Below are 57,671 nucleotides of genomic sequence, written 5' to 3'. Positions count from 1 at the left end.
TTGTTCTGCTGCCGTCCGGTGTGGGGATTGATGGATGCGAAAACCCGGCTGACATCGTGATAGTTGAGGGCCTCGTTCACAAACCGCTTCCCGTCACTGTTCACAGTGATGGACCCTGGGAGCGTCATCTCAACATTGCCCATCCGGCCCGAACGCTGCCGATCGTACTGGTGTGCCGCCGTCGAAATGACCGGCACGCCCCACACCGCAGACATGTCCTCCACAGCCGCCCCGGCCTTCAGCCCAAATTCCAGGCCGTCGCCCTCGTTGGACGGGGCGCTGATCGGCGTCACCGGGTAGGGCAGGAAAGCATTGCGGAGCCGCGGGTTCCATTCGAACCCGCCGGAGGCAAGCACGACGGCGATCGCGGCCACGCGCGCGCCGGCAACCCCACCGAGACCCACGTTCCACCCGGTGCTGGAGGGCGACAGTTCCTCCACAGGACTGGAGGCAACAATGTGAACGCCGCGGTCCAAAGCACTCGCAACGAGGCTGCCCACAAGTGCGCCGCCCATGGTCCGGATCCCGGCGGATGCCCGGCGCGCCAGGAGCGCAGAATCTGCGGCGCGGCCGTTGAGTTCGTCCCGCTCCGTCATGGTGAGCAACGGGAAATACGACGACGGCCGGATCAGCTCTGACAAGCCCGCGTAATCCCGGGGATCAAAGGCGCTGTTGTCCAAGCCGCGGCCACCGTTTGCGGACCCTTTCCACTCCATGTGGTAGTCCGGACGGGCGATCGGAACCATGGAAACCTTCGTGTTCCGGTTGAGGAACTCCACGGCCCGCGGCGCCGTGGCGACGTACCACTCAATCTCCTCGGCCGTCATCACGTGTCCGGCTGCCTCCGAAAGGTAAGCAACGCCGTCGGCATGGCTGTCCTGGTAGCCGGCAGCTTTGGCGAGGTGATTGTTCGCTACCCACATCACGCCGCCCCCTGCGGCTGTTGTCCCACCCAACAAGGCCGCCTTTTCCACAACCAGGACAGTCAAACCCGCATCCGCCGCGCGGACAGCGGCTACCAGCCCAGCCGCGCCGCTGCCCATCACCACGACGTCGTAGCTGGAGTTGAGCTCTTCCGGTGCTGTGAGGATTGACGTGCTCATGCGGAGTTTCCTGCCGGGAGTTGAATGAGGATCTTGCCGATCTTTTCCGTGCGGCCCTGCATGAGGCGGTAGGCCTGCTGGAGATCCGCAAACGCAAAGCGATGGGTCATCAGCGCCTGAGCCTGTTCCGGGTGACGGGCCAGCAATGCGAGGCCGTCGGGAAGGAGGTTCAGGCTCATCCTGCTGCCCATGATGTCCAGTTCCTTGTAGGGGATGTCCTTCATGGAGACGTTGGCCTGCCTCGGCGAGATTCCCACCTGAACGATCCTCCCGGCGCTGGCCACCAAGCGGATGGCGTTCTCAAGGGAGGACGGAACCCCCGTAGCTTCGATGACCAATTGGGGTCCGTAACCATTGGTGAGTGCCTCCACTCGGGGAGCTTGATGTGCATCCGGGAAATCGCTCCCGGGCGTCACCAGCAGGGTTTCCGTAGCGCCGAATTCGACGGCGAGATCCAGCCGGTGCTGCTCGGTGTCCGCGCAGAGAACATTGATCCCGAGCTCTGTCAGATACAGTGTGGCCAACAAACCGATGGGACCACTGCCCAGCACCAGCGCGGTTTCTCCCGACTCGGGCCGGCCGCGGTTGACTGCCTGCATGGCGATGGATGCCGGCTCGCCCATGGCTGCCATATCCAACGGAAGTCCGTCCGGCACCGGGCAGAGCTTGTCCACGGGGACACTGATGAGTTCAGTAAGGGCCCCGTCCGAGTAGCATCCCAGGCAGCCAACGTTTTGGCAGACGTTGTAACGCCCTGTGAGGCACGGACGGCACTCGCCGCAGTAAATGATGGGGTTGACGGCCACACGGTCGCCGATGCTGATGCCGTGGTTTTCACCCGGAGCGAGTTCCTCCACAATTCCAGAAAATTCGTGACCTTGGATAAGGGGCAACTCTGTGGGGTAGTCGTCTTCCCAGATGTGGAGATCGGTGCCGCAGAGGGTGACGTTGTGGACCCGGACCAGGGCGTGGCCGGGTTGAAGGGTGGGTTGGGGGGTTTCCCGGAATTCGATGGTCTCCTTCGAGACGGTGATCGCGGAAAGCACAGCAGGCCCTACTTCTGCGCGGGCTGGGCGGACGGAACGGCGGGCACCGCAGGGTCAGCACCGAAGAAGATGTTCCACTGGCGCACGGTCCGTTCCTGGATGAGCCCGGCCTGTCGGAAGGGATCCTGGTCCATGAGGGCTTCGACGTCGGCCTTGGAGTCGCCGGCGATGATCAGCAATGCGCCGGGAGTTTCCTCGGGACCGAAGGGTCCGCTCTTCAGGAGGCGGCCGCCGTCGAACTGGGCTTTGAGGAATTCAACGTGAGAGGGGCGGACCGTGTCCCGGCTGGCGGATGTAGTGGGGGAGTAGGCATAGGTGACAGCAAACGTGGCCATGAGGTTGTCCTCTTCATTGAGTGAGTGGTGGCTTTCCTCAATGGTGTGCAACCCATTAGGTGTTGTCCAATACTTAGTTGATCTCTAACTATGTTCAAAACACGCATAATGGCTAGTTGGCGGGGGTGGGAAGGACTTCCTCGGCCAACTTGAGCGCTGCGCGGACTGCCGGCGATGAGGCCTCCGGGTTCCAGGCGAGCCCCGAAAGCAGCAGGACGTCTTCACCTTCCAAGGCGAGGAAGGCGGTCCCGGCAGGCATGATTTCCTGGATGGATTCGGGCATCAGGCTGATGCCCACTCCGCCCGCCACCAGCGAAAGCGCCGTGTATGGATCGGCCACTTCCTGACTGATTCGTGGCCGGAACCCCGCGGCGGCGCAGGCGGCGAAAGTGACGTCCCGGAGAGTGGACCCTTGCGCCGCAGGCATGGTGATGAAAGGGTCCCCCGCGAGTTCGGCCATCTTCACCGAGGCCTGCCCGGCAAACGGATGGTCCGCAGGCACCGCAACCCCCAATCGCTCAGTGGCAATCCGGCGGGTGGCCAAAGACGGTGCATCGATGGGAAGGCCGATGAAAGCCAGATCCAAGGCGTTGTTGCTTAGCTGATGGAGCGCTTCCTGCGTCAGCAGCCCGCCCTGGAGTGTCACCTCCAGCTGCGGGAAATGCTGACGAAGGGCGCGTGTCAACGGCGGAAGCGTGGTGTGGTTCAACGCCCCGGAAAAGCCAATGGCGAGCTTGCCATAAACCGTCCCCTTGCCGGCGTTCACTGCCCGGCGGGCCAAGTCCACTTCTTCGAGGATTCTCCGGGCATGCGGCAGCAGCGAATGGCCCGCCGCCGTCAGCGTGACAGACCGGGTGTTGCGATCGAACAGCGCCGCCCCCAAGCCTTTTTCGAGCTTCATGATGGTCTGGCTCAGGGGTGACTGCGCCATCCGGAGTCGCTCCGCCGCACGGCCGAAGTGAAGTTCTTCGGCGACAGCCAGAAAGGCCTCAATTTGCCGCAGTTCCACGTTGCCTCCCGCATTTTCCACGTCAAGTGCAAGGCTATATTGGGTTTCAGGTCCGGGGTGGCCGGGTGGCACGGGAGGAAACAGGAGGCATCATGGCTAACTCAGCGTCGGGGGAGTCCGTCATTGAGCGCGTGGTCAAGATCATGGATGCCTTTTCCAAAGGCCAGCCATGGCTACCCCTGAAGGAAATGGTCCGGATTACCGGGATGTCCAGCAGTACCGTGCATCGTCTGGCCATGGACTTGGCCGCGAACGGACTTTTGGAGCGCAATGCTGCGGGGGAGTTCGGTGTTGGGATGAAAATGTGGGAGCTGGCATCGCGAAGCAATCCTCTGGAGGAGTTCCGCCGTCGAGGTTTGCCGTTTCTGGAAGGTGTTCATGCGGCCGTCCGGGAGCATGTGTCGTTGTCCATACCGGACGTCGAGAACAACAGCGTGCTGTACCTGGAGCGTCTGGACCGGCATGGAACGGTCATGAACCTGGCCGAGGTGGCGGGCCGCCTGGACATCCACACCACATCCTCCGGGATGGCCATGATGGCGCACATGCCGGGCTGGGTGCAGGACCGTTTCCTGGCCGGGAAGCTGGAAAAGACGACGCCGGCTACCGAAACAGATCCTGCAAGAGTCAGAGCCAACCTCGCGCTCATCCGGGAGCGTGGCTACGCCCGGTTGGTCGGCGTCCTCGTCTCGGAGAACACGGCCTATTCCGTGCCGGTGTTCGGCCAGGGCCAGGCGGTCATTGGTGCCATTTCCGTCGTCGTGCCTTCCGTGGATGAAGACGCCGGGTTGATCTTGCCCGTGCTGGTAGCGGCAGGGCGCGGCCTGTCCCGAACCATGGGTGCTGAGCGCCGGCCGTATGGGTCACGCCCGTGGCTGGCCCACGCAAGCACTGACTAAGCCTGGTCCGGTAGGCAGCGTCCGGTAGGCAGCTGTCCCGTTGAACGGGAAGTTTCCCCTCGGCATGTGACTTGGGTCCTACAGTCGATCTCAGAGGAACTATCGCCCGTGATCTGGAGCATACGTCCTGGATTCGTCACCAGCGGACACAGGATGGGCTGCCCAACAAAGCGGCAGCCGGCGATTCGTGACTCATCTAATTCTTTGCCGGGCTAGGCACCATGGCGGTGCCGCTTCCCGCGCACTCAATGAGGAGACAGTATGGGAAACGTGCAGCAGCACTCGCCCTCGGAAGTAAACCCGGCAGCGCCGGTTGAGCACGTCAAAATGCCCAAGAAGGCGGCCCTGGCCTCCTTCCTGGGATCCACTCTGGAGTACTACGACTTCTTCATCTACGGCACCGCAGCCGCCCTGATTTTCCCCAAGATCTTCTTCCCGGGCGGAGACCCGGTGGTGGCACTCCTTGGAGCGATGGCCACGTTCGGCGTCGGGTACCTGGCCAGGCCGTTGGGTGGCCTGGTGATGAGCCACTACGGGGACAAGATCGGCCGTAAGCAAGCGCTGATGATCACACTGGTAATCATGGGTGTAGCCTCGATCGGCATCGGATTCCTGCCGACTTACGGACAAATGGGTTACTGGGCAACAGCGTTGTTGCTGCTGGGCCGCTTGGCGCAGGGCTTCTCCGCCGGGGCCGAATCTGCCGGTGCCTCCACGCTCACCATGGAGCACTCACCGGAGGGCCGCCGCGCCTTCTTCACCAGCTTCGTCATGACTGGCTACGCCTCAGGAATGGTGTTGTCCACCATCGTCTTCATCCCACTGGCGGCGTTGCCGGAAGAGCAGCTCCTCAGCTGGGGTTGGCGAGTACCGTTCTGGCTCTCCGTAGTGGTCCTGGCAGTGGCCTACTGGATCCGGACGCGCCTGGATGAGCCGCCTGTCTTCGAAGAGATCGTGGAGCACAACAAGCCCAAGGCGATCCCCGCCGTCGCGGTTTTCAAGACGCAGTGGCGTGACGTCCTGCGCGTCGGCGTGGTGATGCTGTTCTCCGTTATGCAGACCACCTTCACCGTGTACGCCCTGGCCTACGCCACCGGACCGGCCGTGGGCATCGACCGCACGCTCATGCTCACCGTGAACGCCGTAACAATCGGCCTCTCCATGGTGACCATTCCCATCTCCGCCATGATCTCGGACCGCATTGGCCGCAAGAAGGTCCTTCTGGTGGGAGCCCTTGGCTGCGCGCTGACCACCATTGGCTACTTCTGGGCCATCAGCGAACAGAACATCCCCATGGTCTTCCTGTTCGGCTTCCTGAACATGACCGTCTTCTACTCCTGCTGGAACGGTGTGTGGACTGTCTTCTTCCCCGAGATGTTCCCGGCAGCTGTCCGCTACTCCGGCATGGCGATCGGCAGCCAGATCGGCCTCATCCTGGCCGGGTTTGCTCCCGCAATCGCGACGCTCCTTGCGCAGCCGGGCCCCAACGGTTGGTGGCCTGTAGCGGGCTTCACCATCCTCTGCCTGGTAGCTTCGGCCATCGCCATCATGACAGCGCGGGAAACCTACAACGTCCCGCTCGAGGACCTCGGTAAGCCCCGCACCGCCGCTAAGTAGACCGATATTGCACGACGCCGGGCGGTACCTTTTGTCCGCCCGGCACCGCGCTGACGCCCACTAACGCCGCGCTTCCCATGGTGCGCCGCGCCCCTGACACAGGCGCTCGCCATATCAGTAATCACCTCAACGACTCATGCCCTGAAAGTTGGATACCCATGACTTCGTCAGCAACCGCACCCCGAACCTTCCGCGTTGGAATCGCGGGTTGCGGGGCCATTTCCCGAAACCACCTGGAAGCGTTCCGTGCCTTGGACAACGTGCAGATCGTGGGCGTTTGCGATGTGGATGCGGACCGGGCAAGGGCAACAGCCGAAGCCTGGGGCATACCGAATGCGGCAACAAGCGTGGAGGAACTCCTCGCCTTGGGCCTGGACATCCTCTCCGTGTGCACGCCCCACCCCACCCACGAGGACGTGGTGCTGCAAGCCGCGGCTGCCGGGGTGAACGTCCTCTGCGAAAAGCCCATCGCCACCAAGCTGGAGTCTGCCGAACGCATGGTGGCAGCCTGCCATGAGTCCGGGGTCCAACTCGGGGTTCTTTTCCAGCGCCGCTTCTGGCCGGCGTCGCAGAGGATCCGCAGCGCAATCGACGACGGCACGCTGGGTCGCGCCATCATGGCCCAATGCTCCGTGATGCTGCACCGTGCCCCGGACTACTACAACCGGGACGCCTGGCGCGGCACCTGGGAGAGCGACGGCGGCGGGGTCCTGATGTCGCAGGCCGTCCACCAGATTGACCTTCTCCAGTGGTACTTGGGGGACGTTGCCGAGGTTTATGGCAAGGTCAATACCTACCGTCACGGCGACTATATAGAGGTTGAAGATTCCGCGACGGCGGTGATCACCTTCACCTCCGGCGCCATGGCAACACTGGAAGCCTCCACCGCGGTGTCGCCCAACCTCGGAATCCAGCTCCGCATCACCGGTGAAACAGGGGCTTCGGCTTCCCTGACAGAGTTCCCCGAAGGCAGCGACGGCAGACTGGACCTGTGGGCGGTGGGCGAGCGAATCGTCGTCGAGCCTGTCCACCCGGAAGGCATGGAGCCGAACGTCGATCTGTCCATCATCAACGGCCAGCTCATTCCGTTCCACAAACTGCAAGTCCAGGATTTTGTCCAGGCACTCGAAGACGGTACGGAACCGGCCATCACCGGCAAAGACGCACTGAAGTCCTTGCGGATCCTGCTGGCCATTTACGAATCCTCACGCACCGGCCAACCCGTCCGCTTCGCACCCGTACACCCCGCCCACGCAGCCATTCCCTCCGCCCGCCCAGCGACCAACCGGCTGCGAAGCGCCCAGAAGGTGGCGAGCTAAGCATGTCTTTTTCACCATCAGCAGCATCACCACTGACCCTGGGCCGCAACGGCCGCTCCCCCAAGACCCTTCGCAATCGCCTCGCCTCGGCCCCGATGGAACGCAACTACGGCACCACGGACGGCTTCATCACCGACCAATACATCGACTACCTCGTGACCCGCGCCAAGGCCGGCCTAGGTATGGTCACCACCGAAGCCACCTATGTCCGGGCGGACGGCAAAGGCCGCACCCACCAACTCGGCCTGCACACCGATGACATGATTCCCGGACTCCGCCGCCTCACCGATGCCCTGCACGCCGAAGGTGCGCTGGCCGCCGTCGAACTTAATCACGGCGGCCGCACCGCGCAATCGGCAGTTTCGGGCTTCAAGAACCTCGCGCCGTCACCGGTTCCATGCCCGACGGCGGGTGGTGAAGTTCCGCGGGAACTCACCGCCACTGAGTGCTACGAAATCGTGGAGGCCTATGGGGCTGCGGCCCGCCGCGCGGTTGCCGCCGGGTTCGACGTGATCAACTTGCACGGCGCCCACGGATACCTGATCCATCAGTTCATGTCGCCTATTTCGAACCACCGCACGGATGAGTTCGCGGCGCCGGAGTTCTTCATGAACCTGGTCATTGACACCGTGCGGCAGGCCGTTCCGGACACGATCGTGGGCATGCGTGTCTCGGTCGTTGAAGGTCCGGCCGACGGTATCAGCGCTGAGCAGCAAGTGGACATCATCGCCAAGGGCCATCTGGAGAAGTTGGACTTCCTGGACATTTCCGCGGGCAGCTACGACGCCGGTGAATGGATTGTGCAGTCAGGAGAATGGAAGCCCGGAATCCTGGCCGACTACGCCAAGGCCTACCGGAAGTTCGGAATCCCGCTGGGCATGGCCGGGCGGCTCAACAGCCCGGAGATCATCGAGGAAGTCCTGTCCCAAGGCACCTGCGACTTCGTCAGCCTGGCCCGCGCCATCCATGCCGATCCCGCCTTCATTGGCGGTGTGTTGCGTGGCGATCGCTACCGCCCCTGCATCGCCTGCAACGTGTGCATCGACAACCTTGGCCTGGGACAAGTCACCTGCACGGTCAACCCCGCCGTTGGGCGATCACGGGTCCCGGTTCCAACACCAGCCGTTCACCCCTCTTCCCGGGTGCTGGTGGTGGGTGCCGGACCTGCCGGCCTCACCGCTGCCCGCGAACTCGCCGAAGCCGGCGCCAGCGTGACGTTGATGGACGACGGCGTGCGGCCCGGCGGGCAATTCGCGCTCGCTGAGCGCATGAAGTCGACGCCGGACTTCCACCGCTTTGCAGACTGGTCCGGCGCGGAAAACGAGCGCCTGGGCGTTGAGGTCCGCTTGGGAGTCCACATGGACATGTCCGACGCCGGCACGCTGGCCCGCGATTTCGGCGCAGATGCAGTGGTGATCGCAACGGGCGGGGCGCGCCCTGCTCCCGAGTTCATAGGCGGCGACTCTCCACGGGTTTCCGACATCCGGGATTGGCTCACCGCGCACCCGGAGGTCCTTGACGGCAGAGCACCGGAGGCGGTGACGATTTGGGGCGCGGATTCTGTTGCCATGAGCGTGGCCGACACCCTTGCCGCACTCGGTACCGCCGTGCTGATCGTCGGGCCACAGGAAGCCCTGGCTCCGGAATCCGGGCGGCGGGCCAAGATCCTCGCAGTGCCCCGACTTGAAGCCAACCCGAAGGTACGGATCTTCCTCTCCAGCACCATAGAGGAGTTTGATGGCACCGGTGAGTTTGGCGGTAGCCGGGTACGGATCAGGCGCGCCGGTGTGGAGGACGAATGGATTGACGCGCCGGGGGAGCTCTTGGTCTCGCGTTCGGTGCTGCCGCTGGACGGGGCTTCGACACTGGAGCAACGGGAAGCCGGGCTCAGCTTTGCCGCGTCAGTCCCCGTCGCCGTCGCCGGGACGGTGGTCGACAGGACGCCGGCCATCGTGTCCAACGCGGTGAAGAGTGGCTACGACGCAGCCCAGCGTATTGCCGCCGCGCTGGCCCGCACCCCCTCCGCCGATGTCGCCCCCACCCCCTCCGCCGACGTCGCCCCCACTCCCTCCGCCGAGTTCGCGGGAACGGTGTCAGACCGCCGGAGAGTTCCGGCGAATTCGCAGCATTCCGACGACCTCACCAACACCCAGCATGACGTCACCCTGAACGGAGCCCGAAAGTGACCACACCAACGCGCCGGCTGGGGATTGCCCAGCTCTCCCTCGTCGGAACCGCACCGCCGGATTTGGTGAGCATCGCGGCACAGGCGGGCTTCGACTTCATCGGAGCACGCGTCCGTCCTGTCACCACCACAGAGCGGCCGTATGACCTCCAGTCGGGCTCTCCAATGCTCAAGGAGACGCTCGAAAGGATGGCGGATACAGGGACCACGGTTGAAGACATTGAGTTTCTCCTTTTGGACGGCACTGGCCAGCAAAACGGGCAGGATCAGCGCGAAGCATGGCTCCAGATGATGGAAGCCGGCCAGGCCTTGGGAGCATCAACCCTGACGGTGGCCTGCGCAGACCCGGATCTCGACCGTTTCGGTGACCACCTCGCGCAGATGACTCAGGACGGAAAGGGCTACGGCATCATGCCGACGTTGGAACCTATCGCCTACCAAACCGTTCGTTCCATCCCGCAGGCAGTCACCTTGGCTCAAAGGGCGGGCTGCAGGATTGTTGTGGACGCACTCCACCTCAACCGCTTTGGCGGGACTGCTGCTCAACTCGAAGCAGCTGCGGACCTGGTTCCCTTGATTCAACTCTGCGACGGTCCTGCTGCTCCGCCGGCAAGCAGGGACGCCTTGATTACGGAGTCACGGTCGGAACGGGGTGTCCCCGGGGTGGGTGAGTTTGACCTCCGAGCCATCCTTGCGGCCTTCCCGGCGGGAACTGCGGTCAGCATCGAAACGCCATCCGACAACAGCGTGGCCGCTCTGGGCGAACTGGCCTGGGCCAAACACCTCAAAGCGGCGGCAGATTCCGTCCTCAACACCGCAGCATCCAACGTCACAGCACTTAGCAAAACAGCACTCAGCAACACAGCACTTACAGGGAGCAGCAAATGAACGGCAACCCACTCCGCACCGTGGACTGCGACGTCCTAATTGTCGGCTCAGGCGCCGGTGGGATGTCCGCAGCTGTCACGGCTGCATTCCACGGGATGAAAGTCATTGTGGTGGAGAAGGCAGAGGTTTGCGGCGGCGCGACTTCCTGGTCCGGCGGCTGGGCGTGGGCACCCGGCAACCCGTTGGCGAAAGCTGAAGGAGTCTACGAGGACAAGGAGACCTTCCGAACGTACCTCCGAGAGGTTCTTGGTGATGACTATCAAGCCGACAAAGTGGACGCCTTCCTCGAAGCGGCGCCGCATATGGTGGGCTTCTTCCACCATAAGACCTCCCTCCAGTTCGTTCCCGGAAGCAAAATTAACGACATCTATGGCAAGCTCCCCGGAGCAGGCACAGGCAACCGTTCGGTCGGTCCCAAACCGCTGAACGCCCGCACCATCAAGCCCGGCCTCAGAGCCAAGATGCGCCATCAGCTCTACGAAACCTCGTTCCTGGGCATGGGAATCATGGCAGGTCCGGACCTCAGCAAGTTCCTGTCGGCACCCCAGGGCAACCCCAAGGGCTTGTTTCACGCGGGCTGGCGCTTCGGATTCCACCTCCTGGACCTGTTGACGCACCGCCGGAACATGCAACTGGTCAACGGCACGGCGCTGACCGGCAGACTCATGAAATCCGCTGACGATCTTGGTGTGGACATCCGGGTCTCTACGCCGGCCACAGCGCTGCTCAGCGATGAAAACGGCAAGGTGACCGGCGCCGTCGTGCGTTCTCCGGAAGGTGAGTTGCAGATTAACGCGAGCCGCGGCGTCGTGCTGGCATCCGGCGGCTTTCCCAACGATGTGCAGCGGCGCAAGGAGCTGTTCCCCAAGACGCCCACCGGCCGGGAGCACTGGACGCTGTCCCCGGGCGAAACCACCGGTGATGGCATCAACCTGGCGCAGGCCGTGGGTGCACGCTTCACCACCGCAGTGAAGTCACCGGCCGCGTGGTGCCCGGTGTCCTTGGTGCCGTACCGCAACGGCAGGACAGGGGTCTTTCCGCACATTATGGACCGCGCCAAGCCAGGCAGCATCGGCGTGCGCGCCGACGGGAAGCGGTTCGTGAATGAGGCCAACGGCTACTACGACTATGTGGAGGCGCTCCTCGCAGCCACCCCTGAGGGCGAAACCGTGGAATCGTGGCAAATCGCGGACAGCCGTTTCGTCCGCAAGTTCCCTTTGGGTATGGCCAAGCCATTGCCCGTGCCGCTCTTTCCTTACTTGCGCTCCGGGTACCTCATGAAGGGGCGAACGGTGGAGGAATTGGCGACGAAATGCGGGATCGACCCCGCGGAGTTGCGCCGGACCGTTACACGCTTCAACGCAAATGCGCGTTCCGGCGTTGACCCCGACTTCGACCGTGGCGAAACCGCGTTCAACCGCTACGGCGGAGACGCCACCCACGGGCCCAACCCATCCTTGGGGCCCATCGAGAAGGGACCGTTCTATGCCGTGCGAGTGGTTCCGGGAAGCTTCGGCACCTTCGCAGGGTTGGAAACCGACGGCCGAGGGCGGGCGCTCAACAACGACGGCGATCCTATAGACGGGCTCTATGTCGCCGGCAACGATCAAGCCAATGTCATGGGCGGGCACTACCCGGCCGGTGGCATCAACCTGGGACCAGCACTGACGTTCGGGTACATCGCTGGGCGGGACCTCGCCGGCGTCGCTACCTATGAGGACGACGGCACGCTTGCGGACGTGGAGCACGCACTCTAGGAGTTCGTTGCGGGGCCCGCTTTACGTTCCTCAAGCAGGGAATAGCACGCAGAGCGGGCCTCGCAACGCGGGCGTCATCGGCGCGTCGGCTGTGGTGTCGCCGGGGTGGGCGTTGGGGGAGGGGCCGGTGCTTGGAAAGGCCCGCTCGGGTACAGCGACGTGGCCGTCATCATGTAGTTGGCCCACTGCGGACCCGCGATCATGTAACCGTCCAGGGACTTGTAGAACTTGCCATTGATGGTGACATTTTGCCCGGCCCGCTGCTGACCCGCTGACGTGTCCCCGAAGAACGACGCCGTTGCAAGAGCCGGGGTGAATCCGGCCACCCAGGTGGCGCCATTGTTATTGGACGTGCCTGTCTTGGCCGCCACCGGAACCCGGCTCTGGACCTTTGGCTCGATGTAAACGCCGGAACCCATCTTGAGGACATCCTGCAGGACAGCGTTCACGCCCCGTGCCACGGCTGGTTTCACGGCGTCCCTGCACTCAGGTGTTTGGGCTTGGAACTGGCGTCCCTGTGCATCGCTGATCCCGGTAATGGCGATCGGCTTGCAGTAGGTGCCGTCGTTCGCGAAGGTGGCGTAGGCGCTCGCCAGGACCACAGGGGCCACACCGATGGAACCAAGGAGGTTGCCGATCTGGTGCATGTTCACCGGCGCGTTGTCCAGACCGCTGTGCAGGCCCACGGTGTCCACCATTTTCTGTATTCCGCAGAAGTCCAATTGGGCCGCGGTGGCAAAAGTGGCCGTGTTAATGGAGTTGTAAAGGCCGTAGTTAATAGGCATCGGACGGTAGTAGCCGTCGTCGTTGTTTTGGAGGTCATCATCGGCGCCCAGGTTTTGGGCCTTCTGGGCGGTGCTGTACCCGCCAAGGACCTTGCCGCAGCTCGAGCGCCACGGGAAACCCACGGGATAGACCCTGCGTGAAGCATCAACAACGGCGGTGGGATTCTTGCCTTCGTTGAGCCACTCCGCGTAGATAAATGGCTTCATGGTGGAACCAGGCTGGAAACCACCCGCACCGTTGAGGTCGTAGCCATTCTCGTCTTTGGCATCCACGTTGAAATTCAGCTGGGTATCGTACTTTCCGTCCTGGGGCACGAACACCGTATTTTGGGCCATTGCAAGGATCTTCCCGGTGCCGGGCTGAACGGTGGTCATCGCGGCACCCCATTTGTCCGGGTTGGGGCCGGCGGAGGCGTCAACCTGTTGCTGTGCGGCGTTTTGGAGCCGACTGTCCAAGGTGGTGGTGATGGTCAGACCGCCACGGTAGAGGAACCGTTCACGTTCCTCCACCGTGGCACCATAGGCCTCGTCGTTAAGGATGAGGTGGGAGACGTAGTCGCAGAAGTAGGTGGCAAACGAGGTACCCGCGCAGCCTTGCAGGGAGGGGGTGATGTTGAGCTCAATGGGAGCGGCTACTGCCACGCCGTGATCCACCGCCGTGATCTTGCCCTGTTCAAGCATCCGGTCCAACACCAGGTTGCGCCGCTTGAGCGCAGCATCAGGATCGACAACGGGATCGTAAATACTTGGTCCATTCACCAATCCAGCCAGGAGGGCTGCCTGGGGCAAGGTCAGGTCCATTGCGGAGGTGCTGAAGAAATAGCGGGATGCGGCCTCGATGCCGTAGGCGTTCCGATTGAAGAACACGATGTTCAGGTATCCCTCAAGAATCTGATCCTTGCTGAACCGCTTCTCCAGCTCCAAGGCAAGTTTGATTTCGCGCAGTTTGTCGCCCACGGTCTTCTGGCCGCTGAGGACCACGTCTTCCGGCCGCCCCTCGGACAGGCGGGACTCGTTGAGCACGTTGGTGACGTATTGCTGGGTCAGCGTGGAGGCGCCTTGCCGTGTGCCCTGGGTCAGGTTGGAAGTCAGCGCCCGCATAATGCCTTGGGCATCCACACCTGCGTGTTCGTAGAAGCGGTTGTCCTCGATCGCGATGATCGCCTCACGGATGAACGGGGACATCTCCTCCAGCGGGACCTTCACACGGTTCTCGGCATAGAAGGTGGCAATGAGTTGGCCGTCCGCAGACACTACGGTGCTTGAAAGGGAAGGGGAATCGACGTTGAGCTCGCTCGGCAGGCTCTGATAAAACCCCACGGAACCGCCCACGGTGGTGCTGGTGAAGGCAACAACGGGTGCCAGGAATCCAGTGATCAGCACCCCGCAGAGCGTGCTCACGAAGAAGAACCCGAAGATCCTCAAGAGGACCTTGCCCAGACCTATCTTTGGACCCTTGTTCCGCGCCATTTCGTGCCAATCCGTAGGGATAACCCGGCTGAAAAGTAGCTACAGAATACGTCCGGCAAAGCTGCGCGGCTACGGGTTAGGCGCCCAAAAATGGTCCCAAATAGGACTCAATCCAGCGGAAGCGTAACCCGCACACTGGTGCCCCGCCCAACTGCGGAGTCGATGGCTACTGTCCCGCCGGCGTCGTGGACTGCTATTGACATCAGCAGCAATCCGAAACCGTGGCGCCGGCCGCTGGGTGCGGCGTGGATTTCGAACCCGCTGCCGTCGTCCGTGACGGTGAGTTGGATGCCGTGGTAAACAGCGTTGAGACGGACGGTGAGTTCGCTGGCATTCGCGTAGTTGAGGGTGTTGCTGAAGGTCTCTTGCGCTACGTGATAGAGGAGGGCGGCGGCTGTGGAGGAGATCTCGATGCCGTGATGCGGAGTGTGCCAATGGACAATGACGCCCTCGCGCCGCAGCGGTGCGGCAAGCCGGTCGATGCATCCCGCGACACCCAGCGCGTAGAAATCTACGGGGTTCTGGTCCTGGATGATGCCTTTGACGGCCACCACCTCGGTTAGTGCTGATGCCTGTTGCATTGCTTCCCCCACATCGTCGTGTTTCATACTTGAAATTCGTTGCCGCAACCCCTATGTATGGGTGCTTCGTACTTCCAGCGTGGCGCTGCTATATCAAGGAAGCTTTTCGATTGGCTCAAGTTCGCATCAAGTTTGCGGGGGAGGCTTGCGGAGGGTGGATTACTCGTGTGGAAGCGCCCGACGACGGCAGGCGAGTGCCGTCGTCGGGCGCTGCAGTGTTGGCCTACCTCCTCTGGTACAGGGCGGTGAGCACCAGCTGGCACGCGCTCGGGATGGGTTGGATAATGGCGACGGCGGTCGTCTCGGCCAGTCGTCGCGCAGTAACGCTGAGCGGTCCGCCGGCAATGATGACGGCCTCGGCATGGTCAGTCGCCGTGGCTGTCCTGACCGCCTGCGCCAATTCCTGGAACTGCTGTTCAGGGTCTGCCGCTAAGGCCAGAGGCTCCGAAGCCGTGAGGCGCACGCCTGTGAAGTGCTCCTGGAACCCATGGTCCGCCACCAGCTTGGCAAGGGATTCGACCAGCAACGGCGTGCTTGTTGCCATACCGAAGCGGCGGAGTTGGCCGTCGGGGCTGTGTGCCGCGGCATGAACGGAGCCTTGTCCGATCCCGATCACGGGGATGTCCAGTTCGTGGTGCAACCGCGCCCTGCCCGGATCCCCTATTGCTGCAACAATCACCGCAACCACCGTTCCGCCGTCGGGCCCGGAAAGGTAACCCCGTACTGCATCACGGACGTGCGCCGCAGACTCAGTCAGGGAGGCGGGATCCACAATCATGGCCGGCCCCGCGGCTGCGGTAACTCCAACCACCTGAAGCCCTTGCGGTTCCAAGCGCTCCTTGGCCAGGTCCACCATCATGGCTGTGGTGTTGCCGTTGGTGTTGGGGTTGACCAGCAGAACTGTGCCAGGGGCAGGCCTTCCGGCAGTGCCAGGGACCCTAGTGTCCATAGATTGCTGCTTCCTCGTCGTCGCTCGGTTCAGTGTCTTCTTCCAGCGGCTTGTTGAACGTTTCCGGCGGGAACTGGACCACGATGGCCAGGATGATGAACAGCACCGCCAAGGTAGTGAACATGCCTGGCAGCCCGGCGGAATCGAACACGGCGCCCGAGATGAGCGGGAACAAACCGCCGGAAAGTGAGCCCGCGGCCAAGATGATCGATGTTCCGAATCCACGGGTGCGCGTTGGGTAGAGCTCCGGCGCGAACAGCCAAATGGTGGTGTTCAGGATGATGACTGAGAAGTTGAAGAGAACCCCGAAGATCACTACCAGCACAATGTCGGTGGCCAGGAAAGCCATGGACAGTCCGGATAGGCATCCCAGGATCGCAGCGGCAGTCAGGACCTTCTTGCGGGGCAACCGGCTGGCAAGATAGGCGGCGGTGCACGCACCCAGTAGGGAACCTGACTGCATGATCAGGGTGAACCAGAGGCTCGTGTTCACCGCGTAACCGCGGGAGACCAGGATGGTTGGCATCAGCGTCAGCATCGAAATCTGGGCGGCGTAGGACATGCAAACGGCAATGCACAGCAGGACCGTGCGCTTGAGGAGCTTGCCGCGGAGGGCATCTTTCCAGTGGCCTGAGGACGTGGCCACCACTGGGTCCGCTACTGCGGTGATGTAGGTTTCGGGATCGTGGATGGGGCCGGAGAGCTTGTTGCGCGCCAGCCGGGTAATGACCAGATTTGCCTCGTCGATCTTTCCTTGCGAGGCCAGGAAGCGCGGCGTTTCAGGAACGTAGCGCCGGAAGAACATGACCAGAAGGGCAGGGATGAACAGCAGGCCGAACACCCAGCGCCACTTGTCCGGGCCGTCGAAGAGCGTGAAGACGAGGATGCCGAAGGCCGGGGCCAGCATGTTGCCCAAACCTGCAGCGGTGACGTTGATGAGCCCTACTGCGGTGCCACGGTGTTTGGCGGCGAAGAACTCGGCCATCATGATCACGGCGACGGCGATTTCGCCTCCGAGTCCGAAGCCCACAATAAAGCGGCCTGCAGCGAGAATGGGGTAGTTGGGAGCTACGGCGCAGATCAGTGAGCCGCCTGCGAAGATGATGAGGTTGATGACCAGCATGTGCCGCCGGCCGTATTTGTCGACAATGAGGCCGGTCGCCAGCCGTCCAAATGCGGTTGCCGTAAACGTCATTGTGTTCAGCAAACCGATTTCGGTGGCACCCAATCCCCAGGACTGGCGGAGGATGGGGCCGGTGATACCGACGGCATTTTGTTCAAGGGCGTCGAAGAACACGCCCAGCAGGATCATGAAGACGATCTGGCGGTGAGCGCCAGTCACCCCAATCCGCTGATACGCGCCTTCGATTTGTTTAGCCAGGGATCCGGTCCGCGGTGTTGCAGCCTCCTGGGCAAGGTCTTTTTCCACAGTGCGCTCCTATCTGAGCTCTGAAGGTTCATTCAATGCCACCCGAATGTTCCGTCATGCGGAATGCGAATATCACATGAGGGAATGTGATGGAGATTACACTTTGGGATACCAAAAGGCCATGGTTGCCGTGTAAACAGAATGTGACCGGAGATCAAGGGGAGGCACTGGCCTGTGGCTTCGTGACCCCCAATGAAGGGTTGGGTGGGTAAATACACCCCAAATAGGTTGATTATGCCGTCCTGTGGCTCAAAAGAGGTCAGGAATCCACGCGGAGCTGACTATGAGGGCTCGCCAAGGTCACGGGGGCATCTGCCTTCAGATATCGCAACGTAGTATGCCATCGGCTCTAGCCGCCACTTGAAAACACGTCAGTGGGGGACTGGGCCGAAACCCGGTCCCCATTGTTCGGACTTACCAGCGGCCTCCGCCACCACCCGGGCCCTGGGCCTGGGTGTACTCGCCCGCCGTCACGGTTCCTTGCTCCTCGGCACCGGAGATGGACCCGGTTGTCACACCGGAATCAGCATCAGCGTTGCCCCCTGTGTACACCGTGTACGTCCCACCAGCGCTGATCGCGGAGGACGAGAACACCAGGGACGAAACGGCCTTGGTGGTCACGAACGTTGCAACCACCGCCCCGGAGGAGTCAACAATATGCACAGGCGTACCGGCAGAGACAGGCGAGTCAAACGTCAGCTGGACACCTGACTGCGTGGACGAGGTTACTGGCGTCACTGCCATTCCGGCACTGCCAGCCGCTGCCACGGTTCCGCCGGTGACTACCAACTCGCCGTTGACGTCCAAGGCACCGTTGCCGTCATTGGTAGGACCGTTTACCACCACGGTGCCGCCGGAGATGGTGGCGCTGCCGTTGGAGTCCAGGCCGTCGCCCTCGGAGTTGATGGTCAGGGTCCCGCCGGAAACGTCTACGGTGTAGTCGCCGGCTGCCATCTCACCACCGCCCATACCTCCGCCACCGGGGCCGCCACCGGCCGCGCCGGCGTCGGTGCTGGTGGTCGAGCCGCCCGAGGCGTTCACACCGTCGTCATTTGAGGTGACCGTGACATCACCGCCGGAGATGGCGATGTGTTGTGCCTCCAAGCCTTCCTCGGATTCGGCTACGGCGACGGTTCCGCCGGAAACAGTGAGGGCGTTGTAGGCTTTCACGCCGTCGTCGCCGGCGTTGACTGTCAATGAGCCGCCGCTGACCAGGAGCCAACCGCGCCCTTCGTCCGTGTCATTGTCAGCCTTCACTCCGTCTCCGCCCGCGGTCACCTGGTAGGCGCCGTCCAAGAGGACGGTGTAGTCCTTGCCCCGGATTCCGTCGTCCACCGCGTCCACAGTGACCTTGCCGGCGGCCATCACCAGGCCGTCCTTGGAAACGATGCCGTCGTTGGATTTCCCGTTGACAGTGAGGGAACCGGTTCCGGCGATGGTCAGGTCGGCCATGGAGTAGAGCGCCGCGTTGGGGGCGTCCTCGCTTTGGTCGGCGTAGGTGGTGGCGTCGGTTAGCGTGTTGGTGCTGCCGTCTTCCAAGTACACGATTGCCTCGTCCGCGCTCTGCACCACAAACGGCGAGCCGGAGGAGTTGCCCAGTTCCACGCCGTCCAGGATGATCCGCACGGTGTCTTGTTCTCCCGCGGCCACCACAATTCGGCCGTCGCTGAGCGAACCGCTGAGGTGATAGGTTCCAGCTGCACTGATGGTGACAGTGTTGCCGTCTACAGCCACGCCGGTGGAGGCCGACGACGTCACTTTGCTGCCGCCGTCGGCCAGGCTGATTGCCACTTCGGTTGCGGCGTCCCACGTGAGGTCATCGCTGTCGTAGTGGGTGTCTTCTTCTATGGTGCCGGCGGTGACTGCCTGTTGGTTTGTGGTGGTTGTCCCGGAGTCGCTGGAGGTCGAGCTGGTTGAAGTCGAGCTGGTGGTGGCGGTGGAGCAGCCGGCCAGGGAGATGGCCAGGGCGACGGCGGCAACGGAAAGGGAAGTGCGGAAAGGGCGCATGGGGGGTTCCTAAGTCTGTGGAAAGTCAGTGAAGGGGACGCAGGGGCATCCTGCGCCGGAGGGTTTGATTCCAGCGGTTGGCTGGAAGCTCGGGGTGGAGCGCGGCCATGCCGGTGGCGAACTTTGAGATGCGGCATGGCCGAACGCCGTGCGCCCAAAGGTGCCTGTCCAAAGGGCCGGGAGCGGAACCGGACTTCGTTTCCACCACCACGGCGTTGTCCAGGACCCATGGCTGGCCGTCGGGGCTCTGCCAGATGACGTCGGAGTCGATCGTCGCGCGGCTTCCGGATTCGGGGAGGAACAACGTGGTGCGGTGGTATCGGGTGGAAATTACAGGCTCAAGAGGGCCGAAGCGCACGTCCCCGATCACCGCGGCCAGCGTTTCGTTCACGTACGCCAGTCCTTCTTCGGTGAGCCGTTCCCGGTCGCATAGCTCGTACGGAATCCGTTCCTTGACGGTCGCTTCCCGGGCACCTTCGGTCTTCACTTCGAGGAAGCTCACTGCACTGTCCACATAGGTTCGGGTGCGGATCTTGAACCGACGGCGCCGGCCATGCGCGGCCAGCAAGTAACTGTCCAAACCGGGGGTGTCGAAGTACACGGAGTCGTAAGAGAACGTGCGCTTCCCGCCCATTTCCAGGACCCGGGCCTGTGAACTGAAGGTGGAGAGGATCTGCCGGGCCGTAGCCGACGGCACCAGATACTTGCGGTCCACCCGGGTCAGCAGGGCAGCTTCCGTGGTGAGTTCTTCCAGTCCGACGGCGGGTAGCCGGCTTAGCTGCGGAATGATCGGTTCGGCGTCGACGCGGTTCACGCTACACCCGCAGAGGTGGGCACGGACTGCTGGGTATGCGGCGCTGGCTGGACAGGCTCCGCGGGTAGTTCCTGCGGTGCCGGGGAGAGGGCCCCGGACGGCTGGTCGAAACCGAGCTGCGGGTGCCGGGGCTGTGCTGCCCGGACCGCATACCGAACGTCAACGATTGTTTTGTCGTTCACCAGATCCAGCTCCTGGATGGTGGCCGAGTGGACAGTGCCGTTGAGGACTCCCTCCAGCCGTGCGTAGAGTTCGGGTTCGCTGTTGATGGCCCGGTCCAGCACTACGGTCTGATGGCGGTAGGCCGGGAGGACTCGGGGGTTGTCTCCGACGAACATCACCAGCAGCACCAAGGCCATCAGGGAAAGCGTCAGCCAGAGCGGCTCGACGCCGATGCCAGCGATCAAGCCCAGCCCCAGCGCCGAGAAGTAGTAGGCCACTTCATGCTGGGCGAGCTCAGTGGACCGGAGCCGGATGATGGAGAGAACACCGAACAAACCCAGCCCCAGGCCAACCCCGGCTGCTGAACCGGACAAAGCCGTGGCAACCGCCAGCACACCCACGTTCATTCCCAGGTAGGAAACCACAAGGTCGCGGCGGCGGTGCCGGCGAAGGTAGAGGGCGAGCGTCAAAATGGTGATGGCGGCCAGGTCTGCCGCGATGAGGATGATGGTGTTCATCGGTTACTCCGGAATCTCTTAGGGGATTGATCTCCACTTTTCCCGGCCAGGCTGTGCTGAAACTGTGCCCTGACCAAGGCCGGGATATGTGTTCCCACGGTGGACTGTTGGCCAGGCGTGATTGGCTCGGTTGGAATGGCCCGTACCTTGCGGACAAACAGGAAGCGTTGCTGCACCGCGTAGCTGATACCCAGAAGGGTCATCTCCGTGACCACCTTGGCCAGGATGCCCGGGACGGCCAATGAGGTGAGGGACCACATCGCGGCGTAGTTGGCGGACAACAGGACAACCACCAGCCCCACATACCCCGTGGCTGCGGCTCTGAACGAGGTCTCCCTTCCGTGCTCAAAGACCAGCCGGCGGTTGACCATGAAGTTCACGGTGGCGCTCACCAGCCGGGCTCCCACCACCGCCAGCAGGAGTGAGTCCGTCAACGCGCTGAGGAGGAGGAACATCATCATGTCCACCCCGAAAGCGGACATGGACGAGCCCAGGAACTTCAGCAGAGGTGCATAGATCCGCAGGGAGTCAGCCACAGGACGGAAGTGCGAGCCCGAGTTGTGGTCCAGGTAGACGGTGGCTATTTCCACTGCGCCGATTTCGTAGCCGGCCTGTTTCGCCTCAAGGAGAAGGTTCAGTTCGTACTCGTAGCGTTCGCCGCGCACGGTCAGTAACCACGGGAGCATGTCAGCCCTGTAGCCGCGGAGACCGGTTTGCGTGTCCGTGATCCGTTGACCCGTCGCCAGCCTGAACAACCCCCGGGTCACTGTGTTGCCCAGCCTGCTCCGGGCCGGGACATCTCCCGTGAAACTCCGGCAACCCAGCACCATTGCACCGGTGACCCTCCGTACCCGGTCCGCCACGGCAAGAATGTCCACGACTGCGTGCTGCCCGTCGCTGTCGGCGCAGACCACATCGTGGCCAGGAAGCTCCGCTGCGATGAAAGCAAAACCACACTTGAGCGCGTGGCCTTTTCCGCCATTGACTGCGTAACTGAGCACATGGCACCCAAGCCGTGCGGCGTCGTCGAACGTGTCCTTGTAGTCAGGCCCGGAGCCGTCGTCCACCACCACGATCGTCAGCCACGGATCGATTTCCAGAAGATCGCGGACAAGGGTGGTGAGTTGATGGTCTGGCTCGTAGGCCGGTACCAGGATGATCATGACTGGGCGATGTAGAGGATGTCCGAGGTGCCGCGCTCTTTGTTCTCGCCGAGCGGGTTGTTCACCAAGGATCCGTTGAAGTACATGGTGGAGGAGCCTCCGCCGTCAATGTTGTAGGCGGTGGTGGCGCCCAGGTCCTTCATGATCTGGGCGAGACCCGTCATGGTGACGCCGGCGCTGTAGCCGGGACTGCGGCCGTCCACCACCACGAACACCAGGTGGTTCTCATCAATGACGCCGACGGCGGTGCGGGGCTGCTCGCCCTGGATGGAGTGGTTGCCGAAGTTTGTATCAACCTCAACGTCCTCAATGCTGGAAGCGATCTGGCCGTTGTCCAGCAGGGAAGGGCCGAAGGAGAGCGTGTTCCACGCGCCGTCCGCGATCAGTTGCTCAGCAGTGGTGGCGGTTTCGTCGTACACCTTGACGGTGCCGTCCTTGTAAAACACGAGTCCCTGCCGGGCGCCCTCATCCCGGTACACCACACCGTTCCGGATCACAATGCCCGTATCCCGGAAACCGTAGTAGTCGCCGTTGATGGCGAAAATGGCGTTGTGATCCTGGGCAATCGCGGACGTGGTCTCGGTGATGTTCTCGCCGTACGTGTCCTCGGCAAACGCCGACTTCAACGTCGTTGCTTCATCAAGCACGACGTCGGCAACGGAGTACGTCACGGTATCATCGCCGCTGCCGGTGGTCACCGTAGAGATAGTGACGCCGGTGCCCCCGGATGTGTACGAAGTATCGGTGACCACGGCGCTCGCCGTCGCTGCGGAGGCGGCGTCCGCCGTCGTGCTGTCTGTAGTTGTGGTGCCGGCTTGGCTTGCCTCGTACTCGGAGACGTTGGTGATCTCAGCATGCGGGACCACAAATCGGTCCAGTGCCCACGCAGCGGCACCCCCGGCAGAAAGAGTGACCGCCAGGACGGCGGAGATCACGGCGCGCCGTGTCCGGCCGCCCTTGCGCTGTTCAGTCTGTTGAGGAGTCATGCCTCATTTCTACGGAGCGAGGCTACGCCGGAGGTTTGCCCAACATATGCGGGGGCTGTGAAGGTTCAAGCGGTGCTTTTGCCTGCCTCCACTGCCGCCCTCTTAATGCCGGCACAGTATGCTGCCCATTCTTCCGCGGTCCGGCCCGGGATGTTGGGATCGCCCGGTCTTTGTCCCGCGGAGCCGTCGATGAGCTCCCGGATGATGTCTGCATGCCCTGCATGGCGGGCTGTCTCCACGCACATGTGAACCAGAATCTGGTGGAGCGTCACGTTCTTCTTCTCTTCAGACCACCACGGCACCACGCCCGGCGCATCCAAAGGGAGGGATTCGATGGTCTCCTCGCTGTGCTTGGCCGAGAAGTGGTGCAGCTCCAGGATTTCCTCCCGGCTCTCTGTGGCAGGGACCCACATATCAGAATCCGGTTGGGCGTCGTCCGCCAGCCAGGGCATGTCCCTGCCACTTGGCCGTCCGAAGGTCACCCCGAAATAGTCCAGTTCCACGCTGGCCACATGCTTGACCAAACCCAACAGATTGGTGCCGGTGGGTGTCATGGGCCTGCGGGCGTCATACTCACTCAGCCCGTCCAGCTTGCCGAGCAGGTCCGCCCTGCGGAGCCGCATATACGTGAGAAGCGTCGCTTTGTCATCCATGGGGAGCACTCTACCCAAGTGGGCCCGCTCCGAGTTCGCTCCGCCCCTCTGCGCCGAGTTCGCGGGAAACGTGCCAAACACGGGGAGAGTTGCAGGGGGTTTCGCAGGTTTCCGGCGAATTGGCCGGAGTGATCAGGTAGTGCTTTATTCCTCCCTTCCACGTCGCGTTGACTTCAACCCAAGCCAGTGGCGGACCCGGCGAAGGACGCCGGACCCTGTCCAGCCACGAGTGTTAGGAGCAACTCCTTGTCACTTCAATTCCCCCGCAGGACCCTGCTCCAGGGTGCCGGCGCACTATCCCTGGCGGCAGTTGTCAGTTCGATGTTCGCTCAGAACGCCTGGGCCGAAACCGAACCCGGCACCGCGGAGTTCGCAGCGTTGCGAAACCGTTGGGTTGACCAGATTACGGGCCGCAATGTCATCCAGGCGGGCGATCCGGACTTCGCCAAAGCCGTCACAGCCCTGAACAATAAAGCCGCTGACTCCCTGGCAAGAGTAAACCGGGCTTCAGGCCGAACGTCGGTGTTCACGGACTTGTCCTTCGCCAAGGACGCGGAAATGGTCACCACCTACACCCGCTTGTCTCAGCTGGCCACTGCATGGGCTACTCCCACCGCGGCGGTGTTCGGGGACGCCTCGGTGCTGGCCGTCATCAAGGCAGGCCTCGCCGATGCCAACACCCTTTGTTACAACGACAGGAAGGAAGAGGTAGGAAACTGGTGGTCCTGGGAGATCGGTGTACCCCGGGCACTCGCTGACGCCATGGTGGTTCTGCATGCGGAATTGTCCACCGAGGAGCGCAATGCCTACTGCGCGGCGATCGACCATTTTGTGCCCGACCCGTGGCTGCAGTTCCCACCCAAGCGCGGCAAGATCACCTCAGTGGGCGCCAACCGGGTGGACCTGTGCCAGGGAATCATCATCCGCTCCTTGGCCGGAGAAGATTCGGCCAAACTCAACCATGCAGTCGCCGGACTCAGCCAGGTGTGGCAGTACGTGACCAGCGGGGACGGCATATTCCGCGACGGGTCGTTCATCCAACACAGCACCACCCCGTACACGGGCTCCTACGGGGTAGTCCTGCTCACCGGACTGTCCAAGTTGTTTTCCCTGCTTGGGGGCACGGCGTTCGAGGTCACCGACCCATCGCGCAGCATCTTCTTCGACGCCGTGGAGGGTTCGTTTGCGCCCGTCATGATCAACGGGGCCATGGCTGATTCCGTTCGAGGCAGGAGCATCAGCCGCGAGGCCAACACAGGCTATGACCTCGGTGCGTCGGCTATCGAGGCCATCCTGCTCTTGGCTCGGGCAATGGATCCGGCTGTTGCCGCTCGATGGAGAGGTTTGTGCGCGGGTTGGATTGTGCGCAATACCTACAGCCCCATCCTCGCAGGAGCCAGCCTGCCCAAAACAGCACTGGTGAAGGAGCTCCAAGCCACTGGTATTGCCCCCGTGGCGGAACCGGCCGGCCACAGGCTCTTCCCTGCGATGGACCGCACCATGCACCGGGGACCCGGCTGGGCATTGTCGCTCTCCATGTCCAGCAACCGCATTGCCTGGTACGAGTGTGGTAACGGCGAGAATAACCGCGGCTATCACACCGGTTCCGGCATGACCTACTTCTACACGTCCGACCTCGGCCAGTTCGATGACGCTTTCTGGGCCACGGCCAACTACAACCGCCTCCCCGGCACCACGGTGGACACCACGCCCTTGCCGGACAAGGTGGAGGGTGAATGGGGTGCTGCTGTCCCAGCCAATGAATGGAGCGGTGCCACCGCGCTGGGCGAGGTTGCCGCCGTCGGACAGCATTTGGTGGGTCCCGGCCGAACTGGCCTTTCGGCCCGGAAGTCCTGGTTCGTCAGCGGGGACGTCACCGTCTGCCTCGGCGCCGACATCACCACTGGTTCCGGGGCCAGGGTGGAAACAATCGTTGACCACCGCAACCTCCACCAAAGCAACAACGCACTCACGACGGCGTCGGGCACCATCGCAGAAGCGGCCGGTAGCGCTGTTGTGCTGAGTAAGGATCGTTGGGTCCACCTGGAAGGTTTTGGAGGCTATGCCGTCCTTGATTCGTCCCCGCTGACTGTGCTCCGGGAGAGCCGTTCCGGAAGCTGGTCGGGAGTGAATATCAACGGGAGTACCACTGTGCAGCAGCGGAACTTCGCAACCATCTATGTTGATCACGGTGCGGATGCCGCACCTAAGAGTTATGCCTATGTGGTGGCGCCCGGCGCGTCGGCCAAGGAGTGCAGCAAGCTTGCGACGGGAAACAAGCACGTGGTGATCCGCAACGATGCCACGGCGCAATCTGTGGAGTTCACAGCAGAGAAAACCACGGCCGCAACGTTTTGGAAGCCCGGGATGGCGGGGGATCTTGGAGCCTCGGGACCCGCATGCGTGGTGTTTTCCAGGCACGGTAACGTCCTCAGCCTGGCTGTCAGTGAGCCGACTCAAAAGGCTGACAGTCTCACGCTGACCCTGCCTCAGGGCACCTGGTCCAGCGTGCTGGAAGGTGCGGGCACCCTGGGAACGGACTCAGCGGGCAAGACTACCCTGACGCTGGACACCGCCGGGCTCAGTGGTCAGGCCAGTGTGTTGAAGCTCCGCCGCTAGACCCCGGTTGTGGCCCGTTCTGCGCGCTATCCCTTCCAGGGCCCACGCCGCCCGGGTTCCCTGGCTGAGCTTGCGAAGTCAGGAAGGCGGTGGGGATGCAGAGCGGGCCTCACAACGCGCTAGATAGGGCCAACCAACTTCGCCCCGCAGGAATCACGAACCACGATCCGGGGCCGCAAACGGATCTGGTGCAACGGGCAAGCGTCGCCCTCAGTCAATCGGCGTAGCAGGACATCGGCCGCCATGACGCCCAGCCGATGCTTGGCAGGGGAGACCGCCGTCAGGGGAATCTGCGCGAGATCAGCCATTTCGTCGTCATAGGACACCAAGGCCAGATCTTCCGGCACGCCCATCCCACGGCGGGTTGCGGCCCCTTCCAACAGGGCCGCTTCCCGGTCGCCGAAAATCAAGGCCGCCGTTGCGCCACTGCCTGCCAGGAGGTGGAACATGTGCTCGGCCTGATCCGCTTCCCACTCAGGTTTGGTGGCGCTGAACGCCATATCGTGGTGCCCGTCGGGGTCCAGCCCTAAGGCCTCGACGGCGGCCGCATACCCGGCGATGACCGCAGCCTGGGTTGGGTTGCTGCTTCGGGCGGCCTCGTTGGCGCGCGTCAGCAGCCCGATCCTCCGGTGACCCAAGCGGTGAAGGTGCATCACGGCGTCGTACGCTCCACCCTGGTGATCCGAGCAGACGTGTTCTGTCCGGTCTCCCGGCCCCAGATCGTCCAGGCTCCGCTCAAGCAACACCACAGGAACCGGCAGAGCCATGAGCTCGGCAACGCGCTGTTGAGGGTTGTCCAATCCTGTCAGCGTCGGCACCAGAATGAGTCCATCCACGCCGGCATCCAGGAGGAAGTCGATGCCGGCATTCTCCCGGGTGAAGTCGTAATGGTAAGTGGAAAGCTGCAGGCTTGCGCCGCGGCCGGACAAGTGTTCCTCGATGCCCTGCAGTACCTGCGGGTAGTAAAGCTGGGTGTCCGGCAGCAGGACGCCGATCACGTACCGGGAGCGTTTTTGCGAGCGCTGCGGCGTTGCCACGAAACTCCCGGCGCCCTGCCGCCGGACCACGAGTCCTTTGTCCACCAGGTCCTCGAACGCCCGGCGCACCGTAGTCAGTGACAGCCCGGTTTCGAGGGACAGTTGCTGCTCGGTAGGCAACTTTGTCCCCACAGCCCACGTCCCTGCCAATATGCCCCGGCGCAGGTTGTCGCTGAGGTTCTGGAACTTCAGGTTTTGCTTGGCCGTGTCGCGGACGGTCGCGGAGGTGGGCTCAGTCTGGACGGGCTCGAGGTTCTTCCTTGGCATGATCAACTCCACTGCGTACGAATGATTACTCTTATCCTGCCCCACTGTTGAGAGTGTATTTAGATACTAATTTTCTCCATCTCGAAGGCATGTGGAAATGCTCATTGATTCCTCGCCTCGAGGCTGCGTAGCAATGAGGGGTGTCTACTGAAAAGCCGAACATCATCTTCATCCTCAGCGACGACCAGGGCGCCTGGGCGCTGGGATGCGCCGGAAACACCGAGATCCACACTCCCAACCTGGACGCCCTCGCGGCCCGCGGAGCGCGCTTGGAGAACTTCTTTTGCGTATCGCCCGTCTGCTCGCCGGCGCGTGCCAGCCTGATGACCGGGGACATCCCTTCGCGTCACGGCGTCCACGACTACTTGGCGGGCGTTGAAACAGGGCCGGGGGCCGTCGACTATCTGCAGGGGCAACGACTGTTCACGGATGACCTCGCCGAGGCCGGGTATCGCCTTGGCTTGTCCGGCAAATGGCACCTTGGTGCCAACGACGCTCCCCGGAAAGGTTTCAGCCACTGGTTTGCGCTGGAGGGTGGCGGCAGCCCTTATCACCGGTCCGTCATGTACAGCTTCGACGGCGATACCAGCCACCGGGAGCTTGTCATTGAATACTTGACCGACGCGATCACCGGCGACGCACTGGACTTCATCGATGAAGCTTCGAAAGAAGCCGAGCCCTTCTTCCTCGCCCTCAACTACACGGCACCCCACAAGCCGTGGAAGGGCCAGCACCCGCCCGAATTCGAGGAACTCTACCGCGACTGCCACTTCACCAGCTGTCCTCAGGAACCCCTCCACCCATGGACTCCCACCGTAGATGGTGTGCCGATCGGTGGCGAGGCGGACGCGCGGGGCGCGCTGGTGGGGTACTTCGCGGCGGTGAGCGCCATGGACGCCGGGGTTGGCGAGGTCCTGCGCCGACTGGAAGGACTGGGCATCCTCGACGATACGCTTGTCATCTTCAGCAGCGACAACGGCTTCAACTGCGGCCACCACGGCATCTGGGGCAAGGGCAACGGGACGTTCCCGCAGAACGTCTATGACTCCTCCGTCAAAGTCCCGGCGATCTTCACGTTCCCGGGAAGGATCCAGGAGGGTGTTGTTCTCCCTGAAGTGCTGTCCGCCTACGATGTAGCCGCCACCCTTCTGGAGCTCGCAGGACTGGACGCCCGGCCCTTCGAACGCGGTCCCGGACGGTCTTTCGCGGAACTGTTGCGTGCGCTGCCGGACGCTGCCGGGAACGTCGCCGGTGGGAACCGCGACGACGACGGCGGCGGGCCGCTCGCCGCTGCCCGCGAGCGCGCCGTCGTGGTCTTTGACGAATACGGCCCGGTCCGGATGATCCGCAGCTCGGAGTGGAAGTACGTGCACCGGTACCCTCATGGTCCCCACGAACTATTCCACCTTGCGGCTGACCCGGACGAACGGGTCAACCACGTGGACGAACCGGTACACGCCGGCCGTGTGGCTGGCATGAGGGCTCAATTGCAGGAGTGGTTCCAGCTTCATGCGGCCCCGGGGCTTGACGGCAGTTGGCTTCCGGTGGCGGGGGCAGGCCAGACTGCGCCCGTGTTGGACGATCCCTTGGGGGCCTTCACTCCACCCAACTGGGACGGCACGGTCGCAGCCGGCCTCACCTCCTAGGGAACTTCGCTTAGGACGCGTCCGGTGTTCGTGGCGTCACCGGACGGGCCAAGGACCAAGGGGCTACACGTCCCGGCTGCCTTGTAGGACGCCAACACCACCTCTACGATGTGGCGGGCGTGTTCCACGCTGACTTTCGGTGTTCCGCCGTCGAGCACCTTGATGAAGTCCACCAACTGCAGGAAGAAGCCCTCTTGGATATCCTCGGGCAGGGGCTCCCACACTGTCCGGGTGGTGCCGTTGCTGCGGACCAATGTTCCGCTGTGGGGGCTGCAGGAAATAGTGCCGTGCTCGCACACGATAAGGACCTCGTCCGTGCGTTGGGTGGCGTCGGATACCACCACGACGCTGACGTGGACGCCGTTGCGAAGCGTCAGAGAGATGGCACCGTCGGTTTCCACGGGAACACCGAATCGCTTGTGGGTAGAGGCATTGAGGGATTCAACGGGCGCGCCGCCGAACCAGATGGAACGGTCCAGGCAATGGCCACCGATGTTCATCAGCGCCCCGCCGCCGGCCATGGCTTCGCTGAAGAACCAAGCCGGACGGGTGCCGGGACGGTAATCGGTGGTCCTGTAGTCGCGGATCATCAAAACCCGGCCAAGTTCGCCGCCGGCCAGCACGTCCTGGGCGGCCAGCTTCTCCGGCAGGAAATGCTGGATCTGGCCGATCACCAAGGACACGCCGGCGTCGCGGCAGGCCTCGATCATGCGATCGCAGTCGGCCACGGTGGTGGCCATCGGCTTTTCCACCAGCACGTGTAATCCGTGCTCTGCTGCGGCCAATACCATCTCCAAATGCAGCGCGTGCGGAGTATTGACAATTACCGCATCCAGTCCGGCCTCACCGAACATGGCCAGATAGTCCGTATAGGTGGAAGCCCCCCATGGCGATGCGACGCTCGTTGCGGACTCGGGCCGTAGGTCACAGACGGCTGCCAACTCCACGTTGATGATCCGCGCGGCGGATGCTGCATGGAAGTGTGCCACGGCACCCGCGCCAATGATTCCAAGTCGTATCAATTTCCCTCTTTAGCTCGGAGCCGGAGCGCGGGCGTCATTTGATCGGAGCACCCGCGCAGGTCCTCTCGATTGTTGGGGAGGTGGAAAGGAGGAATAAATGCCTAATCGGAGTGAACCGCAGGCTCGGGTTTAATGCGTGCACCGAGGGATTGGGAACCGATGGCGACTCATTCAAAAGTACTCATTGAATCCTGCTTTCGGAGACTGTGAGAGTCAGTCTCACTGAACCGCATCCGGCCGGTTCCCCTCACTCGAAAGGTGATACCCATGGGCAAATCAGCCCGTCATCTTCGCCCGCTGGCCGCCCTGTTGGGTGCAGCATTTGCCCTGTCCACCACTGCTTGCGGTGGAGCCACGGATGCCTCCACCGCTGCTGAAGCGGTGGACATTTCCGGCTCCATTTCCGGCCAAACCATCAACTACTGGTCCATGTGGAAAGACGGGGAGCCTCAGCAGAAAGTCCTCGCCGCGGCCATCGTTGATTTCGAAAAGGAGACCGGAGCCACCGTCAGCGTTCAATGGCAGGGCCGCAGCAACACAGAGAAACTTGTTCCCGCGCTGAATACCAACAACGTCCCGGACCTCGTGGACGGTACCTTCGCAAAGCTTGCGCCTGTGATCGGAGAAACCGGACAGGCGAGCCCGCTCACATCCGTGTACTCCTACGAGGTGGACGGAAAAGCGGTGGGGTCACTCATCCCGGAGAAGTTCACCAGCAATGGCGTTTTCAAGGGAGAAGACGGACAGCCCTGGATGGTGCCGTACAGCATCAGCTCCGACGGCATCTGGTTCGATGCTGCGAAGCACCCTGAGCTCAAAGCCAAGCCGCCGGCCACGTGGGATGACTTCATCGAGGTCCTGGACAAGCTGAAAGCCGGTGGTGCGGCTCCGATCGCTGCGGACGGTGACATTGCCGGTTACAACTCCACGTGGTTTGTGACAGCGCTGCTGCGGCTCAAGGGTGCAGGCAGTTTCAAGGCACTTATTGAGGACAAGTCCGGCGAAGGATGGGATGACCCCGCGGTACTCGAAGCAGCCCGGAAGGTGGAAGCCCTCGTCAAGGGCGGATACCTCAACAGTGGCTACAACGCGAGCAAGTTCCCTTCGCAGCAGCAACTCTGGGCGAACGGCGACGCTTCCCTCATCCTCAACGGTTCCTGGACGCCTACCGAAACCGGTTCTTATGCCGCCCCGGGATTCGAGTACTCGTCCTTCCAATTCCCGGCGATGGGGGACAAACCGGCCAGCGCCCGTGTGGACTTCATCGGCTTTGCAGTACCGGCAAAGTCGAAGAACCAGGCCCCCGCACAGCGCCTCGCAGCTTTCATGCTGGCCTCCAAATACCAGAACGCTCTTGGAACAGAAGCCAAAGTGCTTCCGGTACGTCCGGACGCACCGGTGGATCCCGCCGTCGAGTCCGTCAAAGCGGCCATTGACGCGGCTCCGGCAACGCACCTGCAAAACGATGGAGTGACCTTCCCCGGCTTCATGGAGAAGGTCTTCTTCCCCAAGGATGACGAGTTGTTCCTCGGGAAGACCTCTGCCAACGAGTTCATCGGGAAGATGAAGACCGCCCAGATCCAGTACTGGAAGGACAACAGCTGATGACCCTCCACCTGACGGAGCCACGGACAGACGGTACGCCGGCCCAAAGTGCGGAGTCCCGGAAGCCGGTGCCCCGCACGTCGCGGCGCGGCAGCCGTCCCGGAGGGAGCTCCATCGATGTGCAGCGCAAGAAGCTGCTGATTCCGTTCGTGGGCCCGGCTTTCGTCCTGTACACGGTTCTCTTCATCGTGCCGGCACTGGGAGCCGTGTGGATCAGCCTGCACAAATGGGCGGGCTCGGGCCCCATGAAGTTCGTTGGTCTGGACAACTACGGGAGGATCTTCCGGGATCAGCTGTTCCTTTCCTCATTCGGCAACACCCTGCTTCTGCTCTTCGTGGTGGGGACCGCGATCTTCGTCCTGGCTTTCGCATTGACGCTGGTGCTTAGGGATATGGCCGGGAAGAAGATTGCCCGCAACGTCATCTTCTTCCCGCACCTCATCAATGCGCTGGTGTTCGGGGTCCTCGCGGGCTTCATCTTCAACCCCGGTGGAATGGTCAACAGCCTCCTGGCGCCCCTCGGAGTGACCGATCCGCCCAAGTGGCTGGCGCAGGACAACATCTTCCCGCTCATCATGGTCACCCTGGTCTGCACCACCACGGGTTACTTCACCACCATCCTGATGGCCGGCGTCGACCGTATTCCGCCCTACTACTACGAAGACTGCGCCTTGGCCGGCGCTTCTGCCTTCCAACGGTTGCGCTACGTCATCCTGCCGCTGACGTGGGATGTTTTCGGGACCTGTGCCGTGTTGTGGACCATTTCGTCGGTGAAGATCTTCGAGATCGTCTGGGTCTTCGGTGGCAGTTCAGGGGCCGGCGTGCCGCCAACGCAGAGCTGGACGGCGGCCGTATACACCTACGTCAATGCCTTCTCCGGACAATCAACGCCGGCCTACGGAGCCGCGACGGCCTCTGCCGTGTTGTCCCTGGCGCTGATCTCCGTCCTGGTTGTCCTGCTGCGCCGCGCCATGCGTCGTGACGCCGTCGAGTTCTAAAGGAAAAGTCATGAGACAAGACAAATTGCTTGCACCTTTGACCCCTGTCCGCCGCCGTCCAGGACGCGGTGTCAGCCCTGCGCTGCGCGGAGAGCGCAGCATTCTCCGGGGGATTGGGGTGACGCTGCTGTGGATGGTGGTGGCGATCAGCATCGCAGCCCTGGTGTGGATGGTGGCCCAGGCTTTCAGGGATACCCGGGCAATTCTCGATGACCCTTGGGGCGTCCCGACGTCCCTGGACTTTGGGAACTTTGTCCGTGCCTGGACTGTTGGAGATTTCGCCGTCGCAACGTGGAACAGCCTGTTGACCACGGTGGTTTCCTCGGTCCTGACGGTAGCCATCGCGGCTCCGTGCTCGTACTACCTGAGCCGCGTGGACAACAAGCTGACCCAAGGGCTGAGCCTGTACTTCATCCTGGGCCTTGGTATTCCCGCGCAGGTCATTCTCATCCCGCTGTTCGTGATGCTGAACAAGGTGTACCTGACGGACAGCATCATGGGTTTGAACTTGGTGTACATCGGCGTCTCCATGCCCTTCACGGTCTTCCTGCTGACTGCGTTCTTCCGTTCCCTTCCCTTGGAAATGGAAGAGGCCGCGGCCTTGGATGGAACCACAGCGTTTGGGACGTTCTGGCGCATTACCTTGCCGTTGGCGAAGGGTGGCATCCTGACCGCGTTCATCCTCCAGGTAATCTCGCACTGGAACGAGACACTCCTGGCCCTGACGCTCCTTCAGTCCACCGAGAAGTACACACTTCCAGTAGCCCTGATTTCGTTCGTGCAGCAGCAGACATACTCGGGAGCCGACTGGGGCGGGCTCTTCGCCGGGCTCGTGATCGTGGTCCTGCCGATGCTCATCATCTATGTATGGCTGGGCCGACGGCTGACGGAGGGGCTGACACTGGGGATGGGCAAATAGCCCCCGACGACGGCGCTACCGCGGGCTTTTGTCGATCACGCACAAGCGATTGCCGTCAGGGTCTGCGAGGACCACGAAATCCGGATCCTCGGGGTACAGGTCCCAGTCCACTCGTTGGGCGCCGAGCCGGATGAGTCGCTCCACTTCGGCGGCTTGGTTATCAGCGTAGAGATCCAGGTGGGTGCGGGGATGTTCCTGGACAGGTGTTTCACTAAGCATCAGGGCGAGTTGGGGCCCTGGTCCTGGCGCTGGTACCAGGATCACCCACGTGTCATCGCCCGGTTCGCGCGGGACATAACCGAGCGCCCCATGCCAGAAATCAGTGGCGCGGGCCATGTCATTGACGCCCAGAACAGTGCTGCCGATGCTCAACATCCGCCCAGCCTAATCGGGATAGGGTCTCTTGTGGCGGGACCAGAGCGAATGCGACAGTGAACCATGGCCACAGAAGACGACGTCCGCCACATCTGCCTCGGCATGGCAGGAGTGACTGAACGCCCCAGCTGGGGACAGCCCGCGTGGTTCGCCAAGACCCTCATGGCACGCATCTGGGAAGAGGGCGTTGGCACAGTAAAAACGGACGAACGCGAAGCGCTCGCAGCCATGAATCCCGATATCTTCTTTTGGACCCCGCATCATGACCAGTACCCGCAGCTGATGCTGATCCAGCTCGAGAGAATCGACGTGGACGAGCTCGACGAACTGCTGCAGGAGTCGTACAGAATCGCCGGCGGCCCGGGCAAAGCGAAACCCAACTAGGTCGCAGCAGAGCGCGTTTAGAGAGCTCAAAACGCGCTTAACTGCGACTCAGTTGGGTGCATGCGCTCCGCTAGACTCGGCCGCATGGGGGAAAACAACATACTTGGGGAACACGACACACCGCAGCCTTCGCGCAAGGTCTCTTCCGTCGTCGTACCTTTGCTTGGGCTGATCGCGGTGATCGTGGGGGTGATCGTGGCGTGGACCAACCAAAGTACGGACTTCGGGTGGTTTGCCTATGCGCCGTTGAGTGACACGGTCTTCGTCGGGAACGGTGGGGCCATGGTCAGCCAGGGCACGCAGATCGGCCTGACCGTGACGGTCCTTGGTCTGCTGGTCCTCGCGTTCTGGGCCGGGCTCGCGATCGGCCGCCGCCGCTGAGTTCGCCTCAGAAACGCGAAATCGCCGGAAACTTCCAGTGAACTGGCAGCTTTCCGGCGATCTCGGCGTTGCAGCAAAGACTAGGTGAGTTTCACCTGGCGGTTCATGTCCTTGTACAGCAGGTAACGGAACTCGCCCGGACCACCCGCGTAGCAAGCCTGCGGGCAGAACGCGCGGAGCCACATGAAGTCGCCAGCTTCCACCTCAACCCAGTCGTTGTTGAGCAAGTACATGGCCTTGCCCTCCAGCACGTACAGGCCGTGCTCCATGACGTGGGTCTCCGGGAAGGGGATCACACCGCCGGGCTGGAAGGTGACGATGTTGACCTGCATATCGTGGGCGAGGTCGCTGGAGTCCGTGAAGCGCGTGGTTTTCCAGACGTCGTCGGTGTCCGGCATGGAGGTGGGCTCCACGTCCTTCTCGTTGGTGACGAAGGACTTGGCCTCGAAGCCCTCAAGCCGCTCGTAGGCCTTGCGGATCCAGTGGAAGGAAACGATGTCGTCGGACACGTTCTCCAGGCCCCAGTCGGACCCGGCGGCAAGGTAGGCGTAGCCGCCCTCCTCGAGGTGGTGCAGTTCGCCGTCGAGCGTCAGGTTCACCTGGCCCTTGGTCACGAAAATGACGCCTTCGACGCCGGACTCGAACTCAGCCTTCGGCGCGCCCCCACCCGGTGCGATCTCAACAATCAACTGCGAGAACGTGGTGGCGAAGCCGGAGATCGGCCGTGCGATGATCCAGGAACGCGTGTTGGAGAATCCCGGCAGGTTGCTGGTGACGATGTCCGTCATGACGCCCTTGGGAATCACCGTGTAGGCCTCGGTGACGATGGCCCGCTCGGTGGTCAGTTGGGTCTGCGGCGGCAGGCCGCCCTGCGGGTAGTAGTACTTGCCCATGCGAAATGCTCCTATCAGTGGGAAGTCGGTTGCGCGAGCCGCGGGTGCGCCAGTGCGGTCAGCTGTGAAAGTTCGACGCCGGCAAGCGCCTTGACCTCGTCGGTGGCCACTGCGCCGCACTGGACGCCGCGGAGGACGAAGCCGGCAAGGGCGCGAGCCGTGGCGGGCTCATCCATGACGCCGCCTTCGGTGCGTTCCACATAGTTACGGAGGCGCAGGGCAGCGGCGGGCAGGCCTTCGCGGTAGAACGCGTACGACGCCGAGAAGCGGCTGGGCAGTTGGGCTGCGTGCAGATCCCAACCCTGGTAGTAGCCGTTCTCCAGGGAACGTCGTACCAAGCGGCCGTGCAGCTTCCAAGCATCTTCCACGCCATCGCCCACGGGGATGATGTTGGTGGAACCGTCGGAGAGACGGATGCCCGTTCCTGCGACGGCGAGCTGCATGACTTCCTTGGCGAAGTCGGCCACCGGGTGTTCCATGGACTGGTACTCGGCGGAGATTCCCAGCGAGGCACTGTAGTCGTACGTCCCGTAGTGCAGGGCGCTGATGCGGCCCGGAACTATGTGGGGGAGCTGGGCCACAGGCGAGGTTCCGTCAGCGCCTATGATGAGCTGGGGCGTTTCCACCTGCACCTCAAAGCGGAGCCGGCCGGCGGGAAGCCCGTGGACTTCCTCAAGGCGGGACACTGCGAAGTCCATTGCCTGCACCTGGGCCACCGTGGTGACCTTGGGCAGGGTAAGGATCAGTCCAGCGGGGAGCTCGCCGGCGTCAGCCAAGGTGGAGACGAACAGGTCCAGCGTCTTCAGGCCGCGGGCCCGGGTGGGGGCTTCGAAGCACTTGAAGCGGATGCCTATGAACGGCGGAGCTGTTCCGGCCGCAACTGCAGTGGCAACGGCCTTGGCGGCAGCAACGGCGTCGGCGTCTTCTGCCTCATCGCCGCGGTCGCCGTAGCCGTCTTCGAAGTCCAAACGCAGGTCCTCGATGGGTTCTGCGGAGAGCTTCGCAGCCACGCGCTCCGCAACAGCGGCAGCCAGGTGGGACTCCTGGCCCAGCAACTGACCCAACTTTTCCAAGCCACCGTGAGCTTCCGCCGTCGCCAGTGCCTGGGCGCCCCACTCTTCCGCGAGGGAAGGAGTGAAGCGGTCGGCCGGGATGTAAACGGTGTGGATGGGCTGGCGTGAGCCGTCGTCGCCGGGGTAGTTGCGGTCCAGCAACTGGTCCGTGGCCTCAAGCTGCGACTCGATGCGGGCCAGATCAGATGAAGAGAATGAGCCCATCTCAGCCCACCAACTCATACGCGGGAGTGGTCAGGAAGTCCGTGTAATCGTCGGACAAACAAATGTCCTCGATCAGCTTGGAGGCGGGCTCGTAGTACGCCTTGAAGTTCTCGTCGCCGAACTCGATGCGCAGGCGCTCGGTTTCTTCGCCCAGAATGCGGCTGACAAGTTCGCGGGTTACGGTGTTGCCGGTGTCCGCGAGGACGGACTTGTTGCGGATCTGCTGCCACACCTGCGAGCGGGAGATTTCAGCCGTCGCTGCGTCTTCCATGAGGTTGTGGATGGCAACGGCGCCGCTGCCGGAGATCCAGACGCCTGTGTAAGCGACGGCGACGTACAGGTTCAGCCGCAGGCCGGCTTCCGTTACGGTGCCGCCGGCGGAGGCGACGTCGATCAGTTGCTCGGCCGTGACGCTCACCTCGGGGCGCTGCTTGTCCAGCTGGTTGGGACGGTCGCCCAGCACGGAGTCGAAGACTTCGCGGCAGGTGGGAACCAGGTCCGGGTGGGCAACCCATGAGCCGTCGAAGCCATCGTTCGCTTCACGCGTTTTGTCGGCGCGGACCTTGTCGAAAGCTGCGGCGGTGACGTCCGGCTGCTTGCGGTTGGGGATGACGGCGGCCATGCCGCCCATGGCGAAGGCGCCGCGCTTGTGGCAGGTCTTGACCAGGAGCTCGGTGTAAGCGCGCATGAACGGAGCCGTCATGGCAACGGTGGCACGGTCCGGGAGCACGAACTCTTCGCCGGCATCACGGAAGTACTTGATGATGCTGAAGAGGTAATCCCAGCGGCCGGCGTTCAGGCCTGAGGCGTGATCGCGCAGTTCGTAAAGGATTTCGTCCATTTCGAAAGCGGCCGGAATCGTCTCGATGAGCACGGTGGCCCGGACGCTGCCCTGCGGGACGCCGAGGAAGTCTTGTGCGAACACAAAGACGTCGTTCCAGAGGCGTGCCTCCAGGTGGCTCTCCATCTTGGGCAGGTAGTAGTACGGGCCGTGGCCGTTGAGGAGCAGCTGCTTGGCGATGTGGAAGAAATGCAAACCGAAGTCCACCAGCGCGCCCACTGCGGGTGCGCCGTCGATCAGCAGGTGGTTCTCTTCCATGTGCCAGCCGCGGGGACGGGCCACTACAACAGCCAGGGGAGCGTCGGTGCGGAGACGGTATTCCTTGCCTTCGGGCGAGGTGTAGCTCAGGGTGCCCTGGGCGGCGTCGCGGAGGTTCAGGATGGCGTCGATGACGTTGGGCCACGTGGGAGTGCTGGCGTCTTCGAGGTCCGCGAGCCATACCTTGGCGCCGGAGTTGAGGGCGTTGATGGCCATCTTTGCCGGCGTTGCCGGACCGGTCATCTCAACGCGGCGGTCCTGCAAAGCTGCCGGTGCCTCAGCGACCTTCCAGTCGCCGTTGCGGATTTCCTGGGTCTCCGGGAGAAAGTCCAGGCGGCTGGTATCGGCAACCTTCTGGCGCTTGACGCCGCGCGCTTCCAGCAGCTCGTTGCGGGTGCCGGCGAAGCGCTTGTGCAGTTCCTCAATGAAGGCCAGCGCCTTGGGGGTGAGGATTTCCTCGGCGCGATCGATCGGCCGGGGATCAGTGACTGTGATAGCCATGTGGCGGTGTCCTTTTCTAGAGTGCGCTGGCGGCGTTGGCGTGCGCAGCATTGGCTACGGCGGTCGCTACGTCGGCGGCAACATGGGGATCGAAGACGCTGGGGATAATGTAACTCGCGTTGAGCTCATCGTCAGCCACCCGGTTGGCAATTGCCTCGGCGGCGGCCACCAGCATGTTCGGCGTGATGTCCGATGCCCCGGCGTCCAGCAGACCGCGGAAGAAGCCGGGGAAGGCCAGTACGTTGTTGATCTGGTTCGGGAAGTCGCTGCGACCGGTGGCAACCACGGTTGCGTGCTTGGACGCGACCACAGGGTCGATTTCCGGCGTCGGGTTGGCCATGGCGAACACGATCGCGTTCTCAGCCATGGAAGCAACCTGCTCTTCGCCGATCACGTGCGGGGCGGAGACGCCGATGAAGACGTCCGCTCCCCTAAGGGCGTCGTGCAGGGTGCCGGAGAAACCTTCTTCGTTGGTGTTGGCGGCGATCCAGCTGCGGTGCTCGTCGCCGTATTCTTCACCGGAGTGGATGGCGCCGGAGCGGCCGGCAGCGATGATGTGCTGCGCGCCCTGGGCCTTGAGGAGCTGGATGATGGCCGAGCCGGCAGCGCCGACGCCCGAAACCACGATCTTAACCTCGGAGAGCTTCTTGTCCACAACGCGGAGGGCGTTGACCAAGGCAGCGAGGGTGACAATGGCGGTGCCGTGCTGGTCATCGTGGAAGACCGGGATGTCCAGCTCTTCGCGGAGGCGGTTCTCGATTTCGAAGCAGCGCGGCGCGGCGATGTCTTCAAGGTTAATACCGCCGTAAACGGGGGCCATGGCCTTGGCGATCATGATGATTTCTTCGGTGTCCTGGGTGTCCAGGCAGACCGGCCAGGCGTCAACGTTGGCGAACTGCTTGAAGAGCGCGGCCTTGCCTTCCATCACGGGAAGGGCAGCGGCCGGGCCGATGTTGCCCAGGCCCAGAACGGCTGAGCCGTCGGTGAGGACGGCGATGGTGTTGCGCTTGACCGTCAGGTTGCGGGCTGCGGCCGGGTCTTCTGCAATGGCCATGCAAACGCGGGCGACGCCGGGAGTGTAGGCACGCGAGAGGTCGTCGCGGTTGCGCAAGGCTACCTTGGGGACCACTTCGAGCTTGCCGCCGAGGTGCATGAGGAAGGTGCGGTCCGAAACGTGCTGGACGGTGACGCCGTCGAGTGCGTTAAGGGCGTCCTTGACGCGGGCTGCGTGGTCGTCGTCGGTGGTGTTGCAGGTGACGTCAACAACAAGCGTCTCGTGGTGGGATTCCGTGACATCCAGCGCGGTGATTGCTGCACCGGCTGCGCCGACGGCTGCTGCCAGTTCGCTGGTAGCTGTGAAGCTCGACGGTGCGGCGACGCGCAGGGTGATCGAGTTTCCGGGGCTCGGATTCGCCATTGAAATTCCTCCTGTAAGGCCCGTTCCCGGGCCGCCGTTCCAAACTGAATGTTTTCGTATTATGGATATTATTATCTACAAAGTGGAAACACAACCCCTTGCTTGGTCATGTTCGGTGTCGTCGCGCAGGTGGGCGCTGTGCTGTATGTTGGGTGTTCTAAGCAATTCTTTTCACGATGCGGATAAGAGTTGTCGGAATCTGAGTCATTGGAGACAAGGGAATGGCTGAAAAAGCCTCCGGAGGCGTGCAGTCCGTTGAGCGCGTCTTTGAACTGCTGGAACTGATCACGGACGCAGGCGGCGACGTCACGCTGAGCGAACTTTCGTCGTCCACTGACCTCCCCCTGCCCACTATTCACCGCCTGCTCCGCACGCTGGTGTCCCTCGGCTACATCCGTCAGCTGCCCAACCGCCGCTACGCCCTGGGTCCGCGGCTCATCCGGCTCGGCGAAGGTGCCAGTAAGCAGCTCGGCGCTGTGGCCCGTCCGCAGCTGAAGACCCTGGTGGAACGCCTCGGCGAAACCTCCAACATGGCCGTCCTGGACTCGGACATGGTCATCTACGTTGCCCAGGTCCCCTCCATGCACTCCATGCGCATGTTCACCGAGGTTGGCCGCCGCGCCCACACGCACGATACCGGCGTGGGCAAAGCCATCCTCGCCCAGCTGGACGACGAAGTTGTCCGCGGAATCGTGGCACGCACCGGCATGCCTACTCCCACGGCCAAGAGCATCGGCGACATCGACTCGCTGCTCGCTGACCTCAAGCTCATCCGGGAACGCGGCTACTCCATTGACGAGGAAGAGCAGGAGCTGGGCGTCCGCTGCTTCGCCATGGCGGTGCCCAACGCGCCCACCCCCACCGCGATCTCCGTCTCCGGACCGATCACCCGCGTTGACCAGAGCTTCGCCGACCGCGCCGTGCCCATGCTGCGCGACGCTGCCATGGCGATCTCCGCGGAGCTCAACCAGAACTAGCTTCCCCACCCGCCGCCGCTCCCGCGCGCGAGGTGGCATTTGATGGCAATGTTTCCCAAGAACATTGCCATCTTTTGCTATCTGGGTGCGGGTTGTGAGCGGATGGCCTTCTTCAGCATCGCGTTCACCACGATCGGGTGCACCGGACGCACCACGCCGAAGTACAGCTTGCCTCGCCACCCTTTGAGCTCGACGGCGGTAGTCACCCGAATCAGTCGGCTCACCGGATCCACCCCGACGGCGGCTGCGAAGTTCAAGTGCTTGTCCTGGACGAAGATCAGGGCTTCTTCGCCCGCACGGTCCGTCACTGTGAACGTGTCCCGCGGGGCCTTGGGAACGCCGATCAAGGGAACCAGCGCCTGGCGCAAACCCATCGCGGCGGAAACCCACCGCGGCATGGACTTCAGGGAGAACAACCGTTCCGCCCACTCTTTCGGATCCGTGCCGGCGCCCTCCGGAAGGGTGGCCAGGCAAACGTCCGCGTAGTCCGGCTTCGGAATCTCGCGGAAGGCCAGTGAACGGAAGCACGGCATTTGGCTGGGCATCGGCTCTTCGGTCATGGCCTGATCCTACGGTGCGCTGTTTGCGAAGGTGAGACGCTGCAAAGGTGGGCTCCGCACCCTGGTGAGTGCCGGCGTCGTACATTCCCTCAACGGCGGCCGTTCGCTCGGAAACGACAAAGGCGGCAGTGTCCCCCAAGGAAACACTGCCGCCTGTTGTCATCTGCGCGTGTAGTGAGCTAGTGCTCTGAAGCGCTGGACGTTTTGAGCGGGACTTCCTTGCCGTCGGCGTCGATCAGCTTGCCGTTCTCAAACCGGTCGCCTTCGCTGAGGCACTTGATGTCCTCTTCGCTGACGATCCGGTCAGTGCCCGCCACGAACACCGACTGGTTGTCCGAGTTGCCGGCCTTGAAGTGGTTGAACAGGATGTTCAGCAGGATGGCCATGACGGCTGCCGAGCTGATTCCGGAGTGGAAGATCGTGGCGAACCAGGAGGGGAACTGATCGTAGAACTTCGGGGCTGCAATGGGGATCATACCGAAGCCGATCGAAGCCGCCACGATGATCAGATTCATGTTGTTCTTGTACTCAACCTTGGCCAGGGTACGGATACCGCTGGCTGCCACAGTACCGAAGAGCACGACGCCGGCGCCGCCCAGGACGGGCGTCGGAACCGCTGCGACGACGCGGCCCAGGATCGGCAGGAGACCCAGGATCACCAGAATAAGGCCGCCGGCACTGACCACGAAGCGACTCTTGATGCCCGTGATGGCCACCAGGCCCACGTTCTGGGCGAAGGCGCTCTGGGTGAAGGAGTTGAACAGCGGGGAGATGGCGCTGGAAAGCATGTCTGCGCGGAGGCCGTCGCCGATGCGGCGGGAGTCAACCTTGGTGTCCACGATCTCGCCCACTGCGATGATGTCCGCCGAGGTCTCAGTCAAGGTCACCAGGATGACGATGAGCATGGAGATGATCGCAGCGATCTCGAAGGTAGGAGCGCCGAAAGCGAACGGCGTGGGGAACGCGACGATGTCGCCCTGGCCAACCTTGGAGAAGTCAGCCATGCCGGCTACCAACGCGATGATGGTGCCGATGACCATGGCCAGCAGGATGGAGAGCCGGGAGATAGCGGCGTTGCCAACCTTGCTCAGGAGCAGGACGACGCCCATGGTTGCTGCTGCGAGGCCAATGTTGGCCATGCTGCCGTAGTTATCAGCCTTGGCGTTGCCGCCCATGGCCCAGTTCGCTGCCACCGGCATCAGTGTCAAGCCGATGGTGGTGATCACGGTGCCGGTGACTACCGGCGGGAAGAACTTGATGATCTTGGAGAACAGGGGAGTGATCGCCAGGCCGATCAGCGAGGCCACAATGACCGAGCCGAACACAGCCTGGATCCCGCCGCCACCTTGGACGATCGCCACCATGGTGGAAACACCGGCGAAGGAAACGCCCTGAACCAGCGGCAACTGCGAGCCGAAGAACGGAATACCAACCGTCTGCAGGATGGTGGCCAGGCCGCCCACGAACAAACAGGCGGCAATGAGGAGGCCGATGTCCTGAGAGTTCATGCCGGCGGCTGCACCGATGATCAGCGGCGGGGCAATGATTCCGCCATACATGGTGAGGACGTGCTGGAAGCCGTAGGCGAAGGTGCTTCCGATGGAAAGTCGTTTGTCCTCGGGCCGTTCCGACTGATGCTTCTGGGGCGAGGTGGTATTCGCAGAGCGGGATTTCTTTTTGATGTTCATGGCAGACTTTCTGGGTTCATGGCAGACGCCTTCGTCTGGCTAACTGTGTCTGGCTAACAAAATCTTTGGTTCTTGGGGTTGGCTTTGTGTGCAGGTCCGGCCTTTACGGGGCGCCGTTGGGGGGACCTGCACACAAAACCTTGAGGTGTTGCGGTTCTACTGCGGTTTAGCAGAAGCCGGCGATGCCGCTCCAGGCAACGGGTGCAGCGTCGATGTCTTCGCGCTGGACGGTGGCTTCGATGAGGCCGTACGGACGATCCGCGGCGAAGAAGACCTCGTTGGGGTTGTCCAGGCCGAACGGGCTCAGGTCAACCAGGAAGTGGTGCTTGTTGGGCATGGAGAACTTGATCTCGTCCACTTCGCTGTGTGCTTCCAGGACCTTCTTGCCCATGTCGAACAGCGTCTGCTGCAGGGCGTGGGAGTAGTTTTCCGTGAAGCCTTCAAGCAGAAGGGCTTTGATGTCCTCGTAGCTCTTGTTGAAGTCCGTGCCGGCGAAGTCCAGGTTGGTGTTGTAGCGCCAGCGGGCGGAGACGTCGGTGGCCAGGATGCGGTCGGTGGTTTCAGGCAGGGTGGTGTACTGATCCCGCGGGTAGCCCACAAAACCGGACTGCGTGGTCTTCAGGACGGTCAGGTCCTTGAGGCCGCTAATGACGTGCGTGGTTGCGCCATCACGGACGACGACGGCGGTGCGCACCTCTTGTCCGTTGCGGACGAAGCTGTGGTCGTGTCCCTCGCCGTGGGCCTGGATGCGATCCCAGCTGTAGGCTTCGGCTTCCCAGCGTCCGCCGGTTACCCAGTCGAATCCGCCGGTGAAGTGGTCTGCGAGACGAAGCAGAAAGGACTCGGGTGAGCCTATGCCTTCACGGGCAAAGGCGTACACCGTGTTCTTCTGGGTGTCGGTGGCAACGACGTGGCCGTTGTCGCCTTCGAGGTGGGCCGCCTGGAAGTCGCCGCGCAGCTGCGAGGTGACGTTCAGGTCTTCGATGTGGTGGCGGTCCGTATCCCGGGTGACCTTGACGACGCGGACTTCTGCTTTGCCGTACTGGTTTTCGCCGAGGACGATGTTGTTGCTCATGGTCATATCCCAACTTCTGTGAGGTGGAACCTAGGTTCCATCAATGAAATTAAGCGAGTGTTTCCACTGCGTTTCTGGTGGAGCCGACCCAACAAAAAAGAGCCAGCATCCATGGATGCCAGCTCATTACGACCCTGCCTGCTGCTCTCAGGTTACGTGACCTACGCCACGAACTCATTCGAGAGTAGCGCATTATTTCGTCTTGTGTATACGGGTTTCGGAGGATCGTTATGAACCATCCAAATGTGACCGGCGCAACTCACTTTGCTCTCGCGGGGGTCTTGACGCCTGCTTTCGCCGATGCCTACACTTTCCACATAACAATAAAAGTTTTCCGAAGTGCGGAAACTGATTGCATGAGAAAGAGGAGGAACAGATGGACTCGAAGGATACGAACAACGTCGTGGAATTCCCGGCGCCGGGTCAGGAGCTGTACCTGCCCTTCGGTGCGACAGATCCCGACTTCTACATTCCGGCCGACTGTGACCGCAAAGCCGGCGGGTTCTCCCGTTGGCTGCGCGCGCTCCCGGTGTTCGGCCGGCAGCGTCCTTAGATCCCCGACGGCACCCTCTCCCCGCAAGCTCGGGGAGGGGGCTTGCCATAAGGGCCCTCTGCAGCAAGGGACGCGGACTCTGCGCAACAGAGCCAATGAGGCGGGTGACACCAGGGGAGGTGTCGCCCGCCTTTCCGCTGCCCTGCGCCCGTTTGCCTTGCACCCGTTTCGGGGGTTCCCTGCCCATTAGACGGTAGGAGTCGTCTGGCCGGCAGCAAGCCATCGGATCGGGTTTGTCCACATAGGATCGAACGCACCTGTCTCCAGCCTGGTGGTATGACGAAGCTTGGTTCATGACCAAGACACACCTTAAGGAGCTCCCATCGGGCATGGATCTGTGGCGAACGAGCGAGCTAAACGAAGCAGGATTCAGTGACCGCAACATAGCTGCCCTTGTGCGAAGGGGAGTGCTGCTTAGGCTCCGCCGAGGTTGTTACATTCGCGGCAGTACCTGGGCCGCTCAGAAACCTTGGGTGCGCAGCCGGCAACTCATCGCCGCGCACGCGCATGGGACGCTCACGACGTCGGGCGGCGGCTTGATCTACAGCCACGCCTCTGCGGCGCGTCTCCATCGTTTGTTTTTGTGGGACGTTGACGACCGCGTGCACATCACACAGAGGCAACCGCCATCGCCCATCTCGCATGGCCGCGATGTAGTCGCCCATTCGAGAATGCTAAAAGAGGACGATGTAACCCTCGTGGACGGGCTGCCGTGCACATCGCTTGAGCAGACAATCTTGGACTGTTGTTTGATGTTGAACTACCGGCAGGCCTTGATCCTGATGGATCACGCGTTCCGTATTGGCGTTGATGCCGGCAAGCTGCGGGACAAGTGCAAAGCCCTGGCGGGGAGAAATGGAGTGCTCTCGCTGCGACGGGCATTGGAGAATGCCGATGCCCGCTCGGAATCTCCGGGTGAGACATTGTCTCGGGAGTTGCTCCACCGGCTGCGTATCGAACCACCGGAGCTCCAAGTCGAAGTGGACACCGTCGAGGGGCGCCACCGTATGGACATGGCCTGGCGAGCGAAGAAGGTAGCCCTGGAGTTCGACGGGCGGACCAAGTACTTCGACTATGCGCCCACCGACGAGGTCATTTTTCGGGAACGGCTGCGTGAAAAGGCCCTGACGGAGCTCGGTTGGACCTTCATTCGCATAAAATGGCGGGACCTTTTCCAGGAACACGAGTTCAAAATGCGCGTGCTTCGGGTTCTCCGCAAGGCCGGATAGACGAGTCCCTGCGCATTAGACGGCACCTACCGTCTAATGCGCAGGGAACCACCGAAACGGGCCCAGCCACAACAGAAAAGAGCTACCCCGCAACCAGTTTCCGCGCCGCCGCTGAATGCTCCGCGATGAGCCCCGCAACGTCCAGCCCGGGAATCGCACCGTCAACAACCCGCCAAGCACCCCCCACCATTACCCTGTCTGCACGGTCCGCCCCGCAGAGCAATAGCGCAGCTACGGGATCGTGGCTTCCGGAAAACCGCAGCTCGTCGGGCTTGAAAAGGGCCAGATCTGCTTGGAGGCCGGGAGCCAACTGGCCTATGTCGGAGCGCCCCAAAACAGCGGCCGATCCACGGGTGGCCCATCCCAGCGCCCGCTCCACAGGTACGGATGCGCCATACCGGAGTCGCTGCAGATACAGGGCTTGCCGTGCTTCGAGGATCATGTTGGAGGCATCGTTCGACGCCGAACCGTCCACTCCCAGCCCCACGGGAACGCCCGCTGCTTCAAGTTCCAGGACGCGTGCGGTGCCGGATGCGAGGCGCATGTTGGAGGTGGGGCAATGTGCGACGGCGGTGCCTGCGGCTCCCAGCCTGGTGATCTCCTCGTCGTTGAAGTGGATGCCGTGTCCAAGCCACGTCCGGTTGCCCAGCCAGCCCACGGACTCCAGATAATCCACGGTTCGCAGCCCAAACATGGACTGGCAGAAGTCCTCCTCGTCGATCGTCTCGGCAAGGTGCGTGTGCAGCCGGACATCGAAGCGTTCGGCCATGGCTGCGCTTTCGGCCATGATTTCCTTGGTCACCGAGAACGGCGAACATGGGGCCAGCGCAATCTGCACAACAGCCCCATCGCCGGTCTCGTGGTACTGACGAATCAGCCGCTCGCTGTCCGCAAGAATCGCTTCAGGTGACTGAACCGTGGTCCTGGGCGGCAGCCCGCCGTCGTCCTCTCCCAAGGTCATGGACCCGCGGGTCAACGTGGCCCGCATTCCCATGGAGCGCACTGCCGACACCTCGATGTCGATTGCGTCTTCCATGCCATCGGGGAAGAGGTAGTGGTGGTCGGCGGCGGTGGTGCAGCCGGACAGCAGCAGCTCGGCCAGTGCCACTTGCACGGCGAGCTCAAGGCTGCGCGGGGTGAGCCGGGCCCATACGGGGTAGAGGTTCTGAAGCCACGGGAATAGCGGCGCGTTGGCCACGGGACCCCACGCGCGGGTGAGGGTTTGGTAGAAGTGGTGATGGGTGTTGATAAGGCCCGGCAACACCACGTGCGCGGAGGCGTCGAAGACGGTACATGGGATGAACGGCTGCCCGCCCGAAGGCACCAGCTCTACGATTTTTCCGTCGGAAACCACCAGGCCGCCGCCGGCGTCGTGATCGTTTGCGGTGAAGATACCCAGTGGGTTCTTGATCCAAAGAGGGGTCATGACAGGTTCCTTGTCTGGTCGGCGAGTACGCGTTCCAGCTCAGTTAGGCCCTGTCTGCTGATCCAGGTTGCGGGGTCCGCCAGAGAGCGGTCCGGTCTTCACAGAGTAAAATGGACGACGGCGGCCGTCAACGCTTGCGGGCGGGTTCCGGTCACATTCGGGAACCATGCCTCGGGGCCATCCAGGCGGCGGCCAATCGCCAACCCACAACCGCAATTAATTTCGCATGACGAAATTAAGTTTTCAAAAAACTATGGCGCGGCTCACAAACCTGGTGTTACGCTCTAACTGCCAAAGGCGGGCACCCGGACCTCGGGAAGCTATCTACCAGGCGCAACTTAACCTTCATCGCACATGCTGAAGCCTGGTAACCAAGCTATCTGGAGCTCATCTCTGTAGCGCCCCCAAACAGGTCACCTGGCTTCCTCAGCACTAAGGAAGTCGCAACATGAGTACAACCGTCACGGCCGAGCAATTCCTGGCCACATCCATTGAGCTGGCAACAGCCAATGTCCTTAACAGTGGAGGCCCTTTCGGCGCCGTCATTGTCAGCGCGGACGGACGAGCATTTGAAGGCGTCAACCGCGTCACCGCCACGAACGATCCCACCGCACACGCAGAAGTCACGGCCATCCGTAACGCCTGCCGCGAACTGGGAACCTTCGATCTCAGCGGAGCAACCCTCTACACCAGCTGCGAGCCATGCCCCATGTGCCTGGCCTCCGCACTCTGGGCACGCGTTGACCGCGTGTTTTTTGCCGCAGACCGTCACGACGCCGCATCCGTCGGCTTCGACGACGCCGTCTTCTACGAGTACTTCGAGAACGATAACCGGGACGCGCTGATGCCGGTAGCCAAGCTGGAACTGGGCGACCCCCAGGCTCCGGAGGCCCTCCAGCCGTTCAACACATGGAACACGCTTGATTCCAGGATTGACTACTAGGGCCCGGTGGCTGACATGACAATCCTGGACAATTCCGCTGAAAAGCAGACAGCAGCTGAAAAGCAGGCTGCACTCTTTCCCCAGGGAGAGGGCGCAGAGCCCACAGCGGCAAAGCACACGGCAACCGGCCTGGCAGATGGCAACAAGAAGCCCCCGGTGTCGAACTCCTTTCTGGACAAGTTCTTCCAGATCTCCAAGCGTGGCTCAACGTTGGCCCGCGAATTCCGCGGCGGCCTGGTCACCTTCTTCACCATGGCGTACATCGTCATCCTCAACCCGCTCATCCTGGGTGGTTTCTCTGCGGAAAACGCCCCCGTTGACGTAGCTGGTGGCTGGCTCTCGGCGGCACAGGTTGGCGCCGTCACCGGCCTGACCGCTGGCGTCATGACCATCATTTTCGGTCTCGTCGCCAACTTGCCGTTCGGCCTCGCAGCCGGCTTGGGCATCAACTCGTTCCTCGCCGTTGCGGTGATCCAGGAAGTCACGTGGCCCGAAGCCATGGGCCTGGTGGTCATCAACGGCATCCTGATTGTCCTCTTCGGTGCTACCGGCGCCCGGACGGCGATCTTCAAGGCAGTACCCAAGGAGCTCAAGGCTGCCATCACCGTTGGCATCGGCCTGTTCATCGCCTTCATCGGCTTCGTGGATTCCGGCTTCGTTCGCGCAACAACGGGCGGCCCACCGGTCCAGCTTGGGGACAACGGCTCCATCACCTCCATCCCCACCCTCGTCTTCATTGTGGGTCTGCTGACCATGGGTATCCTGGTGGCGCGCAAGATTCAGGGCGGCCTGCTGATCGGCATCGTCGCCACCACTGTCCTCGCCGCTGTTGCCGAGGCCGTGTTCCACATCGGTCCCGGCACCGCCGACAACCCCGGCGGCTGGCACCTCAACGTGCCCATCCTGTCCAGCCAGTTGGTATCCGTGCCGGACCTCAGCCTGGTGGGCCAGTTCGATCTCTTCGGCTCCTTCGCCAGGATCGGCGGATTGGCGGCCACCATGTTGGTCTTCACCTTGGTGTTCACCAACTTCTTCGACGCCATGGGCACCATGACGGGCCTGGCCAAGAGCGCAGGCGTGGCTCACAAGGACGGTACGTTCCCCAAGCTGAAGTCGGCCTTCATTGTTGAGGGCATGGGCGCAGTGGTGGGCGGTGCAACGTCCGGTTCGTCCAACACCGTGTACATAGACTCTGCGGCGGGCATCGGCGAAGGCGCACGCACCGGCCTGGCCTCGGTGGTCACCGGTCTGCTGTTCCTCGGTTCGATGTTCTTCACACCGCTCACCTCGGTTGTTCCGTTGGAAGTTGCGGCAGCAGCCCTGGTGGTAGTGGGTGCGATGATGATGGCGCAGATCCGCGAGATCAAGTTCACCAAATTCTCAATCGCCCTCCCGGCCTTCCTGACAATCGTGACCATGCCGCTGACGTACTCCATCGCCAACGGCATCGGCGTCGGGTTCATCTCCTTCGCCGTGATCAGTGCGGCGTCGGGCAAGGCCAAGAAAGTCCACCCGCTCATGTGGGTGGTCACGGCAGGCTTCATCATCTACTTCGCCCGCGGCCCGATCAACACGCTGATGGGCGTCTAGCCCGCAGCCGCACCCCGCGCCGGCGGGTACCACTTCCGGCACTTCGATCGGCGGTCCGCCGGTACCCACCGCACGAATAGGCGTCCGCCGTCGTCGTCCTTTCCGAACTTTACGGACTGGAAAAGGCACGACGGCGGGCGGCGGCCGGTTACCGACGCTCCGTCAGGGAACGGGGGCAGGGAGATGAAGCCCTTGCCCCCGTTCCTATGAAGTCTTACTGACCGAACTCTTACTGATTAACCGCGACTACCCCTCAACATCCTCTGGAAATGAGAATATGAGGCAAGATCGCGCACTGCTCCGGCTGGGCCCCTGGCCGGGACACCTGGAATAAGGATGTGTTGCCATGCTGGATCTGATGCCTTCACTGGGCAGCTGGCGGCCTGCGGTCTCCGGCCAACTGTGTGCTGTGGCCACGATCGTGGGGACGGGCGGCTCCGTTCCGCGGCCCCTGGGGACCTCCATGATGGTCTCCGAAGACGGCCAAATCCTGGGCAGCTTGTCCGGAGGTTGCGTAGAAGGCGCCGTGGTGGAGGCGGCCTTGGAAGCAATGCGCGACGGCGGCCCTCGCCTTGAGTCGTTCGGCTACAGCTCCGAGGACGCGTTCGCCGTCGGGCTCACCTGTGGAGGGGAACTGGAAGTCCACATCCAGCCGCTCAAAGCTGGATCAGCCGAACTCTCCGTGCTTGCTGAAAGTCAGCGCCCTGCGGCCCTGATCCGCCGGCTCGATGCCCAAGGCGGCGTCATGGTGGTCGATGATCCCGTCCGGTTCCGGGCCATGGAATCCGAGGAACTCGCCAAATTGCTGGGTGACCACCCCTCCACACTTTTCGCCGCCGCTTCCCAAGTGGAGCCGCTGCTTCAAGGCGGCCGCACCGGCCTGGTCCGCCTGGCACCGCCGGGGGGATGCATCGACGGCTGGATGACCACCGAAAGGCTGGCTATGCCTCCACAGGAAGAAGCACAGCCGGAACCGATCACCCTGTTCGTTGAAAGCCGTTTACCGGCCGCGCGGATGGTGATCTTTGGTGCCAACGACTTTGGCGCGGCCCTGCTTCCTGCCGGGCAACTCCTCGGATACGACGTCACCCTCTGCGACGCCCGGTCTGCCTTCGCGACGCAAAGCCGCTTCGCAGGCGCAGACCAAGTGGTCACCGACTGGCCGCACCGTTACCTGGAAACGGAGGCAGCAGCAGGACGCATCGACGCCCGCACGGTGGTGTGCATTCTCACCCACGACCCCAAGTTCGATGTCCCCTTGCTCGAGAGCGCCCTCCGCATGCAGCTGGCGTACGTTGGCGCGATGGGGTCCCGGCGCAGTCACCGCCAACGGATCGACGCCTTGCTCGAGGCAGGTACACCGCTGGAATTCTTGGAACGGCTGCATTCGCCCATCGGCCTGAACCTTGGCGCAGTCACTCCCGCCGAAGTCGCCGTGTCCATCACGGCGGAAATCATCGCCCACCGCGGTGCGAGCGGAAAGGCCAGCACGCCCGGATTCCCTTCCCTCAGGGACTGCACGGGACCGATCCACCCAGCTCCAGTCCACCCAGCCCCGATCCCAGCGCCAACCCAGGCAGCTACTCAACACCTCACTCAGGAGGACCCATGGACATGAACACCATCGAGGCCGTGGTCCCCACCACGGACCCGTCACAATGGCGCGACGGCGATGCCTGGCTCGCCGGAGGCACCGTCCTTTTCTCCTACGGCAGCACCGTCTTGAAGCGACTCCTTGACCTCGGCCAAGCGGAATGGCCTGCCATCACTGTCACGGATGCAGGCATCGAACTTGCCGCCACCTGTACCGTCGCCGAGCTCTATGCCCTGCCACTCTCCGCGGAAACCGCCAACCGTGAATGGCCTGGACTGGCATTGATCCGCCCGTGCTGCGACTCGTTCGTGGCCTCGTTCAAGATCTGGAACATGTCTACGGTGGGCGGCAACATTTGCACCGGCCTCCCGGCAGGACCCATGACCTCACTGTGCGCAGGACTCGACGGCGTGGCCACTATCTTCAGCCCGGACGGCGGCAGCCGCAACGTCCCGGTGGCCCACGTTGTCACAGGTGATATGCAGACTGTCCTGGCACCGGGCGAGCTGCTCCGCAGCATTCATTTGCCCGCGTCAGCGCTGTCCGCCCGCGTGGCTTTCCGGCGTTTGTCGCTCAGCAACCTTGGCCGCTCCGGCGTGCTCCTGATTGGACGGCTCCACCCCGACGGCGGTCTGGTCATCACGGTGACCGCGTCCACTAAACGGCCGGTACAGCTGAGGTTCCCCGCCGGACAGGTTCCCGACGCCGGGACGCTGGCTGACGCCATCGGCGATTCAATTCCCTGGCCGCTCTACCACGATGACATCCATGGACTCCCCGCCTGGCGCCGGGATATGACGTTCAAGCTTGCCGAGGAGATCCGGGCCGAGCTGCTGGGCGAGTCGATGAGCGTGTCCGGCGATTTCTGGCCGCCACACAACACCTCACCCCAGCCGTCAACCCAGCCAGCCACGTCAAGCACCCAGCAGAAGGAGGCCCGCAATGGCAATTGAGATCAATGGTTCTGCCTCTCAGGCCACACCACGCCCCGGACAATGCCTCCGCACCTTCCTCCGCGAGGAGGGCAACTTCGGCGTCAAGAAGGGCTGCGACGGAGGTGACTGCGGAGCCTGCACCGTGCACGTCGACGGCACGCCCGTCCACAGCTGCATCTACCCGGCAGTCCGCGCCGAGGGCAAAGCGGTCACCACCATCGAGGGCCTGGCCTCCGCAGATGGTCTGCACCCTGTGCAGGAACAGTTCCTGGAGGCCCAAGGTTTCCAGTGCGGTTTCTGCACCGCCGGCATGATGATGACCGCCGCAACGTTCGACGACGAGCAACGCTCCAACTTGCCCCGCAACCTCAAGGGCAACCTGTGCCGCTGCACCGGTTACCGCTCCATCGCGGACGCGGTCTGCGGTCACGGCGCCGACCACCAGCACGACGCCGGAACTGACGTTTCGGGGGCACATTCACCTGCCGCCGGACAGACGACAGCCGTGGAAGCCACCCCCGGCCAGCTCGGCGACAACGTTCCCGCGCCCGCCGGCCAAGCCGTGGTCACCGGAACCGCCCGCTACACCCTTGATGTCCCGGCCGAGGATCTCCCGGGCCTGCTGCACATGAAGCTCCTGCGTTCGCCGCATCCTCATGCCCGGATTGTGTCCATCAACAAGGCCCCGGCGCTGGCAGTTCCCGGCGTCGTGGCGATCTTCACCCATGAGGATGCTCCGCAGCTGCTGTTCTCCACTGCCCAACACGAGAATTACACCGACGACCCCGATGACACCCGTGTGTTGGACAACGTCGTGCGGTTCATCGGGCAGCGGGTGGCCGCGGTGGTGGCCGAGTCCGTGGGCGCAGCTGAGGCCGGCGCGCGGGCGTTGGAAGTGCAGTATGAACTCTTGGAACCGGTGTTTACGCCGCAAGAGGCCATCCTCCCCGGAGCCCCCGCGATTCACGGAGAAAAGGACGGAGTCTTCTCCCGTATCTCCCGCCCGCATCACAACGTGGTGGCCGAGGTTCACGCCGAGCTGGGCAGCGTGGCTGATGGATTCGCTGCCGCTGACTTCATTCACGAGCACACGTACCAAACCCAGCGTGTCCAGCACGTGGCTATGGAAACCCACGCTTCCACTGCTTGGCTGGATGAGGATGGCCGCTTGATGATCCGTTCCTCCACGCAGGTTCCGTTCCTGGTGAAGAGGACCCTGAGCCGGGTGTTCAACCTGGCGCCGGAAACCATCCGTGTGGTGGCCGGCCGGGTGGGCGGCGGTTTCGGTGGCAAGCAGGAAGTCCTCACCGAGGACCTGGTGGTCCTTGCGGCACTGGCTCTCCGGAAACCAGTGCAGCTGGAGTTCACCCGTACGGAACAATTCACGGCAACCACTACCCGGCACCCCTTCACCATTCACCTCAAAGCGGGCGCCAGCCGCGACGGTTCCCTCACTGCGCTGCAGCTGAACGTCCTCACCAACACCGGTGCCTACGGGAACCACGCTCCCGGTGTGATGTTCCACGGCTGCGGAGAATCCTTGGCCGTCTACAAGTGCGTGAACAAGAAAGTGGATGCTCACGCGGTGTACACCAACACCGTCCCTGCCGGTGCTTTCCGTGGCTATGGGTTGAGCCAAATGATCTTCGCGATCGAATCGGCCATTGACGAACTCGCCATCGGTATTGGCATGGACCCCTTGGAGTTCCGGCTCAAGAACATGGTCCGGCCCGGCGATTACATGCTCTCCACAACACCCGAGCCCGAGGAAGACGTCCACTACGGAAGCTACGGCCTGGACCAATGCGTTTCCTTGGTCCGGGATGCATTGGACCGCGGCAAGGAACGCTACCGGGCCGCCGGGCTGGATAATCTCGGGCCGGATTGGGTGGTGGGGGAGGGCTCCGCCTTGTCCATGATCGACACCGTCCCGCCCCGCGGCCACTTCGCCCACACCCGGGTGAGCCTGGAAGCGGACGGAAGGTTCGCCGTCGACGTCGGTACTGCCGAATTCGGCAACGGCACCACCACCGTCCACGCGCAGTTGGCTGCCACGGCCCTGTCCACCACCGCGTCCAAAGTGACCGTGAGGCAGTCCGATACCGACCTCCTGGAGCACGACACCGGCGCGTTCGGTTCGGCCGGAACCGTGGTTGCCGGCAAGGCGACGCTTGGTGCGGCCTTGGAACTCGCCACCCGGATCCAGATGGTTGCCGCTTCGCTGACCGGTGCAGCTTTGATGGATTGCCGTCTGGTGGACGGCGCCGTTGAGTGTGGGGATCGTTCGGTGCCGCTGACGGAAATCGTCGACGCCGCCCGGCTGCAAGGCGTCCGCCTCGCCACAGACGGCAACTGGGGAGGGACGCCGCGATCGGTCGCCTTCAACGTCCATGGCTTCAGGGTTGCTGTTAATAGAGGCACCGGTGAGCTGCGGATCCTGCAAAGTGTCCAGGCCGCCGACGCCGGTGTGGTGGTGAATCCGCGGCAGTGCCGTGGCCAGATCGAGGGCGGCATCGCGCAGGCGCTTGGCGCGGCCCTGTACGAGGAAGTGAAAGTGGACGACGCCGGACGCGTCACCACGGACATCCTGCGGCAGTACCACATCCCGTCCTTCGCGGACGTGCCCAGAAGCGAGGTGTACTTCGCCACCACCAACGACTCCACGGGCCCGCTGGGTGCAAAGTCGATGAGCGAGAGCCCTTTCAATCCCGTGGCTCCCGCCCTTGCCAACGCCATCCGCAACGCGACGGGAATTCGCTTTGGCGAGCTGCCCATTGCGCGGGACAAGATCTACCTGGCCCTCCGCGACCGAACCCTCATCCCCAACTAACCCATCCGTCCGGTTAACCCATCTAGGTAGCAGCAGAGCGCGTTTTGAGCCGTCAAAACGGGCTCTTCTGCTACCTACTTGGGTGGGCCGGCTACTTGGGTGAGACGGCGAGCTCCATGAACACGCTGTTCGGATCCAGGTTGTAGTCCCCAAATGGCGGGCACTCCGTGAATCCATGCCGGGTATACAGTCGACGGGCCGGAGCGAAGTAGTCTTCGGTTCCCGTCTCCAGGCTCACGCGCTCGTACCCCAACCGGGCAGCTTCGGCCAGGATGTGCTCCAGCATCAACGTGGCCACTCCCCGCCCACGGGCACTGGCCGTTGTGCGCATGGACTTGATCTCGGCATGCCCGGCGGACAGTATTTTCAGCGCTCCACAACCCAGCAGAACCCCGTCCTCGCGGGCGGTCCAGAACGTGATCGACTCGTGCGACAACGCCGAGTGGTCCAAGGCATGAACGCTCTCTGCCGGGGAGGTGGCAAACATGTCGGCCAGGTGCTCGCTGAGTAGCTGGTGGACATCAGGGCGTGCGGGATCATCAGTGGCGATGCGGATCATGTCCCTAAACCTACCCGCCGCTAGCCGTCCAAAAGATGCAGCTGAGCTTTCGTGTCCAGGTCCTCGCCGGAGCAGAGGTCACTACAGTCCACCAGGTCCACCAGGCCGGGGTGCGCCTTAAGGAACGAACGCGCTCCCGTGTCGCCATTGGCGGCCGCGGCCGCTTCGGATCGGAGCCCGACGTCGAAAATCACCGGGTGCCTGCGCTTCAGGTGGCCGGACTCATCAGGGTAGGCGGCCGCGGTGACCCGGCCGGGACGGTGGCTGCCCAGCAGCCTGCTCACCGCCGTCGGGGTTAACCCGGGCTGGTCCACCAGCGCCACCATAATGCTGTTGCCCGGTGTGGCCGCGTCAATGCCGGCGCGGAAGGAACCGGCCATTCCTTTGGCCCAGTTCTCGTTTTCCACCACCACATGGTTGCCCAATTCGGTGCTTCGCCGGACGTGGTCGGCCTCAGCGCCGAGCACGACAACCACCTCGCGGCAGCCGCCGTCGAACAGTGTGTCGGCAAGAACTTCCACCAAGGTCCTGCCCCGGAAGGGAAGTAGCGCCTTAGGGCCGCGACCCAGCCGCGTTCCGGCGCCTGCAGCGAGGAGCACGCCCGTGGTGGGGGCCGTGCCGGTGTCAGTCATATCCTCACGATACGCGCGGCGGTCCATGCGGTCTCTAGCTCCTTGGGGTGCTTTCCAAGAGATCTACCAATATCGGTTGTAGATTACCGATCAGTAAGGCTATTGGTGGCCTGAAATGGCCGATATGGTCTTTGAGGGAGTTATGAAGTCAGCTCGGATACGCAAAGTCGCGTGAAGGAATAGGGGAAAATGGCTGGCACTTTTGAAATCCTCAAGGCAGGAACCAACTCATTCCGGTTCCGGCTGACCGCGGAGGATGGAACGGTTGTGGCAGTATCGCCGCAGTTCCCGAGTCTGAAAGCAGTAGTGGCGGGTATCAACGCAGTCCGCGAGAACGCGGCGACCGGTTTCGTGGTTGACAGAAGGAACCTGGGCACCTAGGCCCGGGTGCAACGAAACCCGCTCAACGAGAATTGGCGGCAGTGTTCTTCACGAACACTGCCGCCAATTTTGTCATGCGGGCTGTTAGGCGTCGCCGCCTGCTCCGCCGGTGGTGCCGGCGTTTACGTCCAGCAGCTTGTAGCGGTCAATGGCGTACGACGGCGCGCCCTCCTCTACTTCGCCCCTCGCCGCCAGCAACTGGAGGGTTTTGGCGACGATGGAGTGGGTGTCGTTTTTGAAGTAGCGGCGTGCGGCTTGGCGGGTGTCGGAGAAGCCGAAGCCGTCTGCTCCGAGGGAGGCGAAGTCGTTGGGGATGAATTGGCGGATTTGGTCGGGGACGGCTTTCATGTAGTCGGAGACTGCGATGACCGGTCCGGTGGTGGTTGCGAGTTGTTCGGTGATGAACGGGGTGCGGGCGGGTTGGCCGGGGTTTAGGAAGGCGTGTTCTTCGGCGGCGAGTCCGTCGCGGCGGAGTTCGTTCCAGGAGGTTACGGAGTAGACGGTGGCGGCGACGTTCCAGTCTTCGGCGAGGATCCGGGCGGCTTCGAGGGCCCAGGGGACCGAGACGCCGGAGGCGAGGATGT

General features: G+C 62.8%; 50 protein-coding genes (1 of these 50 running past the window's edge). 22 read left to right on the top strand and 28 right to left on the bottom strand.

The features are described from left to right. The 4 genes from J7I86_RS12350 to J7I86_RS12335 all read right to left on the bottom strand — a co-directional run. Positions 1–1,103, bottom strand: partial view of an FAD-dependent oxidoreductase gene (locus J7I86_RS12350; protein ID WP_214820236.1) — the 5' portion only. 523 nt of this gene lie to the left of the window's left edge; 1,103 of the gene's 1,626 nt are visible here — the first part of the coding sequence; the start codon lies at positions 1,101–1,103; the stop codon falls past the left edge of the window. Further along, a complete protein-coding gene (locus tag J7I86_RS12345) occupies positions 1,100–2,149 on the bottom strand; it encodes an alcohol dehydrogenase catalytic domain-containing protein (RefSeq protein WP_214820234.1) in 1,050 nt (349 codons plus the stop codon). Before J7I86_RS12345 ends, J7I86_RS12350 begins: the two co-directional genes overlap by 4 nt. A gap of 8 nt (positions 2,150–2,157) precedes the next feature. Beyond that, positions 2,158–2,484, bottom strand: coding sequence for a YciI family protein (locus tag J7I86_RS12340; protein WP_214820232.1), 327 nt, complete (start codon positions 2,482–2,484; stop codon positions 2,158–2,160). Positions 2,485–2,596: 112 nt separating this feature from the next. Continuing rightward, positions 2,597–3,514 (bottom strand): LysR family transcriptional regulator, encoded by a 918-nt coding sequence (locus J7I86_RS12335; protein ID WP_309476727.1) that lies wholly within the window; start codon positions 3,512–3,514, stop codon positions 2,597–2,599. 71 nt (positions 3,515–3,585) lie between these two features. Here J7I86_RS12335 and J7I86_RS12330 point away from each other — a divergent pair, with 71 nt between their 5' ends. The 6 genes from J7I86_RS12330 to J7I86_RS12305 all read left to right on the top strand — a co-directional run bounded on the left by J7I86_RS12330 (position 3,586) and on the right by J7I86_RS12305 (position 12,158). Continuing rightward, on the top strand, positions 3,586–4,392 hold the full coding sequence (locus tag J7I86_RS12330) for an IclR family transcriptional regulator (RefSeq protein ID WP_214820230.1): 807 nt from the start codon (positions 3,586–3,588) through the stop codon (positions 4,390–4,392). A gap of 261 nt (positions 4,393–4,653) precedes the next feature. Continuing rightward, complete coding sequence (locus J7I86_RS12325; protein WP_214820228.1) at positions 4,654–6,009, top strand: MFS transporter; 1,356 nt, start codon at positions 4,654–4,656, stop codon at positions 6,007–6,009. 158 nt (positions 6,010–6,167) lie between these two features. Next, entirely contained in the window at positions 6,168–7,328 is a 1,161-nt protein-coding gene (locus J7I86_RS12320; protein WP_214820226.1) for a Gfo/Idh/MocA family protein, read from the top strand. A 2-nt stretch (positions 7,329–7,330) separates the two neighbouring features. Beyond that, on the top strand, positions 7,331–9,514 hold the full coding sequence (locus tag J7I86_RS12315) for an FAD-dependent oxidoreductase (RefSeq protein ID WP_214820224.1): 2,184 nt from the start codon (positions 7,331–7,333) through the stop codon (positions 9,512–9,514). Then, a complete protein-coding gene (locus tag J7I86_RS12310; RefSeq protein WP_214820222.1) occupies positions 9,511–10,401 on the top strand; it encodes a sugar phosphate isomerase/epimerase in 891 nt (296 codons plus the stop codon). Before J7I86_RS12315 ends, J7I86_RS12310 begins: the two co-directional genes overlap by 4 nt. Beyond that, a complete protein-coding gene (locus tag J7I86_RS12305) occupies positions 10,398–12,158 on the top strand; it encodes an FAD-dependent oxidoreductase (RefSeq protein WP_214820220.1) in 1,761 nt (586 codons plus the stop codon). The genes J7I86_RS12310 and J7I86_RS12305 overlap by 4 nt, the downstream gene beginning before the upstream one ends. A 74-nt stretch (positions 12,159–12,232) precedes the next feature. On the opposite strand, the gene J7I86_RS12300 is transcribed toward J7I86_RS12305, so the two are convergent. From J7I86_RS12300 to J7I86_RS12255, 10 genes are all read right to left on the bottom strand, one after another. Next, positions 12,233–14,413: a transglycosylase domain-containing protein gene (locus tag J7I86_RS12300; RefSeq protein WP_214820218.1), complete on the bottom strand. Its 2,181-nt coding sequence runs from the start codon at positions 14,411–14,413 to the stop codon at positions 12,233–12,235. 107 nt (positions 14,414–14,520) lie between these two features. Continuing rightward, entirely contained in the window at positions 14,521–15,021 is a 501-nt protein-coding gene (locus J7I86_RS12295; RefSeq protein ID WP_286179717.1) for a sensor histidine kinase, read from the bottom strand. A 196-nt stretch (positions 15,022–15,217) separates the two neighbouring features. Continuing rightward, complete coding sequence (locus J7I86_RS12290; RefSeq protein ID WP_214820216.1) at positions 15,218–15,943, bottom strand: aspartate/glutamate racemase family protein; 726 nt, start codon at positions 15,941–15,943, stop codon at positions 15,218–15,220. After that, positions 15,933–17,372, bottom strand: coding sequence for an MFS transporter (locus J7I86_RS12285; RefSeq protein ID WP_214820214.1), 1,440 nt, complete (start codon positions 17,370–17,372; stop codon positions 15,933–15,935). Before J7I86_RS12285 ends, J7I86_RS12290 begins: the two co-directional genes overlap by 11 nt. Positions 17,373–17,786: 414 nt before the next feature. Continuing rightward, positions 17,787–19,379, bottom strand: a complete 1,593-nt coding sequence (locus J7I86_RS12280) for a carbohydrate-binding domain-containing protein (RefSeq protein ID WP_214820212.1) — start codon at positions 19,377–19,379, stop codon at positions 17,787–17,789. A 25-nt stretch (positions 19,380–19,404) separates the two neighbouring features. Beyond that, positions 19,405–20,193: a polyphosphate polymerase domain-containing protein gene (locus tag J7I86_RS12275; protein WP_309476726.1), complete on the bottom strand. Its 789-nt coding sequence runs from the start codon at positions 20,191–20,193 to the stop codon at positions 19,405–19,407. Next, on the bottom strand, positions 20,190–20,873 hold the full coding sequence (locus J7I86_RS12270) for a DUF4956 domain-containing protein (protein ID WP_214820210.1): 684 nt from the start codon (positions 20,871–20,873) through the stop codon (positions 20,190–20,192). The genes J7I86_RS12275 and J7I86_RS12270 overlap by 4 nt, the downstream gene beginning before the upstream one ends. After that, positions 20,870–22,036 (bottom strand): bifunctional glycosyltransferase family 2/GtrA family protein, encoded by a 1,167-nt coding sequence (locus J7I86_RS12265; protein ID WP_214820208.1) that lies wholly within the window; start codon positions 22,034–22,036, stop codon positions 20,870–20,872. The genes J7I86_RS12270 and J7I86_RS12265 overlap by 4 nt, the downstream gene beginning before the upstream one ends. Next, on the bottom strand, positions 22,033–23,022 hold the full coding sequence (locus tag J7I86_RS12260) for a phosphodiester glycosidase family protein (protein ID WP_214820206.1): 990 nt from the start codon (positions 23,020–23,022) through the stop codon (positions 22,033–22,035). Before J7I86_RS12260 ends, J7I86_RS12265 begins: the two co-directional genes overlap by 4 nt. Positions 23,023–23,087: 65 nt before the next feature. Then, positions 23,088–23,675: a DinB family protein gene (locus J7I86_RS12255; RefSeq protein ID WP_214820204.1), complete on the bottom strand. Its 588-nt coding sequence runs from the start codon at positions 23,673–23,675 to the stop codon at positions 23,088–23,090. 246 nt (positions 23,676–23,921) lie between these two features. Here J7I86_RS12255 and J7I86_RS12250 point away from each other — a divergent pair, with 246 nt between their 5' ends. Continuing rightward, positions 23,922–26,294, top strand: coding sequence for a polysaccharide lyase 8 family protein (locus J7I86_RS12250; protein WP_214820202.1), 2,373 nt, complete (start codon positions 23,922–23,924; stop codon positions 26,292–26,294). Positions 26,295–26,413: 119 nt separating this feature from the next. Here the strand turns inward: J7I86_RS12250 and J7I86_RS12245 are convergent, their stop codons facing one another. Then, the gene (locus tag J7I86_RS12245) at positions 26,414–27,598 is read right to left on the bottom strand and encodes a substrate-binding domain-containing protein (protein WP_214820200.1); all 1,185 of its coding nucleotides are present in this window, start codon (positions 27,596–27,598) and stop codon (positions 26,414–26,416) included. A gap of 140 nt (positions 27,599–27,738) precedes the next feature. On the opposite strand from J7I86_RS12245, the gene J7I86_RS12240 reads away from it, so the two are divergent. Beyond that, positions 27,739–29,244 (top strand): sulfatase-like hydrolase/transferase, encoded by a 1,506-nt coding sequence (locus J7I86_RS12240; protein ID WP_214820198.1) that lies wholly within the window; start codon positions 27,739–27,741, stop codon positions 29,242–29,244. Here J7I86_RS12240 and J7I86_RS12235 read toward each other — a convergent pair. After that, complete coding sequence (locus J7I86_RS12235; protein ID WP_214820196.1) at positions 29,241–30,266, bottom strand: Gfo/Idh/MocA family protein; 1,026 nt, start codon at positions 30,264–30,266, stop codon at positions 29,241–29,243. The genes J7I86_RS12240 and J7I86_RS12235 overlap by 4 nt on opposite strands. Positions 30,267–30,533: 267 nt before the next feature. Between J7I86_RS12235 and J7I86_RS12230 the strand changes: the two genes are divergently transcribed. Genes J7I86_RS12230 through J7I86_RS12220 form a run of 3 tightly spaced genes read left to right on the top strand, consistent with a single transcriptional unit; the run spans position 30,534 to position 33,788 of the window. After that, complete coding sequence (locus J7I86_RS12230) at positions 30,534–31,871, top strand: ABC transporter substrate-binding protein (RefSeq protein ID WP_214820194.1); 1,338 nt, start codon at positions 30,534–30,536, stop codon at positions 31,869–31,871. Beyond that, the gene (locus J7I86_RS12225; RefSeq protein WP_214820192.1) at positions 31,871–32,869 is read left to right on the top strand and encodes a carbohydrate ABC transporter permease; all 999 of its coding nucleotides are present in this window, start codon (positions 31,871–31,873) and stop codon (positions 32,867–32,869) included. Before J7I86_RS12230 ends, J7I86_RS12225 begins: the two co-directional genes overlap by 1 nt. Before the next feature lie 10 nt (positions 32,870–32,879). Then, positions 32,880–33,788 (top strand): carbohydrate ABC transporter permease, encoded by a 909-nt coding sequence (locus J7I86_RS12220; RefSeq protein ID WP_214820190.1) that lies wholly within the window; start codon positions 32,880–32,882, stop codon positions 33,786–33,788. Between the two features lie 15 nt (positions 33,789–33,803). On the opposite strand, the gene J7I86_RS12215 is transcribed toward J7I86_RS12220, so the two are convergent. Then, complete coding sequence (locus tag J7I86_RS12215) at positions 33,804–34,163, bottom strand: VOC family protein (protein WP_214820188.1); 360 nt, start codon at positions 34,161–34,163, stop codon at positions 33,804–33,806. Positions 34,164–34,226: 63 nt separating this feature from the next. Between J7I86_RS12215 and J7I86_RS12210 the strand changes: the two genes are divergently transcribed. After that, entirely contained in the window at positions 34,227–34,547 is a 321-nt protein-coding gene (locus tag J7I86_RS12210) for an MmcQ/YjbR family DNA-binding protein (RefSeq protein WP_214820186.1), read from the top strand. Between the two features lie 84 nt (positions 34,548–34,631). Next, the gene (locus J7I86_RS12205; protein ID WP_214820184.1) at positions 34,632–34,928 is read left to right on the top strand and encodes a hypothetical protein; all 297 of its coding nucleotides are present in this window, start codon (positions 34,632–34,634) and stop codon (positions 34,926–34,928) included. An 80-nt stretch (positions 34,929–35,008) separates the two neighbouring features. Here the strand turns inward: J7I86_RS12205 and J7I86_RS12200 are convergent, their stop codons facing one another. From J7I86_RS12200 to J7I86_RS12185, 4 genes are read right to left on the bottom strand one after another with little or no spacing between them, the layout of a single operon-like run. Next, complete coding sequence (locus tag J7I86_RS12200; protein WP_159733160.1) at positions 35,009–35,821, bottom strand: bifunctional allantoicase/(S)-ureidoglycine aminohydrolase; 813 nt, start codon at positions 35,819–35,821, stop codon at positions 35,009–35,011. Positions 35,822–35,835: 14 nt separating this feature from the next. After that, the gene (locus J7I86_RS12195) at positions 35,836–37,098 is read right to left on the bottom strand and encodes a DUF6986 family protein (RefSeq protein WP_214820182.1); all 1,263 of its coding nucleotides are present in this window, start codon (positions 37,096–37,098) and stop codon (positions 35,836–35,838) included. Position 37,099: 1 nt separating this feature from the next. Continuing rightward, positions 37,100–38,698: a malate synthase A gene (aceB, locus tag J7I86_RS12190; protein WP_214820180.1), complete on the bottom strand. Its 1,599-nt coding sequence runs from the start codon at positions 38,696–38,698 to the stop codon at positions 37,100–37,102. A 16-nt stretch (positions 38,699–38,714) separates the two neighbouring features. Further along, on the bottom strand, positions 38,715–40,115 hold the full coding sequence (locus J7I86_RS12185; RefSeq protein WP_214820178.1) for an NAD-dependent malic enzyme: 1,401 nt from the start codon (positions 40,113–40,115) through the stop codon (positions 38,715–38,717). Between the two features lie 221 nt (positions 40,116–40,336). On the opposite strand from J7I86_RS12185, the gene J7I86_RS12180 reads away from it, so the two are divergent. Then, positions 40,337–41,092, top strand: coding sequence for an IclR family transcriptional regulator (locus J7I86_RS12180; RefSeq protein WP_024818028.1), 756 nt, complete (start codon positions 40,337–40,339; stop codon positions 41,090–41,092). A 77-nt stretch (positions 41,093–41,169) separates the two neighbouring features. On the opposite strand, the gene J7I86_RS12175 is transcribed toward J7I86_RS12180, so the two are convergent. From J7I86_RS12175 to pucL, 3 genes are all read right to left on the bottom strand, one after another. Further along, positions 41,170–41,652 (bottom strand): DUF2867 domain-containing protein, encoded by a 483-nt coding sequence (locus J7I86_RS12175; protein ID WP_214820176.1) that lies wholly within the window; start codon positions 41,650–41,652, stop codon positions 41,170–41,172. Between the two features lie 179 nt (positions 41,653–41,831). After that, positions 41,832–43,340 (bottom strand): nucleobase:cation symporter-2 family protein, encoded by a 1,509-nt coding sequence (locus tag J7I86_RS12170; protein ID WP_214820174.1) that lies wholly within the window; start codon positions 43,338–43,340, stop codon positions 41,832–41,834. 166 nt (positions 43,341–43,506) lie between these two features. Beyond that, positions 43,507–44,421 (bottom strand): factor-independent urate hydroxylase, encoded by a 915-nt coding sequence (pucL, locus tag J7I86_RS12165; protein WP_214820173.1) that lies wholly within the window; start codon positions 44,419–44,421, stop codon positions 43,507–43,509. A gap of 370 nt (positions 44,422–44,791) precedes the next feature. Here pucL and J7I86_RS12160 point away from each other — a divergent pair, with 370 nt between their 5' ends. Continuing rightward, entirely contained in the window at positions 44,792–44,968 is a 177-nt protein-coding gene (locus tag J7I86_RS12160; RefSeq protein ID WP_014922716.1) for a hypothetical protein, read from the top strand. Positions 44,969–45,261: 293 nt separating this feature from the next. Further along, positions 45,262–46,197, top strand: a complete 936-nt coding sequence (locus tag J7I86_RS12155; RefSeq protein ID WP_214820171.1) for a type IV toxin-antitoxin system AbiEi family antitoxin domain-containing protein — start codon at positions 45,262–45,264, stop codon at positions 46,195–46,197. 82 nt (positions 46,198–46,279) lie between these two features. Here the strand turns inward: J7I86_RS12155 and J7I86_RS12150 are convergent, their stop codons facing one another. Continuing rightward, positions 46,280–47,623 (bottom strand): 8-oxoguanine deaminase, encoded by a 1,344-nt coding sequence (locus J7I86_RS12150; protein WP_214820169.1) that lies wholly within the window; start codon positions 47,621–47,623, stop codon positions 46,280–46,282. Positions 47,624–48,071: 448 nt separating this feature from the next. On the opposite strand from J7I86_RS12150, the gene J7I86_RS12145 reads away from it, so the two are divergent. From J7I86_RS12145 to J7I86_RS12125, 5 genes are all read left to right on the top strand, one after another. After that, positions 48,072–48,566, top strand: a complete 495-nt coding sequence (locus J7I86_RS12145; RefSeq protein ID WP_024818021.1) for a nucleoside deaminase — start codon at positions 48,072–48,074, stop codon at positions 48,564–48,566. Between the two features lie 6 nt (positions 48,567–48,572). After that, positions 48,573–50,156 (top strand): NCS2 family permease, encoded by a 1,584-nt coding sequence (locus J7I86_RS12140; RefSeq protein ID WP_214820167.1) that lies wholly within the window; start codon positions 48,573–48,575, stop codon positions 50,154–50,156. 346 nt (positions 50,157–50,502) lie between these two features. Continuing rightward, positions 50,503–51,774 carry an XdhC family protein gene (locus J7I86_RS12135; RefSeq protein WP_214820165.1) on the top strand — a complete coding sequence of 424 codons (1,272 nt, stop codon included), beginning with the start codon at positions 50,503–50,505 and terminating at the stop codon, positions 51,772–51,774. After that, the gene (locus J7I86_RS12130) at positions 51,765–52,703 is read left to right on the top strand and encodes a xanthine dehydrogenase family protein subunit M (RefSeq protein ID WP_214820163.1); all 939 of its coding nucleotides are present in this window, start codon (positions 51,765–51,767) and stop codon (positions 52,701–52,703) included. Before J7I86_RS12135 ends, J7I86_RS12130 begins: the two co-directional genes overlap by 10 nt. Then, positions 52,693–55,515, top strand: coding sequence for a molybdopterin-dependent oxidoreductase (locus tag J7I86_RS12125; protein ID WP_214820161.1), 2,823 nt, complete (start codon positions 52,693–52,695; stop codon positions 55,513–55,515). The genes J7I86_RS12130 and J7I86_RS12125 overlap by 11 nt, the downstream gene beginning before the upstream one ends. A gap of 91 nt (positions 55,516–55,606) precedes the next feature. Here J7I86_RS12125 and J7I86_RS12120 read toward each other — a convergent pair whose 3' ends face one another. Next, entirely contained in the window at positions 55,607–56,074 is a 468-nt protein-coding gene (locus J7I86_RS12120) for a GNAT family N-acetyltransferase (protein WP_214820158.1), read from the bottom strand. Positions 56,075–56,094: 20 nt separating this feature from the next. Further along, the gene (gene nboR / locus J7I86_RS12115) at positions 56,095–56,733 is read right to left on the bottom strand and encodes a nicotine blue oxidoreductase (protein WP_214820156.1); all 639 of its coding nucleotides are present in this window, start codon (positions 56,731–56,733) and stop codon (positions 56,095–56,097) included. Between the two features lie 162 nt (positions 56,734–56,895). Between nboR and J7I86_RS12110 the strand changes: the two genes are divergently transcribed. Then, a complete protein-coding gene (locus J7I86_RS12110) occupies positions 56,896–57,087 on the top strand; it encodes a DUF1508 domain-containing protein (RefSeq protein WP_214820154.1) in 192 nt (63 codons plus the stop codon). A gap of 84 nt (positions 57,088–57,171) precedes the next feature. On the opposite strand, the gene J7I86_RS12105 is transcribed toward J7I86_RS12110, so the two are convergent. Beyond that, on the bottom strand, positions 57,172–57,671 hold a 500-nt coding region (locus tag J7I86_RS12105; RefSeq protein ID WP_396019873.1), incomplete at its 5' end, for a transketolase-like TK C-terminal-containing protein.

Origin of the sequence: Arthrobacter sp. ISL-95, assembly GCF_018613695.1 — a bacterium.
In the GTDB taxonomy this organism is placed as follows: domain Bacteria; phylum Actinomycetota; class Actinomycetes; order Actinomycetales; family Micrococcaceae; genus Arthrobacter.
The sequence above is the reverse complement of the archived record's forward strand: the minus strand, read 5'-3'. Positions and strand labels throughout refer to the sequence as shown.

Excerpts from the sequence above, each read along its gene's own strand:
- J7I86_RS12340 (WP_214820232.1), bottom strand. The coding sequence starts at position 2,484 with ATGGCCACGTTTGCTGTCACCTATGCCTACTCCCCCACTACATCCGCC.
- J7I86_RS12330 (WP_214820230.1), top strand. The coding sequence starts at position 3,586 with ATGGCTAACTCAGCGTCGGGGGAGTCCGTCATTGAGCGCGTGGTCAAG.
- J7I86_RS12325 (WP_214820228.1), top strand. The coding sequence starts at position 4,654 with ATGGGAAACGTGCAGCAGCACTCGCCCTCGGAAGTAAACCCGGCAGCG.
- J7I86_RS12320 (WP_214820226.1), top strand. The coding sequence starts at position 6,168 with ATGACTTCGTCAGCAACCGCACCCCGAACCTTCCGCGTTGGAATCGCG.
- J7I86_RS12315 (WP_214820224.1), top strand. The coding sequence starts at position 7,331 with ATGTCTTTTTCACCATCAGCAGCATCACCACTGACCCTGGGCCGCAAC.
- J7I86_RS12305 (WP_214820220.1), top strand. The coding sequence starts at position 10,398 with ATGAACGGCAACCCACTCCGCACCGTGGACTGCGACGTCCTAATTGTC.
- J7I86_RS12300 (WP_214820218.1), bottom strand. The coding sequence starts at position 14,413 with ATGGCGCGGAACAAGGGTCCAAAGATAGGTCTGGGCAAGGTCCTCTTG.
- J7I86_RS12295 (WP_286179717.1), bottom strand. The coding sequence starts at position 15,021 with ATGAAACACGACGATGTGGGGGAAGCAATGCAACAGGCATCAGCACTA.
- J7I86_RS12290 (WP_214820216.1), bottom strand. The coding sequence starts at position 15,943 with ATGGACACTAGGGTCCCTGGCACTGCCGGAAGGCCTGCCCCTGGCACA.
- J7I86_RS12280 (WP_214820212.1), bottom strand. The coding sequence starts at position 19,379 with ATGCGCCCTTTCCGCACTTCCCTTTCCGTTGCCGCCGTCGCCCTGGCC.
- J7I86_RS12270 (WP_214820210.1), bottom strand. The coding sequence starts at position 20,873 with ATGAACACCATCATCCTCATCGCGGCAGACCTGGCCGCCATCACCATT.
- J7I86_RS12265 (WP_214820208.1), bottom strand. The coding sequence starts at position 22,036 with ATGATCATCCTGGTACCGGCCTACGAGCCAGACCATCAACTCACCACC.
- J7I86_RS12260 (WP_214820206.1), bottom strand. The coding sequence starts at position 23,022 with ATGACTCCTCAACAGACTGAACAGCGCAAGGGCGGCCGGACACGGCGC.
- J7I86_RS12255 (WP_214820204.1), bottom strand. The coding sequence starts at position 23,675 with ATGGATGACAAAGCGACGCTTCTCACGTATATGCGGCTCCGCAGGGCG.
- J7I86_RS12245 (WP_214820200.1), bottom strand. The coding sequence starts at position 27,598 with ATGCCAAGGAAGAACCTCGAGCCCGTCCAGACTGAGCCCACCTCCGCG.
- J7I86_RS12230 (WP_214820194.1), top strand. The coding sequence starts at position 30,534 with ATGGGCAAATCAGCCCGTCATCTTCGCCCGCTGGCCGCCCTGTTGGGT.
- J7I86_RS12225 (WP_214820192.1), top strand. The coding sequence starts at position 31,871 with ATGACCCTCCACCTGACGGAGCCACGGACAGACGGTACGCCGGCCCAA.
- J7I86_RS12220 (WP_214820190.1), top strand. The coding sequence starts at position 32,880 with ATGAGACAAGACAAATTGCTTGCACCTTTGACCCCTGTCCGCCGCCGT.
- J7I86_RS12215 (WP_214820188.1), bottom strand. The coding sequence starts at position 34,163 with ATGTTGAGCATCGGCAGCACTGTTCTGGGCGTCAATGACATGGCCCGC.
- J7I86_RS12210 (WP_214820186.1), top strand. The coding sequence starts at position 34,227 with ATGGCCACAGAAGACGACGTCCGCCACATCTGCCTCGGCATGGCAGGA.
- J7I86_RS12205 (WP_214820184.1), top strand. The coding sequence starts at position 34,632 with ATGGGGGAAAACAACATACTTGGGGAACACGACACACCGCAGCCTTCG.
- J7I86_RS12200 (WP_159733160.1), bottom strand. The coding sequence starts at position 35,821 with ATGGGCAAGTACTACTACCCGCAGGGCGGCCTGCCGCCGCAGACCCAA.
- J7I86_RS12195 (WP_214820182.1), bottom strand. The coding sequence starts at position 37,098 with ATGGGCTCATTCTCTTCATCTGATCTGGCCCGCATCGAGTCGCAGCTT.
- aceB (WP_214820180.1), bottom strand. The coding sequence starts at position 38,698 with ATGGCTATCACAGTCACTGATCCCCGGCCGATCGATCGCGCCGAGGAA.
- J7I86_RS12185 (WP_214820178.1), bottom strand. The coding sequence starts at position 40,115 with ATGGCGAATCCGAGCCCCGGAAACTCGATCACCCTGCGCGTCGCCGCA.
- J7I86_RS12180 (WP_024818028.1), top strand. The coding sequence starts at position 40,337 with ATGGCTGAAAAAGCCTCCGGAGGCGTGCAGTCCGTTGAGCGCGTCTTT.
- J7I86_RS12175 (WP_214820176.1), bottom strand. The coding sequence starts at position 41,652 with ATGACCGAAGAGCCGATGCCCAGCCAAATGCCGTGCTTCCGTTCACTG.
- J7I86_RS12170 (WP_214820174.1), bottom strand. The coding sequence starts at position 43,340 with ATGAACATCAAAAAGAAATCCCGCTCTGCGAATACCACCTCGCCCCAG.
- pucL (WP_214820173.1), bottom strand. The coding sequence starts at position 44,421 with ATGACCATGAGCAACAACATCGTCCTCGGCGAAAACCAGTACGGCAAA.
- J7I86_RS12160 (WP_014922716.1), top strand. The coding sequence starts at position 44,792 with ATGGACTCGAAGGATACGAACAACGTCGTGGAATTCCCGGCGCCGGGT.
- J7I86_RS12155 (WP_214820171.1), top strand. The coding sequence starts at position 45,262 with ATGACCAAGACACACCTTAAGGAGCTCCCATCGGGCATGGATCTGTGG.
- J7I86_RS12150 (WP_214820169.1), bottom strand. The coding sequence starts at position 47,623 with ATGACCCCTCTTTGGATCAAGAACCCACTGGGTATCTTCACCGCAAAC.
- J7I86_RS12145 (WP_024818021.1), top strand. The coding sequence starts at position 48,072 with ATGAGTACAACCGTCACGGCCGAGCAATTCCTGGCCACATCCATTGAG.
- J7I86_RS12135 (WP_214820165.1), top strand. The coding sequence starts at position 50,503 with ATGCTGGATCTGATGCCTTCACTGGGCAGCTGGCGGCCTGCGGTCTCC.
- J7I86_RS12130 (WP_214820163.1), top strand. The coding sequence starts at position 51,765 with ATGGACATGAACACCATCGAGGCCGTGGTCCCCACCACGGACCCGTCA.
- J7I86_RS12125 (WP_214820161.1), top strand. The coding sequence starts at position 52,693 with ATGGCAATTGAGATCAATGGTTCTGCCTCTCAGGCCACACCACGCCCC.
- J7I86_RS12120 (WP_214820158.1), bottom strand. The coding sequence starts at position 56,074 with ATGATCCGCATCGCCACTGATGATCCCGCACGCCCTGATGTCCACCAG.
- nboR (WP_214820156.1), bottom strand. The coding sequence starts at position 56,733 with ATGGACCGCCGCGCGTATCGTGAGGATATGACTGACACCGGCACGGCC.
- J7I86_RS12110 (WP_214820154.1), top strand. The coding sequence starts at position 56,896 with ATGGCTGGCACTTTTGAAATCCTCAAGGCAGGAACCAACTCATTCCGG.